At 57.4% G+C, this 57671-nt stretch carries 43 protein-coding genes and 2 pseudogenes (1 of these 45 running past the window's edge); 18 read left to right on the top strand and 27 right to left on the bottom strand.

The features are described from left to right. Positions 1-42 precede the first annotated feature (42 nt). Together fldB and EPYR_RS14715 are read right to left on the bottom strand one after the other, a co-directional pair. On the bottom strand, positions 43-561 hold the full coding sequence (gene fldB / locus EPYR_RS14720) for a flavodoxin FldB (protein WP_012669169.1): 519 nt from the start codon (positions 559-561) through the stop codon (positions 43-45). 45 nt (positions 562-606) lie between these two features. Further along, positions 607-1560 carry a DMT family transporter gene (locus EPYR_RS14715; RefSeq protein WP_012669168.1) on the bottom strand — a complete coding sequence of 318 codons (954 nt, stop codon included), beginning with the start codon at positions 1558-1560 and terminating at the stop codon, positions 607-609. 275 nt (positions 1561-1835) lie between these two features. Between EPYR_RS14715 and xerD the strand changes: the two genes are divergently transcribed. Genes xerD through recJ form a run of 3 tightly spaced genes read left to right on the top strand, consistent with a single transcriptional unit; the run spans position 1836 to position 5203 of the window. Further along, on the top strand, positions 1836-2729 hold the full coding sequence (gene xerD, locus EPYR_RS14710; protein WP_014543356.1) for a site-specific tyrosine recombinase XerD: 894 nt from the start codon (positions 1836-1838) through the stop codon (positions 2727-2729). A gap of 45 nt (positions 2730-2774) precedes the next feature. Further along, positions 2775-3479, top strand: coding sequence for a bifunctional protein-disulfide isomerase/oxidoreductase DsbC (gene dsbC / locus EPYR_RS14705; RefSeq protein WP_012669166.1), 705 nt, complete (start codon positions 2775-2777; stop codon positions 3477-3479). A gap of 5 nt (positions 3480-3484) precedes the next feature. Beyond that, entirely contained in the window at positions 3485-5203 is a 1719-nt protein-coding gene (gene recJ, locus EPYR_RS14700) for a single-stranded-DNA-specific exonuclease RecJ (protein WP_012669165.1), read from the top strand. Between the two features lie 15 nt (positions 5204-5218). Here recJ and EPYR_RS14695 read toward each other — a convergent pair whose 3' ends face one another. After that, positions 5219-5842 (bottom strand): LysE family translocator, encoded by a 624-nt coding sequence (locus tag EPYR_RS14695; protein ID WP_012669164.1) that lies wholly within the window; start codon positions 5840-5842, stop codon positions 5219-5221. Positions 5843-5971: 129 nt separating this feature from the next. Between EPYR_RS14695 and prfB the strand changes: the two genes are divergently transcribed. Together prfB and lysS are read left to right on the top strand one after the other, a co-directional pair. Beyond that, a protein-coding gene (gene prfB, locus EPYR_RS14690) for a peptide chain release factor 2 (protein ID WP_104945017.1) occupies positions 5972-7070 on the top strand; the annotation gives its coding sequence in 2 pieces (ribosomal slippage) (positions 5972-6046 and positions 6048-7070; 1098 coding nt in all). Between the two features lie 9 nt (positions 7071-7079). Further along, the gene (gene lysS / locus EPYR_RS14685) at positions 7080-8600 is read left to right on the top strand and encodes a lysine--tRNA ligase (RefSeq protein ID WP_012669162.1); all 1521 of its coding nucleotides are present in this window, start codon (positions 7080-7082) and stop codon (positions 8598-8600) included. Between the two features lie 415 nt (positions 8601-9015). On the opposite strand, the gene EPYR_RS14680 is transcribed toward lysS, so the two are convergent. Beyond that, a complete protein-coding gene (locus tag EPYR_RS14680; protein WP_012669161.1) occupies positions 9016-9639 on the bottom strand; it encodes a hypothetical protein in 624 nt (207 codons plus the stop codon). A 488-nt stretch (positions 9640-10127) separates the two neighbouring features. Between EPYR_RS14680 and EPYR_RS14675 the strand changes: the two genes are divergently transcribed. After that, positions 10128-11294 carry an MFS transporter gene (locus EPYR_RS14675; protein WP_012669160.1) on the top strand — a complete coding sequence of 389 codons (1167 nt, stop codon included), beginning with the start codon at positions 10128-10130 and terminating at the stop codon, positions 11292-11294. On the opposite strand, the gene EPYR_RS14670 is transcribed toward EPYR_RS14675, so the two are convergent. Continuing rightward, entirely contained in the window at positions 11287-12207 is a 921-nt protein-coding gene (locus EPYR_RS14670) for a LysR family transcriptional regulator (RefSeq protein WP_012669159.1), read from the bottom strand. The genes EPYR_RS14675 and EPYR_RS14670 overlap by 8 nt on opposite strands. A gap of 125 nt (positions 12208-12332) precedes the next feature. On the opposite strand from EPYR_RS14670, the gene lysA reads away from it, so the two are divergent. Next, positions 12333-13586: a diaminopimelate decarboxylase gene (gene lysA / locus EPYR_RS14665; protein WP_012669158.1), complete on the top strand. Its 1254-nt coding sequence runs from the start codon at positions 12333-12335 to the stop codon at positions 13584-13586. Between the two features lie 82 nt (positions 13587-13668). Here the strand turns inward: lysA and galR are convergent, their stop codons facing one another. Next, positions 13669-14673, bottom strand: coding sequence for an HTH-type transcriptional regulator GalR (gene galR, locus EPYR_RS14660; RefSeq protein WP_012669157.1), 1005 nt, complete (start codon positions 14671-14673; stop codon positions 13669-13671). A 179-nt stretch (positions 14674-14852) separates the two neighbouring features. Between galR and EPYR_RS14655 the strand changes: the two genes are divergently transcribed. After that, complete coding sequence (locus EPYR_RS14655) at positions 14853-17129, top strand: molybdopterin guanine dinucleotide-containing S/N-oxide reductase (protein WP_012669156.1); 2277 nt, start codon at positions 14853-14855, stop codon at positions 17127-17129. A gap of 272 nt (positions 17130-17401) precedes the next feature. Here the strand turns inward: EPYR_RS14655 and EPYR_RS14650 are convergent, their stop codons facing one another. Next, a complete protein-coding gene (locus EPYR_RS14650; RefSeq protein ID WP_012669155.1) occupies positions 17402-17959 on the bottom strand; it encodes an Ail/Lom family outer membrane beta-barrel protein in 558 nt (185 codons plus the stop codon). A gap of 543 nt (positions 17960-18502) precedes the next feature. Further along, positions 18503-20223 (bottom strand): annotated as a pseudogene (locus EPYR_RS19520) (hemagglutinin repeat-containing protein); the annotation flags it as partial. On the opposite strand from EPYR_RS19520, the gene EPYR_RS14630 reads away from it, so the two are divergent. Then, positions 20148-20402 (top strand): SymE family type I addiction module toxin, encoded by a 255-nt coding sequence (locus EPYR_RS14630; RefSeq protein ID WP_331387096.1) that lies wholly within the window; start codon positions 20148-20150, stop codon positions 20400-20402. The pseudogene EPYR_RS19520 and the gene EPYR_RS14630 sit on opposite strands and share 76 nt — an antisense overlap. Positions 20403-20475: 73 nt before the next feature. Here EPYR_RS14630 and EPYR_RS14625 read toward each other — a convergent pair whose 3' ends face one another. The 7 genes from EPYR_RS14625 to EPYR_RS14595 all read right to left on the bottom strand — a co-directional run bounded on the left by EPYR_RS14625 (position 20476) and on the right by EPYR_RS14595 (position 27334). Beyond that, a complete protein-coding gene (locus tag EPYR_RS14625; protein ID WP_012669149.1) occupies positions 20476-20748 on the bottom strand; it encodes a hypothetical protein in 273 nt (90 codons plus the stop codon). Continuing rightward, entirely contained in the window at positions 20735-20923 is a 189-nt protein-coding gene (locus EPYR_RS20415) for a hypothetical protein (RefSeq protein WP_148217839.1), read from the bottom strand. Before EPYR_RS20415 ends, EPYR_RS14625 begins: the two co-directional genes overlap by 14 nt. A 17-nt stretch (positions 20924-20940) precedes the next feature. Beyond that, positions 20941-22091 (bottom strand): IS3 family transposase gene (locus EPYR_RS14620; RefSeq protein WP_104944977.1). Its coding sequence is split into 2 segments (ribosomal slippage): positions 20941-21833 and positions 21833-22091, totalling 1152 coding nucleotides; the frame shifts between segments, so codons are not numbered across the junction. Positions 22092-22117: 26 nt separating this feature from the next. After that, a complete protein-coding gene (locus tag EPYR_RS14610) occupies positions 22118-22804 on the bottom strand; it encodes a hypothetical protein (RefSeq protein ID WP_012669146.1) in 687 nt (228 codons plus the stop codon). Between the two features lie 99 nt (positions 22805-22903). Continuing rightward, complete coding sequence (locus EPYR_RS14605; RefSeq protein WP_012669145.1) at positions 22904-23179, bottom strand: type II toxin-antitoxin system ParD family antitoxin; 276 nt, start codon at positions 23177-23179, stop codon at positions 22904-22906. Between the two features lie 26 nt (positions 23180-23205). Further along, on the bottom strand, positions 23206-24240 hold the full coding sequence (xerC, locus tag EPYR_RS14600; RefSeq protein ID WP_014539405.1) for a site-specific tyrosine recombinase XerC: 1035 nt from the start codon (positions 24238-24240) through the stop codon (positions 23206-23208). Between the two features lie 28 nt (positions 24241-24268). Then, positions 24269-27334, bottom strand: coding sequence for a CHC2 zinc finger domain-containing protein (locus EPYR_RS14595; protein WP_014539404.1), 3066 nt, complete (start codon positions 27332-27334; stop codon positions 24269-24271). A gap of 124 nt (positions 27335-27458) precedes the next feature. Here EPYR_RS14595 and EPYR_RS14590 point away from each other — a divergent pair, with 124 nt between their 5' ends. Beyond that, positions 27459-27869 (top strand): helix-turn-helix domain-containing protein, encoded by a 411-nt coding sequence (locus EPYR_RS14590; RefSeq protein ID WP_041474182.1) that lies wholly within the window; start codon positions 27459-27461, stop codon positions 27867-27869. 74 nt (positions 27870-27943) lie between these two features. Beyond that, complete coding sequence (gene symE, locus EPYR_RS14585; RefSeq protein ID WP_041474181.1) at positions 27944-28276, top strand: endoribonuclease SymE; 333 nt, start codon at positions 27944-27946, stop codon at positions 28274-28276. Positions 28277-28330: 54 nt separating this feature from the next. Here the strand turns inward: symE (EPYR_RS14585) and EPYR_RS19510 are convergent, their stop codons facing one another. The 6 genes from EPYR_RS19510 to EPYR_RS14560 form a co-directional block, all read right to left on the bottom strand. Further along, positions 28331-28594, bottom strand: coding sequence for a hypothetical protein (locus EPYR_RS19510; protein ID WP_012669139.1), 264 nt, complete (start codon positions 28592-28594; stop codon positions 28331-28333). Further along, the gene (locus EPYR_RS14580) at positions 28591-29448 is read right to left on the bottom strand and encodes a hypothetical protein (protein ID WP_012669138.1); all 858 of its coding nucleotides are present in this window, start codon (positions 29446-29448) and stop codon (positions 28591-28593) included. The genes EPYR_RS19510 and EPYR_RS14580 overlap by 4 nt, the downstream gene beginning before the upstream one ends. A gap of 660 nt (positions 29449-30108) precedes the next feature. Beyond that, positions 30109-30408 carry a type II toxin-antitoxin system RelE/ParE family toxin gene (locus tag EPYR_RS14575; protein ID WP_012669136.1) on the bottom strand — a complete coding sequence of 100 codons (300 nt, stop codon included), beginning with the start codon at positions 30406-30408 and terminating at the stop codon, positions 30109-30111. Beyond that, a complete protein-coding gene (locus EPYR_RS14570; RefSeq protein WP_012669135.1) occupies positions 30405-30683 on the bottom strand; it encodes a CopG family ribbon-helix-helix protein in 279 nt (92 codons plus the stop codon). The genes EPYR_RS14575 and EPYR_RS14570 overlap by 4 nt, the downstream gene beginning before the upstream one ends. A gap of 50 nt (positions 30684-30733) precedes the next feature. After that, on the bottom strand, positions 30734-31771 hold the full coding sequence (gene xerC, locus EPYR_RS14565) for a site-specific tyrosine recombinase XerC (protein ID WP_014539400.1): 1038 nt from the start codon (positions 31769-31771) through the stop codon (positions 30734-30736). 28 nt (positions 31772-31799) lie between these two features. Then, the gene (locus tag EPYR_RS14560) at positions 31800-34865 is read right to left on the bottom strand and encodes a CHC2 zinc finger domain-containing protein (protein WP_014539399.1); all 3066 of its coding nucleotides are present in this window, start codon (positions 34863-34865) and stop codon (positions 31800-31802) included. Positions 34866-34989: 124 nt separating this feature from the next. Here EPYR_RS14560 and EPYR_RS14555 point away from each other — a divergent pair, with 124 nt between their 5' ends. Then, positions 34990-35400: a helix-turn-helix domain-containing protein gene (locus tag EPYR_RS14555; protein WP_041474180.1), complete on the top strand. Its 411-nt coding sequence runs from the start codon at positions 34990-34992 to the stop codon at positions 35398-35400. Positions 35401-35474: 74 nt separating this feature from the next. Further along, on the top strand, positions 35475-35807 hold the full coding sequence (gene symE, locus EPYR_RS14550) for an endoribonuclease SymE (RefSeq protein WP_041474179.1): 333 nt from the start codon (positions 35475-35477) through the stop codon (positions 35805-35807). 54 nt (positions 35808-35861) lie between these two features. On the opposite strand, the gene EPYR_RS19505 is transcribed toward symE (EPYR_RS14550), so the two are convergent. The 5 genes and pseudogenes from EPYR_RS19505 to EPYR_RS14530 all read right to left on the bottom strand — a co-directional run bounded on the left by EPYR_RS19505 (position 35862) and on the right by EPYR_RS14530 (position 47067). After that, positions 35862-36125 carry a hypothetical protein gene (locus tag EPYR_RS19505; protein ID WP_012669139.1) on the bottom strand — a complete coding sequence of 88 codons (264 nt, stop codon included), beginning with the start codon at positions 36123-36125 and terminating at the stop codon, positions 35862-35864. Continuing rightward, positions 36122-36823: pseudogene (locus EPYR_RS14545) on the bottom strand (VENN motif pre-toxin domain-containing protein); the annotation flags it as partial. The gene EPYR_RS19505 and the pseudogene EPYR_RS14545, both read right to left, overlap by 4 nt. Before the next feature lie 70 nt (positions 36824-36893). Then, positions 36894-37166 carry a hypothetical protein gene (locus EPYR_RS14540; protein ID WP_012669129.1) on the bottom strand — a complete coding sequence of 91 codons (273 nt, stop codon included), beginning with the start codon at positions 37164-37166 and terminating at the stop codon, positions 36894-36896. Then, on the bottom strand, positions 37163-45298 hold the full coding sequence (locus tag EPYR_RS14535; protein WP_041474178.1) for a two-partner secretion domain-containing protein: 8136 nt from the start codon (positions 45296-45298) through the stop codon (positions 37163-37165). The genes EPYR_RS14540 and EPYR_RS14535 overlap by 4 nt, the downstream gene beginning before the upstream one ends. A 17-nt stretch (positions 45299-45315) precedes the next feature. Further along, entirely contained in the window at positions 45316-47067 is a 1752-nt protein-coding gene (locus EPYR_RS14530; RefSeq protein ID WP_012669127.1) for a ShlB/FhaC/HecB family hemolysin secretion/activation protein, read from the bottom strand. A gap of 567 nt (positions 47068-47634) precedes the next feature. Between EPYR_RS14530 and EPYR_RS14525 the strand changes: the two genes are divergently transcribed. From EPYR_RS14525 to EPYR_RS14505, 5 genes are all read left to right on the top strand, one after another. Beyond that, positions 47635-49350 (top strand): penicillin-binding transpeptidase domain-containing protein, encoded by a 1716-nt coding sequence (locus EPYR_RS14525; protein ID WP_012669126.1) that lies wholly within the window; start codon positions 47635-47637, stop codon positions 49348-49350. A 284-nt stretch (positions 49351-49634) separates the two neighbouring features. After that, on the top strand, positions 49635-50867 hold the full coding sequence (locus EPYR_RS14520; RefSeq protein ID WP_012669125.1) for an MdtA/MuxA family multidrug efflux RND transporter periplasmic adaptor subunit: 1233 nt from the start codon (positions 49635-49637) through the stop codon (positions 50865-50867). Next, positions 50864-54019 (top strand): multidrug efflux RND transporter permease subunit, encoded by a 3156-nt coding sequence (locus tag EPYR_RS14515; RefSeq protein WP_012669124.1) that lies wholly within the window; start codon positions 50864-50866, stop codon positions 54017-54019. The genes EPYR_RS14520 and EPYR_RS14515 overlap by 4 nt, the downstream gene beginning before the upstream one ends. Further along, positions 54016-57114, top strand: a complete 3099-nt coding sequence (locus EPYR_RS14510) for an efflux RND transporter permease subunit (protein WP_012669123.1) — start codon at positions 54016-54018, stop codon at positions 57112-57114. Before EPYR_RS14515 ends, EPYR_RS14510 begins: the two co-directional genes overlap by 4 nt. An 86-nt stretch (positions 57115-57200) precedes the next feature. Then, positions 57201-57389, top strand: coding sequence for a hypothetical protein (locus EPYR_RS14505; RefSeq protein ID WP_012669122.1), 189 nt, complete (start codon positions 57201-57203; stop codon positions 57387-57389). A gap of 91 nt (positions 57390-57480) precedes the next feature. On the opposite strand, the gene EPYR_RS14500 is transcribed toward EPYR_RS14505, so the two are convergent. Next, positions 57481-57671: the 3' end of a hypothetical protein gene (locus EPYR_RS14500; RefSeq protein WP_012669121.1), read on the bottom strand. 844 nt of this gene lie beyond the right edge of the window; the window shows 191 of its 1035 coding nt (coding positions 845-1035); its start codon lies beyond the right edge, outside the window — the gene reads right to left on this strand; it ends in the stop codon at positions 57481-57483.

Genomic DNA, 57671 nt, shown 5'->3' with positions numbered 1-57671 from the left:
GATGACCAAAGCGTCTGGAGTGACGCAGCCGGAGCAGCCCGGCTACAGGAGTTGCGCCATCTCGGTCAGGATCTGCTCACACCACTGGGCGATACGCTCATCGGTCTGCTCAAACTGGTTGATATCGTCCAGCGCCAGGCCGACAAACCGCTTGCCGTCGGCGGTAAGGGGTTTGTTACTGGTGAACTCATAACCGGACAGCGGCCAGTAACCGACAAACTGCACGCCGGAAGGCGTCAGCACCTCATGCAGCATGCCCAGCGCATCGAGGAACCACTCGCTGTATTCCCCCTGGTCGCCCATGCCATACAGCGCCACGATTTTGCCCTGCAGGTTGAGTCTGGGCAGATCGGTCCAGATCGCTTCCCAGTCTTCCTGCAACTCGCCAAAATCCCAGGTTGGAATGCCAAGGATCAGCAAATCATACTGTTCCATCAGTTCAGGCGAGTCATCTTTCAGGTTGTGCAGCGTGACCAGATCTTCGCCGATAAAGTCGCGAATTTTCTCTGCTGCCATCTCGGTGTAACAGGTGCTGGAGCCGTAAAACAGACCGATTTTCATATAAGTTCTTTAAAATTTCGTGACCACATGGACGAATTGATGCTGTTAAATCCTGGCTTTCAGCGCCCCCGGTTTGACTCGCATAGCACCGATAACCCCGGCGACCAGACAGGCAATACCGGCTAAGGTAAGTAACGGAGGCCACGCCTGGCGCAGCAAGAAAGTATATGCCAACCCGGCAAGAATTTCGAAGACAATCAAAGGCCCCACTAAAACGGTTGGCAAACGTTGACTGGCTTCGTTCCAACAGAGTGCGCCAATCCACGAACAAAGCACGCCAATGGCGAGCATCAGTGGAATAAACACTTCAGGCCGTGGGCCGAACGGCAAGGCAAATACGGTATCAGTGACGCTCAGTTGTCCACAAACGGCGATATAGCCGAGCAGCGCCAGCGGGAACGTGACCACGCCCTGTGCCGTGGCCCAGGTGGCAGGCCGTGTTCCCGGATTCTTGCGCAGCCAGCGAGCGTTACGCAAAGGAAACCACGTCCAGCATCCCACTGCGATAACGGCCAGCGCCAAACCGCTGCCATAACGCCACGGGTCAACCGGTGCCTCGTTCGCCTTTAACTCGGCAATATTGACCAACACCAGCCCCAGCGAAATGACCAACAGCGCCGGGGTTAATTTTCGCCAGGACAGCTGTCCTTCCTCGTGGCCGTAAAACAGGTTGGCCGCCACGGAGATGACCACCGGTAATGTACCAATAATCATGGTTGAGACCGGCGCGCCCGTACGCTGAATGGCGCTGGCCAGACAGAAGTAATACAGCAGGTTGCCAATAACCGTCAGTTTCAACGCCTCCAGCCAGTCTGCGGGGGTTAAACGCCGCAGCCGGCGGCGGTCGAACCAGGCCAGCGGTAACGCAACAAGCCCAAACGCCAGATAACGAGCAGTCGACTGCAGCGCTGCCGGGTAATCCGGTACAATGACCGGCCCGACGAAGATCAGCCCCCACATCATGCCAGCCGCCAGCGCGAACAGAATGCCAATAAACATACCTACTCCATCAATAAAATAAACTCATCGTTAAGGCCGGTGTATTGAACTATTGACCGATATTGACCTATATTAAATGGTGACCCGAATCACTTACCTCGTCCCTCGGCCCACCTTATTTTCCTTAGAGCCATCCAGCAATGATATCAGAGAGGCACATAAATAAGGCATAATAGGCACCTGTCGGCATGACTGCCTGATATTTGGACAGAAATTGAGTGATAAACGCGCTCAACACCATGTTGTCGCGTTTAAGGTGCGGAAAGGGGAAAGTGGTGCAGGATAACGATCTGATTGAGCAATTTCTTGATGCCCTGTGGATCGAGCGCAATCTGGCGCAAAATACCGTGGATTCTTATCGCCTCGATCTGCGCTCACTCGGTGACTGGCTGGCGCACCAGCAGCTGTCGCTGTTGAACGTTGAGGTGTTCAATCTGCAGGAGTTCCTGGCGCAGCGCCTGGAGGGTGGCTATAAAGCCACCAGTTCTGCGCGCCTGCTTAGCGCGATGCGCCGTCTGTTTCAGTACCTCTATCGGGAAAAGCTGCGTGAAGACGACCCCAGCGCGCTGCTTTCCTCACCCAAGCTGCCGCAGCGGCTGCCGAAGGATCTGTCGGAAGCCCAGGTAGAAAGATTATTACAGGCACCATGCCTGGAACAGCCGATTGAACTGCGCGATAAGGCGATGCTGGAACTGTTGTACGCCACCGGTCTGCGCGTGACGGAACTGGTCGGTCTGACCCTGAGTGATATCAGTCTGCGTCAGGGGGTGGTACGGGTGATCGGTAAAGGAAATAAAGAACGCCTGGTGCCGATGGGCGAAGAGGCGGTGCACTGGATCGAGCAGTATATTGAGTATGGCCGCCCGTGGCTGCTTAATGGACAGACGATTGACGTGTTGTTCCCCAGTAACCGCGCGAAACAAATGACGCGTCAAACCTTCTGGCATCGCATCAAACATTACGCCACACTGGCGGGTATCGACAGCGACAAACTGTCACCCCACGTTCTGCGCCATGCTTTTGCAACCCATTTGTTGAACCACGGGGCAGATTTACGTGTCGTACAGATGTTATTAGGTCACAGCGATTTATCAACGACACAGATTTATACCCATGTAGCGACAGAGCGTCTGCGACAGCTGCATCAGCAGCACCATCCACGCGCCTGAATCAGCATTAAAACAGCCCATATGTAAGGCGATAAGGACATAGTTATGAAAAAGCATTACCTGTTACTTTCGGTGATATTAGCCGCAGCCAGTGGTCTGGCGAACGCTGATGATGCAGCGATTCAGCAGTCGTTGAGCAAGCTGGGCTTACAGCAGACCGAGATCCAGCCTGCGCCGCTGCCGGGTTTTAAAACCGTGCTGAGTGAAAGCGGTGTGCTGTACATCACCGATGACGGCAAGCATTTCATCCAGGGGCCGCTTTATGATGTCAGCGGCGGCCGCCCGGTTAACGTCACCAATAAGCTGCTGGAAAAGAAAGTGGACGCGCTGAGTAAAGAGATGATCGTTTACAAAGCGGCGAAAGAGCAGCATGTGGTGACGGTGTTTACCGATATCACCTGTGGTTACTGCCATAAGCTGCATCAGCAGATGGCGGACTATAACGCGCTGGGGATCACCGTACGCTATCTGGCCTTCCCGCGTGAAGGGATGGAAGGCCCGGTAGCGAAAAAAATGAAATCCATCTGGTGTGCCGCCGATCGTAACAAGGCGCTTGATGCGGCAATGAAAGGTGAAGACGTGAAGGCGACCGACTGCAAGATTGACCTTGCACAGCAATTCAAACTGGGCGCCCAGTACGGTATTCAGGGTACTCCGGCCATGCTGTTGCAGGACGGCACGCTGGTCCCTGGCTACCAGGGAGCGCAGGAACTGAAGAAATTCCTTGATGGCCAGAAAAATGGTGACTGATTTTTGTGAACAGTAAAACTGAACTCCGTCGCCGTGAGGCGGCGGACGTTGCCGCACTTCCCGCCGATCTGAACCCGTTATTACGCCGTCTGTACGCTCATCGTGGCGTTTCCTGTGCCAGTGAACTGGAGCGCGGAGCGAAAAATTTGCATCCTTTCCAATCCCTTAGCGGGATTGAAAAGGCGGTCACCCTCTTGCAACACGCGTTAGCCGACAACCAGTGCATTATGATCGTGGGTGATTTTGACGCAGACGGCGCGACCAGTACCGCGCTGGCCGTTCTGTCGCTGCGCGGTATGGGCGCGCAGAACGTCAAATATCTGGTGCCCAACCGCTTTGATGACGGCTACGGTCTTAGTCCTGAAGTGGTAGAGCAGGCGGCGGCACGCGGTGCGCAGCTGATTGTTACCGTCGATAACGGTATCTCATCGCTTGCCGGTGTGGCGCTGGCTCATCAGAAAGGCATTGCGGTGCTGGTTACCGATCACCATCTGCCGGGCGAGATCCTGCCTGATGCGGACGCTATTGTGAATCCTAACCTCAGTGACTGCGCATTCCCTTCGCGCGCGCTGGCGGGGGTGGGGGTGGCGTTTTACCTGATGCTGGCGCTGCGCGCCCGGCTGCGTGACAGCGGCGTGAACGGGTTGCCGAACCTGGCGGAACTGCTGGATTTAGTGGCGCTCGGCACCGTTGCCGATGTGGTGCCGCTGGATGCCAACAACCGCATCCTGGTGTGGCAGGGGCTGAGCCGCATTCGCGCCGGTAAGTGCCGTCCCGGCATTCGCGCACTGCTGGAGATTGCTAACCGCGATGCCCGACAGCTGGCGGCCAGTGATTTAGGTTTTGCTCTTGGTCCACGGCTGAATGCTGCCGGTCGGCTGGACGATATGTCGGTTGGGGTGGCGCTGCTTCTCAGTGAGGATCTTGGGCAGGCGCGGATGCTGGCCAGCGAACTGGATGCGCTCAACCAAACGCGTAAAGAGATTGAGCAGGGAATGCAGTCGGAAGCGCTGGCGCTGTGCAACCGTCTGGAGAACGCCAGCGAAGCGCTGCCGCTGGGCATTGCCATGTATCACCCTGAATGGCATCAGGGCGTGGTGGGTATTCTTGCCTCCCGGCTGAAAGAGCGTTTTCACCGTCCGGTGATTGCTTTCGCTCCGGCAGGGGACGGCATGCTGAAAGGCTCCGGCCGTTCCATTGCCGGGCTGCATATGCGCGATGTCCTTGAGCGGCTGGATACGCGGCATCCGGGGCTGATTGCCAAATTCGGCGGCCACGCGATGGCGGCGGGGTTGTCACTGGAAGAGGCAAAATTTGACGAATTCCGCCAGCGCTTTGCCGATCTGGTCGGCGACTGGCTGGATGCGGAATCGCTACAGGGCGTGGTGTGGTCCGACGGCGAGCTGATGGCGCAGGAGTTAACCTTGCCCACCGCTGAACTGCTGCGTGAAGCCGGTCCCTGGGGGCAGGCATTCCCGGAACCGACCTTCGACGGCAAGTTCAGGCTGCTACAGCAGCGGCTGGTGGGGGAACGCCACCTGAAGGTGATGATAGAGCCTATTGGCGGCGGGCCGTTGCTGGACGGTATTGCTTTTAACGTCGATACCGCGCTATGGCCGGATCCAAGCGTGAAGCAGGTCGAGCTGGCCTATAGACTCGACGTCAATGAGTTCCGTGGCACGCGAAGCGTGCAGCTGATAATCGACCATCTCTGGGCGCTTTAGCTCAGCTGTTTGGGATTACCCCGGTCGGCGGCTGAGCGCCAGCTTCGCGGCAAACAGCAGGAACACGCCGCCAGTGGTGCGATCCAGCCACTTCACAACCTTCTCACGTTTCAGCGCGCCGGACAGTCGGCGCGTACAGCCGATCAGCAGACCCGACCACAGGGTGCCGAGCATTATATGGATCAGTACCAGTCCAAAGCTCCACAGTATTGGCGAATGTCCGGCTGGAATAAATTGCGGCAGGAAGGAGACGTAGAAGATACCGACCTTCGGATTCAGCAGGTTGCCAAAAAAGCCGCGCAGAAACCAGTTCTGTTCACCCGGTGCCAGTCTGACTGCGCCCATCTGGCTGCGTGGTTTTAACAGCATTTGCATACCCAGCCAGGCGAGATACGCGGCACCGCACCATTTCAGCAGGCTGTAGGCCAGTTCAGAGACGGCAAGCAGTGCGCCCAGTCCGAAGGCGACAGCGGTCGCCCAGGCCAGACAGCCAGCATTAATCCCCAGCTGAGCCTCGATTGCTTTGCGCGTTCCTTCTGCCGTCGAAGTGCGTAAAATCAGCGCCGTATCCAGCCCCGGCGTCAGGGTTAGCAGAGCAGCAGCAAGGGTAAAGGCCAGCAGGGCATCGGTGACAGACATCCCGGTTCTCCATTTCATGGCGGCACGGCCAGGCAAAGCGTGTTCAATACTACAAACCGCGCGCTATTTCAGTTAAACTGCATGGTTACATTTAAGCCCTTTTCGATCACCTAAAAAGATCTCAAAACCATGTTTGAAATTAATCCGGTAAAAAACCGTATTCAGGATCTCACCGAGCGCAGCACCGTGCTCAGGGGGTATCTTTGACTATGATGCCAAGAAAGAACGCCTGCAGGAAGTTAACGCTGAACTAGAACAGCCTGACGTCTGGAATGAACCTGACCGCGCCCAGGCATTGGGTAAAGAACGCTCCGCATTAGAAGCCGTTGTCGAAACCCTCGACCAGATGACGCAAGGGCTGGAAGATGTTTCCGGCCTGCTGGAGCTGGCGGTGGAAGCAGAAGACGAAGAGACCTTCAACGAGGCGGTCAACGAACTTGACGGGCTGGACAAGAAGCTCGGCGAGCTGGAATTCCGCCGTATGTTCTCTGGCGAATATGACAGCGCCGACTGCTATATGGATATTCAGGCCGGTTCCGGCGGCACCGAGGCGCAGGACTGGGCCAGCATGCTGTTGCGTATGTATCTGCGCTGGGCAGAGGCCAAAGGCTTTAAAACCGAAATTATCGAAGAGTCAGATGGTGAAGTGGCCGGAACCAAATCCGCCACCATCAAGATCATCGGTGACTATGCGTTTGGCTGGTTGCGTACTGAAACCGGCGTGCATCGCCTGGTGCGCAAAAGCCCGTTCGATTCCGGTGGCCGTCGCCATACCTCGTTCAGCTCGGTATTTATCTACCCGGAAGTTGATGACAACATTGATATCGAAATCAATCCGGCCGATCTGCGTATCGACGTTTACCGCGCCTCCGGTGCCGGTGGCCAGCACGTTAACAAAACCGAGTCGGCGGTGCGTATTACCCACTTACCGACCAACATTGTGGTGCAGTGTCAGAACGACCGTTCCCAGCATAAAAACAAAGATCAGGCATTCAAGCAGCTGCGCGCCAAGCTGTACGAATACGAGATGCAGAAGAAAAATGCGGATAAGCAGACGGCGGAAGATAACAAGTCTGACATTGGCTGGGGCAGCCAGATCCGTTCTTACGTGCTGGACGACTCCCGCATCAAGGATCTGCGCACCAGCGTAGAGACGCGTAATACTCAGGCGGTTCTGGACGGCGATCTGGATCGTTTTATCGAAGCAAGTTTGAAAGCAGGTTTATAAGGAACTCACATGTCTGAACAACAACCGCAGGCCGCTGACGCCGCACTTGAGCTGAACAACGAACTGAAAGCACGGCGCGAAAAGCTGGTGGCACTGCGCGAAACCGGCGTGGCGTTCCCGAACGATTTCCGCCGTGACCGCACATCTGACCAGCTGCACGCCGAATTTGACGGCAAAGAGAACGATGAGCTGGAAGCGCTGGGCATTGAGGTCAGCGTTGCGGGCCGTATGATGACGCGTCGTATCATGGGCAAAGCCTCTTTCGTCACCCTGCAGGATGTCGGTGGCCGTATTCAGCTGTACGTGTCCCGGGACGATCTGGCGGATGGCATCTACAACGAACAGTTCAAAAAATGGGATCTCGGCGATATCCTCGGCGCGCGCGGCAAGTTGTTCAAGACCAAAACTGGCGAGCTGTCGATCCACTGCAGCGAACTGCGTCTGCTGACCAAAGCTCTTCGCCCGTTACCGGACAAGTTCCACGGCCTGGCCGATCAGGAAACCCGTTATCGTCAGCGTTACCTTGATCTGATCGCCAACGACGATTCACGTAAAACCTTTAAGATCCGCTCACAGATCATGGCCGGTATCCGCAACTTTATGGTCGGCCGTGACTTTATGGAAGTGGAAACCCCGATGATGCAGGCGATCCCTGGCGGCGCTTCTGCCCGGCCGTTTATCACTCACCACAATGCGCTGGATCTTGATATGTATCTGCGTATTGCCCCGGAGCTGTATCTGAAGCGTCTGGTGGTGGGTGGCTTCGACCGCGTGTTTGAAATCAACCGTAACTTCCGTAACGAAGGGATTTCGCCGCGCCATAACCCAGAGTTCACCATGATGGAACTCTATATGGCGTATGCCGACTACAAAGACCTGATTGAACTGACCGAAAGCCTGTTCCGTACGCTGGCGCAGGACGTGCTGGGCAGCACCGTGGTGCCTTACGGCGACCAGCAGTTCGACTTCGGTAAGCCTTTCGCACAACTGACGATGAAAGAAGCGATACTGAAATATCGTCCGCAGACCGATCTGGCCGATCTTGCTGACTTCGAAAAATCAGTCGCCATCGCCCAGTCTCTGGGGATTAACGTTGAGAAGAGCTGGGGGCTGGGCCGTCTGGTGACCGAGATCTTCGAAGAAACGGCGGAAGCGCATCTGATCCAGCCGACCTTTATTACCGAATACCCGGCTGAAGTCTCCCCGCTGGCGCGTCGTAACGATGTCGATCCGGAAATTACCGATCGTTTTGAGTTCTTTATCGGCGGCCGTGAAATCGGCAACGGCTTCTCGGAGCTGAACGATGCACAAGACCAGGCAGAACGTTTCCTGCAGCAGGTGAATGCCAAAGACGCGGGTGACGACGAAGCGATGTTCTACGACGAAGATTACGTTACCGCGCTGGAGCACGGCCTGCCGCCAACCGCCGGTCTGGGCGTTGGCATTGACCGTATGGTCATGCTGTTTACCAACAGCCATACCATTCGCGACGTGATCCTGTTCCCGGCGCTGCGTCCAGGCAGCAAGTAAGCGGACTCTGCACTATCTCAGGCCAGCTAGAACGCTGGCCTTTTTTTTGTCTTTGGCATAAGAATTATCCATAGTGAGCGCCCGGCGACTGCCGCAAAACAGGGCGTCCTAAAACGGGCTTTGTCGTCGGCCGATGGCGGCACCGCATGGTATTGAAACGCGAGCTTCGCTGAGCGTCAGGAGATCATTTGAATAACTCTGCCCGGGACAATTTAGCGGCATAGCGAAAGCCCGTTTTTCAGCAGGTTATTGCCGCGCTGTTGGCGCAGAGCGCAGAAGGGGGGATCTTGTGTTGCGGCGAAATTGAGCTGTTACTGTAGGCGCAGGACTGCCCAATTTCGGTATCTGACTTCACCGCAATCCATGCGGCGGCAGCGGTAGAATTTATGTCTGGTTAACTTCTTCACCGGCGGGATCAGGATTTCACCGCATCATTTAGCCAGTTTTCGAAACGCGCATAGGGAACATACAGCGAAACGTCCTTATACAGGTTTTTAGCGGTTTTCTTATCGTTGACGCTAGCGGTGTAACCCACAATCACCCCGCCGATTGAGTCGTCTGAGGCGTTATACACTGCGCCACCGGACATCCCCTGCACCACGCCTGCATTGGTGGCAACCACCACACAGCTGGCTTTATTCCAGCTATTTACCAGGCCGGTATTGATCAGGTTAGTTCCGCTGGAAGCGACCGGCATTGCCGAAATAAAGCTGTAGCCATACATATTGATCTTGTCGCCGATCATGCCGTTACGGAATTTTGGCTGCGGGTTGGGCGAATTTTTGTGGTAAACCACCGCCAGGTCGCAATCGGGATGGTACGCTTTGACGCGGTAAAGGGAATATTTCGCCACATGGGCTGCGGTCAGGCTGTATTCTGCCGTTAACGGAATGGTGGTTCCCAGAGTACCTATACCCAACACCGTTGGGATCCCGGTCACCGTCATATCGACTCGATCGTGAGCTTCTCTGCTGTATTCATACTTGCCAACAGAACATCCTCCCAGACAAAGGGCTAGCAGGCAAAGGGGGTATCGCATCTTTTTTCCTCGGTGGTTAGTCAATCAGGGGCGGCAGGGGTTTTCATGCTCTCATCAATGCTTAATCGGTTATTCGTCGCATAACTTTAATAAATCTCCACCGCCGAAAAAGATGACAGTAGGCGCACAGGGCATAGTGGTCTTAATATTTATGGCAAAAAATAAGATTAATCTTGCTAATGAATGTTCAGTAATCATAAAGTAATGAACGGTTAAGCCGATGTAGAGCGTGGGAAATTAAGAGAAATTTGGTTTGCTTCACGGATGTTTACTCAATTTTTGGCTTACAGAGCAGGCGCTCTCAGCCAGCAGATCTTTGCCACTTACGAACGATCAATCCTCATTATCTGTGTTTAAATATGTGATGTGATGCCGATCAAACTCTTGTGCTGTATCCGTTGCCGGGCATAGCTTGAGTTTGATTTTTTACCTAATCACTGTCGTTCTCTGCATGCAGAGAGATGGTTTTCCTCCTGGGAGTAAATAGCATGCCTGTCTCATTACTGGCGCTGGCGCTGTGTGCCTTTGCGATTGGCACCACCGAATTTGTCATTATCGGGCTGTTGCCGGAAGTGGTGAATGACCTGCACATCTCTATACCGTCTGCGGGTTGGCTAATTAGTGGTTATGCGCTCGGCGTGGCCATCGGCGCGCCGATCATGGCGCTGCTTACCGCCAGGCTCCCGCGTAAACACGCGCTGATGCTGCTGATGGCGATCTTTATTGTCGGCAATATGCTCAGTTCTCTGGCATTGAGTTATAACCTGCTGATGCTGGCCCGCGTGGTAACGGCACTGTGTCACGGTGCTTTCTTCGGCATTGGCGCGGTGGTTGCGGCCAGCCTGGTGGTTCCGGGCAAGCAGGCATCAGCGGTGGCGCTGATGTTCACCGGCCTGACGTTGGCCAATGTGCTTGGCGTACCGCTGGGAACCTGGGTGGGGCAAACGTTCGGCTGGCGCACCACCTTCCTGTGCGTGGCAGTGGCGGGCGTGCTGGCGTTTGCCGGCCTGATGACCAGCCTGCCGGCTCAGCATGATGAAAAGGCGGTGCATCTCGCCGCGGAATTTAGCGCGCTGAAGAATGGCAAATTGTGGTTGTCGCTACTGATGTCGATGTTCTTTGCCGCCGCGATGTTCTCGCTGTTCAGCTATGTCGCCCCGTTACTGTTACAGGTCACCGGCATCAGCCAGCGTGGCGTCAGCTGGACGCTGTTCCTGATGGGGATTGGCCTGACCGTCGGTAATCTGTTGGGCGGCAAGCTGGCGGACTGGAAGATATCATTTAGCCTGATCCTCAGTTTTTCCCTGATTGCCGTGTTCTCACTGCTGTTTAGCTGGACCAGCCACTCTTTTTGGCCGGCGGAACTCACCCTGTTCCTCTGGGCGATGGCCGTTTTCTCGATGATGCCGGCATTGCAGATAAACGTGGTGCGCCACGGTAAAGACGCACCGCACCTGGTATCGACGCTCAACATCACCGCATTTAACCTCGGTAATGCTCTCGGTGCCTGGGTTGGCGGCGCGGCGATCGGTGGCGGTTACGGCCTGACGGCGGTGCCGCTATCGGCAGCGATACTGGCGGCCATCGGCCTGCTGGTCTGTCTTTATACTTTCCACGGCATACGCACGCGGCCGCAGCCCGTAAGGCTTAATTGAGATGATACTGCAGGCGTTGGCTGAACAGACCAATCTGTTGATGCAGATGCTGGCTGAAAGCATCAACCAGTGCTGATGCCGGTCGGTGGCGTGGCCGGATCAAACTGACGGTGAACGGCACCGCAATGCTGAAACGCCGTATGACGACTCCGCTGTCGGCGTAATCAAGTGCCGTCAGCGGGTTGACAATCGACACGCCGACCCCCGCCCTGACCATACAACAGACGGAAGCTGCGCTGTGCGTTTCCATTACCATGCGCCGCTGCACCCCTTGTTCATTAAACATCGCGTCCAGCAACTGTCGGTAGCTGTCGCTGCGTGACAGACTGATGTAGTTCTGGCTGGCGAAGTGCTGGGGGGTCAGGCAGTCGTGTGCGGCCAGCGGGTGGCCCTGTGGCAGCACGCAGACCTCATCGCCGGTAAACAGAGCGCGGCGCTCGGTGCCTGCCGGGGTATGCGTGGTTTCGGTCAGCCCAAGGTCATAGCGCTGGGCGGACAGCCACTCTTCCAGCAGCGGCGACTCCTGCGGAATAATATTCAGGCTCAGATCGGCGTAGCGCTGCATAAATGGCTGGCACAGCAGGGGCAGCAGCGACTGGGCAAAGGCTGGCAAACAGGCGACCGACAGCTCCCCCTGGCGAAATTGCCGCAGCCCTTCGGCCGTGCTCAGAATGCGATCCAGCCCGTACCAGGATCGCTGCACCTCTTCAAACAGGCTCAGACCCTGTACGGTTGGCTGCAGCCGGCCGCGTACCCGTTCAAACAACTGCAGGCCGATTAGCTTCTCAAAGCGGGCCAGTTCGCGACTGACGGTGGGCTGCGAGGTGTGCAGCAGCGCCGCCGCTTCGGTCAAATTACCGGTGGTAACCACCGCATGAAAAATCTCGATATGGCGCAGTGTAACCCCAGCCATTTCTCACTCCCGTGCAAAAATAGGTTTAATCCATATCATGGATGAATAGAGTATGGCAAAACGGATATTTTTATCCCAACTTATGTTGTGGCGTAATAGCGCCATCAACTTATGGAGACCGTTTTATGCCGCGCTTGCTTACCGATACCACCACCGCCCTGACAGGGGAAAATCTGCTGCCGCTGGCGCGCCGTTATGCCGGACCATTGTGGGCATATGACGCCAGCATCATCAGCGAACGCATCAGCCAGCTACAGCAGTTCGACGTGGTGCGTTTTGCGCAGAAAGCCTGTTCTAACGTTCATATTCTGCGCCTGATGCGGGCGGCGGGCGTGAAGGTCGATTCGGTATCGCTGGGCGAAATCGAGCGTGCGCTGGCCGCCGGGTATCAGGCGGGGGGCGATGAGATTGTATTTACCGCCGATCTGCTCGACGAGGCGACGCTGGCAAGGGTTGCCGAACTGAAAGTGCCGGTGAACGCCGGTTCTGTCGATATGCTGCATCAGCTCGGTCAGGTCTCTGCCGGGCACCCTGTCTGGCTGCGCGTCAACCCGGGTTTTGGCCACGGTCACAGTCAGAAAACCAATACCGGCGGCGAGAACAGCAAGCACGGCATCTGGCATGAGGATATGGCGCTGGCGCTGGAGGCGATGCAGAAATATCAGCTCAAGCTGGTCGGCATTCATATGCATATCGGTTCCGGCGTGGACTACGCGCACCTGGAGCAGGTCTGTGATGCGATGGTGAATCAGGTCGTTAACTTTGGTCAGGATTTGCAGGCGATCTCGGCGGGTGGCGGGCTGTCGGTCCCGTATCATTTTGGTGAAGAGACCATTGATACCCGGCACTATTTTGGCCTGTGGGACGCGGCGCGTCAGCGCGTGGAACGTCATCTTGGCCACCCGGTGAAGCTGGAAATAGAACCGGGCCGTTATCTGGTGGCGGAATCCGGCGTGCTGGTAAGCCAGGTACGGGCGGTCAAAAATATGGGTAGCCGTCACTTTGTTTTAGTCGATGCCGGATTTAACGATCTGATGCGTCCGTCGATGTACGGCAGCTACCATCATATCTCTGCGATAGCGGGCGATGGCCGGGCGCTGGATGAGATGAATAGCGTGGAAAGCGTGGTGGCCGGGCCGCTGTGCGAATCCGGCGACGTATTTACCCAGTTGGAAGGCGGCAAGGTGGAAACCCGCGCGCTACCTGCAGTGCAGGTGGGCGATTATCTGGTATTCCATGATACCGGAGCTTATGGCGCCTCAATGTCATCCAACTACAACAGCCGCCCGCTATTGCCGGAAGTGTTGTTTGAAAACGGCCAGCCGCGCCAGATCCGCCGTGCGCAAACCGTGGCCGAGCTGCTGGCGCTGGAGCTTTAACCGCCTCTGAGTTGACTGCGCGGCCGGGGAAGCTGCGCCATGAGTGGCTGGCGGTTGCCTCAGGGTGAGAGGCCGGGTGCAATTAGCCCGGCGGCGCAGCCACCGAATGGCGGCGTACCAGCGTTGGGCTGAACAGGTTAGTCACTTCCGGCAGCGGCTGGCCGTGAGCCAGCGCCAGCGCTAATATGGCCGCCTGCTGAGCCATATTCACAATAGGGTAGCGGATCGTCGTCAGGCGCGGGCGAACATAGCGCGAAACCAGCACATCATCGAAACCGGTTAGCGACATCTCTTCCGGTACCCGCACGCCGTTATCGCTCAGTACCGCCAGCGCCCCGGCCGCCATTGAATCGTTGTAACAGGCGACGGCGCTAAAGGTTTTGCCCTGGCCGAGCAGCTCGGTCATCGCCTGTTCGCCGCCGATTTCGTCCGGCTCACCAAAGGCGACCAGCCGATCGTGACACGGCAGGTTGTGCTGCTTCAGCGCATCGTGGTAGCCCTGCAGGCGATCGCTGGCATCGGAGATGGCGTGATTCGAGCAGATAAACGCAATATTCTGGTGCCCCTGCTGGATAAGATAACGCGTTGCCAGCCAGCAGCCGTAGCGGTCATCCAACGCGATGCATCGTGTTTCAAACCCCGGCAGCACGCGGTTCAGCAGCACCATGCCGGGGATCTGCCCCATCAGCGACAGCAGATGTTCATCAGGGATCTTTTTGGCATGAACCACCAGTGCAGCGCAGCGGTGGCGGATTAATTGCTCAACCGCCTGGCGCTCTTTTTGCTCATCGTGATAGCCATTACCAATCAGCAAGAAGTTACCGGTCTGCCAGGCGACTTCGTCCACCGATTTTACCATCGCGCCAAAAAAGGGATCGGAGACATCACCTACCGCCAGCCCGATCGTTTCGGTGGTCTGCTGTGCAAGCGCACGGGCGTTGGCGTTGGGGTGATACTGTAAAGACGCCATCGCGCTGGTGACGGCAAGGCGGGAACTTTCACTGGCTTTAGGCGAGTGATTAATCACGCGGGATACGGTGGCTACCGAAACGCCCGCGAGCCTGGCAACATCCTTTATCGTGGCCATCGATGAAAAACCTTCCTGGGTAAGCGTTTACATTTTACTTAGTGTTGCGGAAAGCGTCGGTGACTGCAAGCCTGCCAGTATAGCCCCGACGCCCATTCTGAAGATAAACGGTGCGTGCTACGACTTCGTGAAAAATGCTACTCTGATTCGGCAAAAAAAACTGTCTAACGGAACCTGCCATGACGATCAAAAAAGTGCCACATCTCGCCCATTGGGGGGCTTTCAGCGCCGTTGTCGCAAAGGGAAAACTGCTGCGATGTGAGCCTTTTTTTGCCGACCGGGATCCGTCCCCCCTGCTTAATTCCATCCCCGAACTGGTTTATTCGGATAAGCGCATTCGTCAGCCGATGGTGCGCCGCTCGTGGCTTAAGTCACGCGAAAAAAGTGACAGAACTCTGCGCGGGCGTGAGGATTTTGTCGCGGTAGACTGGGAAACCGCGCTTGACCTGGTGGCGGATGAAAACCGGCGGGTGCGTGAGCGTTATGGTGCCAGCGGCATCTTTAGCGGCTCCTACGGATGGTCATCTGCCGGGCGCGTTAACCACGCACGCACGCTGGTCAGACGCTTTTATAACCTTGGCGGTGGCGGCATTGACCAGCAGGGTAATTACAGCTGGGGAGCGGCACAGTTTTTTCTGCCTTATGTGATAGGGACTTATATGCCGCTGACCGGGCGCGTCACCGACTGGCCCAGCGTGGTGGAACACTGTGAGCTGTTTATCGCCTTTGGCGGGCTGGCGCTGAAAAATGGCCAGATGGCGTCCGGCGGGGCGGGAGAGCACAGCCTGAAGCCCGCGCTGCTGCAGCTGGCGGCAAAAGGCACGTCGGTTATCAATATCAGCCCGATGCGTGACGACTGCCCGGAATTTGTTAACGCAGAGTGGATCCCGATCCGCCCAAATACCGACGTGGCGCTGATGCTGGCGATCGGCTACGAAATCGAACGCCTCGGCGCGGTTGATAACGCTTTCCTGCAATCGCACTGTGTGGGCTATCCGCAGCTGCGTGGTTACCTGCTGGGTGAGAGTGACGGCCAGCCGAAAACCCCGCAGTGGGCCAGTGCAATCACCGCTATCCCGGCAGCGCGTATCGCCCTGCTGGCGCGGCAGCTGTGCGGCAAACGCAGCTTTATTACCTGCTCCTATGCAGTACAGCGCGCCCACCGTGGTGAGCAACCATACTGGATGATGATTGCGCTTTCATCGATGCTTGGCCAGCCGGGTCTGCCGGGGGCGGGCTTCTCCTTCGGCCACGGTTCAATGAACAGCGTGGGCAACCCGCGCACGGAGGGGCCTTCTCCGTTGATGTCTACCGGCGTGAACCCGATTGCCAGTCAGGCAATTCCGGTGGCGCGCATCAGCGATATGCTGCTCAATCCCGGCACGGAATATCGCTTCCTGGGGGAAAGCCATACTTACCCGGATATCCATCTGATCCACTGGGCGGGTGGGAATCCTTTCCACCATCATCAGCAGCTCAACCGTCTGGTTGCCGGCTGGCAACGCCCTGATACGGTGGTGGTGCAGGATATCGTCTGGACGCCTGCTGCGCAGATGGCGGATATCGTGCTGCCGGTGACCACCTCACTGGAGCGCAATGATATTGGCGGATCGTCGAAGGACCGCTTTGTATTTGCAATGCATCAGGCGATTGAGCCACAGCATCAGGCGCGCAACGATTTTGATATTTTTGCCGATCTGGCGGAGCGTCTTGGTTATCGCGACAGCTTTACCGAAAAGCGCGATGAAATGGCGTGGATAGAGCATCTTTACCAACAGTGCGCGCAGGCTCATTCCGGCAAAGGTATTGATTTTCCGGCGTTCGATACCTTCTGGCAGCAGGGCCACGTTGAGATCCCGCCGCCGGATAAGCCGTGGGTATTTATGGCGGATTTTCGCCAAAATCCGCTTGAGCATCCGGTGAGCACTGCCAGCGGCAAAATTGAACTGTTCAGTGAAACCATTGCGGGGTTCCGGCTGGCCGATTTCGCTCCGCACCCGGAGTGGCAGCCGCCGCAGGAGTGGCTGGGGGCGGAAGTTGGCCAGCGCTTCCCGCTGCATATGATTTCGATTCAGCCCCATGACCGTCTGCATAGCCAGATGGATGCCACGCCCGGCGTACAGGCCAACAAAACCGCCGGACGTGAAACCCTGTTAATGCACCCGCAGGATGCAGAAGCGCGCGGCATCAGCGACGGTGATGTTATTAATGTCTTTAACGATCGCGGACGTATGCAGGCCGGTGTGCGTATTAGCGATGGCGTATGCCCGCAGGTGGTGCTTATCGCCACCGGAGCCTGGTTTGATCCCGGTTTTGGCCAGGCGTGGCGGCCTTACGACCGTGCAGGCAATCCGAATGTACTGACGCTGGATATCGGCACCTCGTCACTGACTCAAGGCCCCAATGCCATGAGCTGCCTGGTGGAAATCAGGAAAGCGACGTCTGCAATGGGCTAATTGCATCTGGCGGCATCTTTTTATTGCCGCCATCAGTTAACCCCCTTTTTGGGTAAGCATCGACATTAGATTTTGTGTTGCGGAAAACGCAGGTGCTTGCAAGGTAAGGTATGTTCAGCAGATTGAAAAGCGAATTAATTTTTTCTGATATTTTATGAAAAGTACAGGCGCAACGGAATTGTATGGACAGGATGCTCAGTTTGACATCAGCATCCTGTGGCTTTTTTTATTTTAGTTCCCTCTGTCCACGGTGGGCATGGCAGCGATTGCATTTAGAAATGATAGCCAATGCCCATACTAAAGCCATTGATTTTTTTTGCATTGATTTTACTTTTTTCATAGCTAATATCGATGGCAATATTTTTCAGAGGGTTAATCTGTACACCTGCACCATAAGCAAATGAAGTCGTGTTGCTAGCCGTGTGTTCAGTATAGGTATAATTAGTATGGCGGTAGTTCTGTGTGAGATCTAATTTACTGCTACCTAAACCACTAACGGCATAAAGTGAAACATATTTGTTAATTCGATAAGACGGACCGATAAGTAACGAATAGTATTTTACTTTTATACGGTCGTCGTAATATGTGTCCCCCCAGCTGAGCGAATCAAACTCGTGTCCTCCAGCAGACATATAGCTGAATGACGTGATGACGCCAAGTAAAGAATTCGGCTCATAGCGATACTTGAGGTTAACACCCCGCAGATTTTTAAAATCCTGCACCCGGCTTTGCGCATAGCCGATCGATAGAGCATGACTGTCTGCATGCACCAGCAAGCTGGCTTGCAGAGCGCTTAAGGCCAAAATCACTGCCATAACTTTTACTTTCATTACTATATCCTTATTGCTTATTTTGAAGTTCCCTCTTTACAGAGGCGTTTGTCTCGCTATCTCATAGTTTAATAAGATAACGCAAAAAAACGGTAAGCCTTTTCGCTAATGCCTGCTATGTTGGGGCGATGAGGTTAATTCACGCTGCGCGAAAGAAAATCTATCAAATGTTTTATAAAGAGTAAAGGGGTTGGCTTTGCGCTAATAATTATATTTGGAGTTATTTAAGTAATTTCTTTGTTAAGTTTTTCTCTTTATTAAAGCGCAGGCTTTAATGTTAACGATATCAAATGCGGAAATGCTGTTATTTATTGACGTGAAGTTCTCTTCGCGGGTTATAAGATCATTCCCTTTCTCACGGCCAGAGCCCCTGCACGCATTCTGTCGTTTAGCCGTTATGACTGACCCACAAACGTTAACGGTTTTCATGTCAACGGAGTAACAGCAGGTCATCAGGCTGCTTGCTGGCAGGGATAAATATCAGATACGAAGAGGAAAGGCGATTGCCCAGAGTAAGGTGATACATGTTAATGTCGGGCTAATTCAGCCGCCCGGATGAAACCTCTGAGCGGTGGCATAAGCGTGCCGTAAGTACCAGAGAGGGGGACATCCCGTTTCTTCATATTGATAAAGCAGCTGATCAACGCTGTAAACAGGACTGGCTAAACCATCAGTTTGGAAATGGTTTAGCAGAGGAGCGGAGTGACCGCTCGTCTGTGCCACCACCGCACCCAGTACCGCGTGCGCCATCAGGTTTGCTTCAACGTTGATACCGCCGGGCACCGTCTTGTCCTCGGTCATTTTATGAATGACCTCCGCCAGATACGGTGCCGCTCCGCCCGCCATCGCCTGCGCGATATTGCCGCCCGCCAGGCCCTGCACCGCCGCCGTGGCGGCCTGGATGGCCTGTTGCACTTTCCCCCCCGTGCCGAACTGGCTTTCCGTCAGCGCCTGATTATAGAAGTTCTGGTAGACCTGCTTTTCNATATCCGCGCTGTCGTACTGCTTCGACGGATCCTGCTTTTTCAGATCGGACAGGGCTTCATCGCGGTCGTGCTGCGTGGCCCCGGCAATTTTATCATTTGCCGCATGCGTGGCTTCGATCCGCCGCAATATCCAGCGCCTGCGCCCCTATTTCGCCGATCTTCTNCGCTTCCTGCAGCCGCTGCTGCTCCTTCTCCTTGTTGAATATCGGGGAAAGGGTCTGGCTGGCATGCTCCACGTCGCGGNTCAGGTCAGCGACATCCTGCTGCTGCGCATTCTTATCACGGATAATAATGCTGCCGTCAGATACCGCCGCTTGGGTGGCGGAGCTGTCGTGGTCTTCGCCGTTGGCNCCGACCAGCAGGGTGCTGCCCAGATTACTCAGGAACTGNCCACCCGTGCTGCCGCCGGTGCTGAAGCCGGNGCTCAGGTGTTCGACCTTATAGTCGGCCCTGTTATCNATATCAGCAAAGCCCAGCGTGCCGGTATCAAGGCGGTTTTTATCCGCCGTGGCGGTTTTTATCCGCCGTGGCGGTGCTGCCGATAACCGCGCCGTTGAGCTGTGTATGCCCGCCGGTGGTGATGTCAAAGCCGCCTTTGCCGGCAAAGATGCCGGTCTGCTCCTGCACCGAATCCCATGTGCTGTGCATCTTATCACGGCTGAGGTTAAACGAACCGCCGGGGCCGCCAGCGCCAGCGCTGCCGCCCGCACTGGCATTCTGCTGCTTCGAGTCGTAGTTATCGCTGTCCTGCTCGCTGGTTAATGTCAGGTTGCGGGCCGTGTCCAGCGTCACGCTGTCGCCGCTGACCTGTGCGCCGGTCAGCGTGGTGTCACGCCCGCTGCTGATGGTCAGATGATGACCGGCGTTGAGCGTGGTTTCNGTATGCGTGACGCCGTTGCCGTNCTCCGAACCTGTGCCTTTATTGCCGCTGGCGTTGAGGGTCAGGCCGTTTTTATCCCCGCCGAAATTAATGCCAACGCCGACGGAAGCGCCGTGGCTTTCGTTTTTCCCCTCAAGAAGCGAGGTGTTCTGCGCCGACAGCAGGTTGACGTCACGGGCGGCAGCCAGGCCGAGATCCCTGCCGGCCTGCAGCTGGCTGCCCTGAACGGTGATATCCGCGTCGGTGGCGCGAATATTGAGGTTATTGCCGGCGGTNAGGGTGCTGCCCTGGCTCTGGTTCGAGGTCTGCGTCTGCTGAGATTTTGACGACTGGCTGCCGTAAGACAGGTTNACGCCAAACAGGTTTTTCGCATCCTCTCCCTGGCCATCACCAGGCTGGGATCAAATCAAGGCGTTATACCCTGTGCTATATCCGCGATCATATTAAGCACCTGCCGTCACCGTCCATTACCCTGAAGGGACACCGGATGGCGGCGCTGGGATTTGATACCGGGCAGAAGAACGAGGTGATCACGGAACCGGGGCAGCTGATTATCCGGCTGGCGGAGGAAGGGTAACTGACTGGCTTATAAAGTAAAATCCCGGCATGGTGGCCGGGATTTTGCTCATTGAGCTGGATATTAATCTCTGTTACTCACGATCAGAAGGGGGGCGGGTACGGGCCTTGCGTTCGTCTATTTTGGCGAAGATCCATGAACCTAAACCTCCCGCAGTACCCGCAATAATGCTTACAACTATGATTTCTATGATTACCTCTTGGGTTAAATTCACCTTACCATCAAAAATTAAGTCAATCGCAGCATTAGCTATAAAGAAAAAAATAATGCAACAAACAATAAGATAAATAACGCTTAAAAATAAAATCCTTAAAGTTATATTCGGGTTTTTTTTATTTATCAGCATTATTAGTATCCTGTGCATTTATTTTATCTTTGATTTTATTACCAATAAATTCACCACCAACAGAACCAATAACATCACTCACAAAACCAGAGCTTGGCCCTAAAACAGGTTCTAGTACATGTGGTGAAAGTGCTCCTACCGCTGCACCGAATGCCCATCCAGTGATCCTACCCACGTAATGTGGACACAGCCCTAAGCGAGGTTCTGGTTTTCAAATTGTTCAGGACTAAGGCCGCCACAGGCACTGTGACGACGCCACCGATTGTAATCACACTCGATATAATTAAACACCGTTGTCCGCATTATTTCCCGGCTGGCAAAGCGTTCTCCGTGGATACATTCCACCTTCAGCGAATGAAAGAAGCTTTCCACGCAGGCATTGTCATAACAGCAGCCTTTTGCGCTCATGCTCCCGCGCAGATTATGACATTTCAGCAAGCTCTGATAATCCGATGAACAGTACTGCCCACCACGGTCAGTGTGAACAATCACTTTTTCAGGACGTTTTCGCCGCCACAACGCCATCTGCAGTGCGTCGCAGGCCAGTTGTGCGGTCATACGCGGCGACATCGACCAGCCAATGACGGAACGCGACCACAGGTCAATGACCACCGCCAGATACAGCCAGCCCTCATCTGTACGTAAGTAGGTGATGTCACCTGCCCACTTCTGGTTTGCGCCGCTGGCGTAAAAATCCTGTTTCAGCAGGTTCTCTGACACGGGCAGGCCGTGTTCACGATAACTGACCGGACTGAACTTGCGGGCCGCTTTCGCCCGCAGCCCCTGACGTCGCAGGCTGGCGGCAATGGTTTTGATGTTGTACTCCGGCAGCTCGTCAGCAAGACGAGGTGCGCCATAACGCTGTTTTGCCTCAGTAAATGCCTTACCGACGGCCTTATCGCAGATGAGGCGGAACTGCTGGCGCGGGCTGATTTGATGGCGACGCAGGCACCAGACATACCAGCCGCTTCGGGCAATTCTAAGCACACGACACATGGCCTTGATACTGAACTCAGCCCGATTTTTTTCGATAAAGACATACTTCATTTCAGGCGCTTCGCGAAGTATGTCGCGGCCTTTTGGAGAATGGCCAGCTCCTCAGCCTGCTCCGCCAGTTGCCGCTTAAGGCGGGCAATTTCAACAGACATTTCCTGCTCACGTTCAGAAGAGGAATGTGCATTTTTGAGCTTGCTGCGCCAGGCATAAAGCTGCGATTCATACAGACGGAGTTCACGGGCAGCTGGAGCCACACCGATACGCTCAGCAAGTTTCAGGGCTTCGTTGCGAAATTCAGGCGTATGTTGTTTGCGTGGCTTTTTGCTGGTTGATGCTGGTTTTGTCATGAGTCACCTCTTGCTTGAGAGTTTACTCACTTAGTCGCGTGTCCACTATTGGCGGGTAGGATCACAGCTCCTGATCCAGCTAAAGCGCCTTTATCCGGGCCATCAATAAAGAGTGTCGCACCTGCTGAGATCCCCGCGTTCTGCCAGACCCCGCGGCCCGGAGCCAGCGCTCCCGTAATTCCTGACGAGATACTTCCCTTATAATCCCAGGTTTTACTTTCATTTCCAAGCTGACTCAGATCGAACCACTGATATGTCCCGTTGGCGATTTCCGCTATTACTGCGCCACCCACCACTTTACCTGCCGATGCCGCCGGCCCTAAATAAGCGGCTCCCGCTGCCAGTACACCATCTTTATATGCCTCAACAATCGCCTTCGGAATATTTGCCCCTTCCGGCATATCACCCTGCGCCAGCTTATTCAGCCCGGCCTGTTTCTGCTCCGGCGTCAGTTCGTTTGTCACGGCATACTGATCCCACGATGCCACCGCCTGAACGTAACTCTGCAGGCCGGACGGCAGACTCAGCGCATTATTCTCCACAACAACTTCTTCCGCTGCGAAGTTACCCGGCGTACGGCATATTTCCCTGTGCTTTCCGTGAGTTACAACCGGTTTTTTCTGTTGCACTTCCGGTACCGCAACTTTTTTCCCCGACGCGCCTTTTTCGCCCGTGCACGCTACCGCCCCGGCCAACATCACCAGGCACAGCATCCTCTTGCGCCGTAACAGCATTCGCGGCTTCTGCGATATATCGGTAAAGCGTAAGGAGTTGTTCTTCCGCTTCCGGTGAGAAGATCACCTGATACTCATTCATCCTTTACTGAGTTTCCTGTGCTCTTCTGCCAGTTTTTCACGCAGCTGTATGCCACTGATACCGCGTTCTGGATCGGTTTTTAGTGCTTCATACGCGGGTACAACCTGCTCGCTCAGCCATTTTTCCACAGCATGGTCACGCGCTGCCAGCGCGCGTAGCCCTTCACGGATAACTTCACTTTCTGAGGCATACTCTCCGCTGGCAACCCGCGATTTTATCTGAGCAGCCATTTCATTCGGCAGGGTGATGCTCATTTGTTGTGTGGTGCGCATATTTCTCTCCTTCAGGTGAGTAGGATTTAATCATACTCACCTTTATGCTCGCTGTCAGCTTCACGCTCTGCCGGATGGGTTGAAGCATGCACCGCCTGAAGCGCTTTTATGCTCACCTGCGTATATATCTGTGTGGATTCCACGCTGCGGTGGCCCAGCATCGCCTGTATCCATCTGAGGTCCGCGCCGTTCTCCAGCATCTGCGTCGCCATCGCGTGCCGAAACAGNTGGCAGCTGCCTTTTTCTATCCCAGCCGCCCGCAGATACGGCACCACCGCGTGCGTGATGCCGTTCGCCGTCAGTCCGGCCACGCCGTCCATCGCCACGAACAGCGCCTTACACCCGGCCACCGCCACTATCTCCGGCCTGACCTCATGCAGGTAGTGCCGCAGCCACCACAGCGCCCGTTCACCCACCGGGATAACCCTGTCCTGCTTTCCCTTACCCTGCACGATGGTCAGTATCTTCCGGCTGAAGTCCGCGCTCCAGGTTTCCAGCCGCGCCACCTCGCCGCGCCGGATGCCCGTTGACCACAGCAGTTCCAGCAGCGCCCGGTCACGCATGCCCTGCAACGTGTTCAGGTCGCACAGGTTTACGATGTCCTCCACCTGCTCCACGCTCAGGATGGTGCGCGGCAGGTGCTTTTCCAGCCGGGGCAGCTCAAGGTCGGCGGCGGGATTGGCCAGGATAAGATTCTGCTTCGCCAGCCAGCGGAACCACACCTGCAGCGGCTGTAAGGCGGTACGCTGGGTGCGGGGGCTTAACGGCTCGCCGTTGCCCTTGCGGTACCGGTACAGGTGGCGCTGCCAGCGCTCCAGCACCGGGCGGGTGACGTCTGCGGCATGATGGATGCCGCGCTCCTGCGCCCAGCAGATAAAGCGGTAGCCGTGGTGCGTCTGTACTTTCAGGGTGGTTTCCGACCAGTTGCGTTCCCGTCGCCACTTCACGAAGCGCAGCAGCAGCGCGTACAGGCTTTTCGGGTCATGCGCCGGGCCGACCGGCTGGCGGTAGATATCATCGACGCTGAGCAGGCGGTTTGCGGCGGGTTTGCGGTTGGCCATGTTGACGCTCCGTTGTCAGGACTGGCGGTTAAGAAGAGGGTGCGGATAACGGGGGCGGAGGCGGCAGCGGCGCTTTCTTTTTTTCTCTTATTACTGCGTTTCCGTTTATCCCGACCGGTTTGCTCTCCACGCCCCGTGCTGCCTGACCTGAAGCCGGTTTTGTCCTGTCCGGCCGGCCACCGACCGCATCCCGACCAGAGGCCGACCGGTGACCGCTGATATCCGACCGGACGGCCTGACACCCCGACCGGTCCGCGCCGCCCTCGTCAGTGGTTCCGCTTTCTGCCACCTCCAGCAGCCCGCACAGGTGCGCCCGGTCGCCCTCCTCACCGTCCCACAGCAGCGCGTATTCATGGCTCAGGCCGCGCCGGTACAGCAGCAGGTATTCCATTTCCAGCAGCCGGGCAAGGTGAACCTTTAACTGCGTGTCGCCCCAGTGAAGCCGCTCCCGCACGTCCCGCCGCGTGAAGTGCAGCTCGCCCGGTTTCACCGCCTGTTTCTGTGCGGTTTCACCGACCCAGGCTTTCAGCAGTACCAGCAGTTTCCGCGTCTGCGGCGGCATTTCGTCCAGCGTGCGGCCCAGCACTTCGTGCGCCAGCTTATTGGCTAACGCGATATCCGACGGCTGCACCTCGATATACTCGATAACCTCGCCGCGATGCGCCGTGCGCTTCACCGTCCGCTGGTACTGGTGCAGCAGCGCCACCGCCTGGATTAAGGTGAGGTACTTCATATGGTCGCGCCGGGTGCGGGTTTTGTCTGACAGGAAGGTGAGCCGTTCCGCGTAAGGATTAACCACCTTCAGCGGACGTAACAGCCGCTGGGCGTTCTGGTGCAGCCCGGTTAAGTAACTTTTTTCCGAGGTGGCCAGCAGCCCTTCCAGCGTCTGGCCGTGGCGCTGCATGGCGTGTATTGCCCGCGTCTGCTCCCGCGACTCGTTGACCGTCAGCACCAGGCAGCGGTTCAGCAGCTCCTCGTCCACGTCGATNGCGGTGGTGGTGAGCATCAGCATCACCGGGCCTTTGACGCGGTACTCGCGGGTGACCAGTTCGCCGCTTGCCTCGTCCTTGCCGGTGCTGGCTATTTTCAGCTCGCCGTCACTCTGCAACAGCTTCAGCGCGTANGCCGCCTGGCGTACCCCTTCTTCTTCGGCGATTGCCAGTATCTTGTGTTGCAGGCTGGTTTCNCCGAGGTAATACAGGCTCTGCCCGGTCATGGCGCTGTACTGGATGCGCTCTTCTTCCGGCATCAGGCCGAGAACNGCGTCCATCAGCGACGATTTACCCGCCGCCGAGCTGCTCTGTATCAGCACGGCTAACGGTTTATCGAGTTTGCGACTGGTGGCCGCCAGGTAGCCGGTTAACAGGTTGGCGGCTTCGCCGACCACGCCACAGGCCGCCAGGTCATTCACGATACGCTCCGCCAGCTGCGGGTCTTTCAGTAACCCGAGCGCCGCCGTTTCGTCTTCAGCGGTTACCGTGACGGCCCCGGAGGCCTGCTCCGCCTCCGCCGCTTTCAGCCGTTCGTCCTGCTGCTGCTCCAGCGCCAGCAGCACCTGCCCGGCCTCACGTTTGATAACCGACAGTTCACAGCCCAGCTCGTTTGCCGCCGCGCTGATATACGCCTGGCGCTGCTTCGCGTGGTACATATCCAGCTGGTCAACGTGGAACGCACCGGATGATCCGTCCAGCACCCGCACATTGACCTTCATCACTTCCGACAGGCAGGAAGCCTTAGTGCCGCGGGCGCAGGGATGCGCAGGAGCGGCAGACAGGGTATTTTTCTGCCAGCCGCGCGCCCGCCACACGCGCGGACCCGAGCGTAACAGCAGCTCGCCGGATGGCGTGGTTTCACAGGCGATAAGCGGGATTGCAGCAGGTTGTGAGGAAGGGAGGGCGGTTAAGGAAGAAGGGTTATCNCCGCTGGCCGTCACGGTTTCAGATGCGGCCACCGTGCCGCTGTGCATCCGGGAAGCCGACTCCAGCGCCAGCGCGAAGGCGGATTCNGGATTACCGCTTTTCAGCGCGTAGGCGTTGGCATCCAGCCCCAGCGGGAAGCGCACCCGCCAGGCGTCGATCCCGGCCTGCTGCAACTCCCCGGCCACCGCTTCAGCCCCCCGATCCCCGGCTTCGTCCCTGTCGAAGGCGATCAGCACCCGCTTTACCCCGTGCCAGCGCAGCGCCGCCAGATGATCGGCGGTAAAGCTGTTGGCCCCGAACGCGGCGATCACATTACGGTAACCGGCACACCAGAAGGTCATGGCGTCGATCAGCGCTTCGCACAGGATCACCTCTGACGAGGCTTTCAGCGCCTGCTCGTTCCATACCCCAACCAGCGGCGCGGGCAGATAGAGATGCCGGGCCGANCCCTTTTTGATCTGACTGTCGGTCAGAGTTCTGCGCCCGTACAGCTGGAGCACCCGCCCGCGCTGCGCCGCATTACCGCTTTCCGACCAGCCGACCACCGGCACCACCAGGCAGCCGCGGAAGTGATCCTGGCGGGTGGTTNCGCGCAGCACGCCCAGCAGTGTTAAGCGGTCACGCAGCCGTTTACCCTCTTTGCTGCTCACTGACGGCAGCAGACCCGCCACGCCGTGCGCCCCGGCGAACCCCAGCTTAAAGTGGCTGACCAGTTCAGGATGATTCAGGCCGCGCTTCTCCAGCCAGGCGAGTGCCTCCGGGCTGTTCAGCAGATTGCGGTGATACCCGTTTACCACCTGGCCCAGCAGCGCCTGGCCGTCGTCGTCGAGGTCGGTGAGGGTCTGACGTGGTGGCGAAGCAGGAACGGCAGCGGCTGAAGAAGAAGGGTTATGACCGGCGAACTCACGCAGCCGCAGCACCGCCCTGGGCAGGGAGAAGTTTTCGGTTTTCATCATCCAGTCCACCACCGACCCGGCCGCACCGCAGCCGAAGCAGTGATACAGGTTTTTCTCCGGGCTGATAACCAGCNAGGGGGTTTTCTCCTGATGGAAGGGACACAGCAGCACCCGGTCACGCCCCTGCTGGCGCAGCCTGTGCCCCTGCGATTCGGCCAGCGCGGCTAACGACACGCTGCGCTTTAACTCGTCCAGTTCCTTCTGTGGGATGCGGGGCATGGCTCGGACTCCNGTCAAAAACCTGTCAAGATTTTCTTTGATTCGATATGCGATACATTATATATTCGTAATACGATTNTAAAGCAAGTCGTTTTCAGAGTACCCCGTATACTTGGAGCATCTTATGGCGGATATGACAGATGAGCTTATGCAGACTGAAGAACAACGGCGGGCTTTTGGTAAACGGCTGAAGGAACTACGTAACCAGCAGCGGCGTACGCAGAAGGAAGTGGCCGCCCTGATTGGGTTGCAGCTTTCGCAGTACAACAAGTATGAGTCCGGGATGCACATTCCCCCGGCTGAGAAGCTGATACAGCTGGCGGAGTTGTTTACCACGACCATTGATTATNTGTTGCTCGGCTCGCATCACGAGCAGTTGCCGATTAGCAACACGCGGCTGATGGAGCGGTTCAGGGCGCTGGCACAGTGCCAGCCGGAAGAGCAGGAGACGGTCATTAAGCTGATTGATGCGGTGATTGTAAANCACCGGGTGGAGTCTGCGATACGACCCGTCGACCAGGAGAGAAGCCGCTAAGGATTTTAGCGCGGGGCTGAGGTGTTGACGCACCTTAACCCCGCTAACCACAAGCAANTAACAAGGAGTTGATTATGGCTGAAACACATCATAAGCCAGAGACACGCACACCCACAACATCAAGGAGTTATACCGTGGGCTANGTCCGGGATTCGGGCACCTTTGAGCCGTTCCCCGCCGTGACCCTGAAGGGCGGCTGGCTGAGGGAAGCGGGGTTTGATACCGGCACGGCGGTGAACGTGCGGGTGCTGCCGGACTGTCTGATACTGACGGTTAAACCGCCATCAGCGGAGCCGGAGATAATGCAGGCGCTGCGCCAGGTGTGCGGCAAGCTGTCCGCCCGCAAGCAGCGGCAGATAGAGGAGTTTATTCAGGTGATTGCGGGACCGCAGAAGCGACAGGGGTAAGTGGCTGGTTATAAAGTAAAGCCCCAACCTATGGGGTTGGGGCTTTTGAGAAGATCAATCAGGATCTGATGGGGGAGTTTTTTTGTCTTTCATTCTGGATAAGATCCAAATACCTACGCCGGTAGGGATACCTGCCGCGATGCCTCTTTTAATTGAAAAAAGAACATCCCCCTGCCAGCCAAAGATGAAAGAGCCATTTTTCAAATAAACCAAAATTGCAGCACATAAGCATCCAGACAAAACAGCAAGAGTCATAATGACGACAAAAGTTACTAATAAAATCAGGAGCGATTTTAAACCATAAGTACGAGGTTTCATTTCTTATCCCCCCCATCTTTTAGCTTATTCTCAACTTGACTACCTGTTGCTTCACTAGCTACAGAACCACCAATGGCTCCAGCAATACCCGCCGCTTTATCTGAAACAATCGGAAAATATTTATTCCCAATTTCCAGGGCTTTACCACCACCCGCACCAATCGCAGTACCAACGGCTGCCCCTGCCACAGCAGGAACTGCATCTTTACCCTGCAACGTCGCACCACCGTAAGCTCCGATGACGCTGACTCCCTCCGTAAACCAGAATCCTTTGCCCTGCGTAACAGCCCCTGAACCCGCCGCTATCAGTGCATCGGTCATGCTTATCGGGTCACCGCCCGCAATCTGATTACTGACATTGGCCGCACCACTGATAACCCCACCTGCCAGGATACTCCCTGCCGTTGCCCCGGAAGGCAACAGTACGGGCGCAACCACAGCGGACACTCCCGCGCCCCAGGCCGTTATCAGCCCCGTGGCTGCATTCTGTCCGGCGGGTAAATCACCCTGCGCCAGCTTATTCAGCCCGGCCTGTTTCTGCTCCGGCGTCAGTTCGTTTGTCACGGCATACTGATCCCACGATGCCACCGCCTGAACGTAACTCTGCAGGCCGGACGGCAGACTCAGCGCATTATTCTCCACAACAACTTCTTCCGCTGCGAAGTTACCCGGCGTACGGCATATTTCCCTGTGCTTTCCGTGAGTTACAACCGGTTTTTTCTGTTGCACTTCCGGTACCGCAACTTTTTTCCCCGACGCGCCTTTTTCGCCCGTGCACGCTACCGCCCCGGCCAACATCACCAGGCACAGCATCCATGCCAGCACATCCTTCAGTCCTTTTTTCATATCCTGCATTGTAGCAACTCATCATCGTCTGTCATTACCCCTTTTCAGCGCGGCGCGGAGCCGGGCCACAGCTTGGCTGTGGGCCGGGGATGCGTCTGCCGGGTGCGGGCTGGCGAGGCCCGCAAGGGCCGCATGGCGGCGCTCTGAGGCGCGGAAGGTTAAGGGAACGGACGGTTTTGCATGACCGCCACAGGCCGGGGCGGGTAGCGGAAGCTGGCCGGAACGGGAACGAGCAAGGAGGNACGACTGCGAGCCGTTACGGACAGACGCAGCCGGGCGGGCATAAAGCCCTGCANGCGGAGGCCGTAAGGCCGACAACTGCCAGGGGGTGATTGATGGCAACGCCGTAGCCAGCGCCGCCAGGGAGGGCGGCCACACCCCGGCCCGGAACGCGGGGGCGCAAGACATAATGTATATTATGCGAAGACGGCCCGCTCGCCGGCGGCGGGCCGGGCTTCGCCGCCAGCCGGGACGGCTGCGCATAATACCCGCACATTATGTTGAATGGACGCAAGCCGGGAACCGGCTTACAGAGGATGTTACCGCTAAGGCCCGGTGCGCGGCCATTTACCCCCGCGCACACCGAACCTGATGAAGGGCAGATCGCGCCAGGGAAGGCGCGCTCTGACCAGGCACACAACCCGGCGAACTCACCGGGGTTGAGCTGCTTTACTGATTGTCCGGCGATACAGGAGGCCAGCAACGTGCAGTGTGGATCAGCGTCACTACCCACACCAGGCCCCTTTCATCATCCAGTTCGTAGATAAGCCGGTAATGTTCATGCGGAACCAGTTCCCGTGTACCGGCCAGCTGCCCGCTCACGCCCATCAACGGATGTTCAGCAAGGCGCTCTGCCGCCTCGCTGAACCTCTCATCGAGCTCCACTGCTGCTACAGGGTTTCTTTCTGCGAGGTAATCCCAGATTGCGATACGGTCCTGTAATGCCTCGTCGGTCCAGCGTACCTTCACATTTTACCTGCCAGCTTTGCCCGACGTTCCGCGAACAACGCTTCAACGTCTTCGTTACTTGTTCCTTCACCGGAACGGATGGATTCTCGTCCTTTCTCGACTTTTTGCGCCACCCAGTCATCGTAAGCCCGGCTGTCGTTCTGGCGCTGGATATAATCCCGCATCAGTTCGCGCATGACCTGAGAGGCCGGTCTGTGGCTGGCTTTTGCCGCTGCGATAAAACCTTCCCGCAGGGAGTTTTCCAGTTTCATGGTGAACACCGCTTCTTTCGGCATTATTCTTTCCTTACTTCTGCTCGAGTACTGACAGAGTATATACCTTATCATTACCTTTTCTCCATAACCTTCAGAGATTCATCCTCCGTCTGCTCTGCCGGATGTGTACTCGCATGCACCGCCTGCAACGCCCGGATGCTCACCTGCGTATANATCTGCGTGCTCTCCACGCTGCGGTGGCCCAGCATCGCCTGTATCCATCTGAGGTCCGCGCCGTTCTCCAGCATCTGCGTCGCCATCGCGTGCCGAAACAGNTGGCAGCTGCCTTTTTCTATCCCAGCCGCCCGCAGATACGGCACCACCGCGTGCGTGATGCCGTTCGCCGTCAGTCCGGCCACGCCGTCCATCGCCACGAACAGCGCCTTACACCCGGCCACCGCCACTATCTCCGGCCTGACCTCATGCAGGTAGTGCCGCAGCCACCACAGCGCCCGTTCACCCACCGGGATAACCCTGTCCTGCTTTCCCTTACCCTGCACGATGGTCAGTATCTTCCGGCTGAAGTCCGCGCTCCAGGTTTCCAGCCGCGCCACCTCGCCGCGCCGGATGCCCGTTGACCACAGCAGTTCCAGCAGCGCCCGGTCACGCATGCCCTGCAACGTGTTCAGGTCGCACAGGTTTACGATGTCCTCCACCTGCTCCACGCTCAGGATGGTGCGCGGCAGGTGCTTTTCCAGCCGGGGCAGCTCAAGGTCGGCGGCGGGATTGGCCAGGATAAGATTCTGCTTCGCCAGCCAGCGGAACCACACCTGCAGCGGCTGTAAGGCGGTACGCTGGGTGCGGGGGCTTAACGGCTCGCCGTTGCCCTTGCGGTACCGGTACAGGTGGCGCTGCCAGCGCTCCAGCACCGGGCGGGTGACGTCTGCGGCATGATGGATGCCGCGCTCCTGCGCCCAGCAGATAAAGCGGTAGCCGTGGTGCGTCTGTACTTTCAGGGTGGTTTCCGACCAGTTGCGTTCCCGTCGCCACTTCACGAAGCGCAGCAGCAGCGCGTACAGGCTTTTCGGGTCATGCGCCGGGCCGACCGGCTGGCGGTAGATATCATCGACGCTGAGCAGGCGGTTTGCGGCGGGTTTGCGGTTGGCCATGTTGACGCTCCGTTGTCAGGACTGGCGGTTAAGAAGAGGGTGCGGATAACGGGGGCGGAGGCGGCAGCGGCGCTTTCTTTTTTTCTCTTATTACTGCGTTTCCGTTTATCCCGACCGGTTTGCTCTCCACGCCCCGTGCTGCCTGACCTGAAGCCGGTTTTGTCCTGTCCGGCCGGCCACCGACCGCATCCCGACCAGAGGCCGACCGGTGACCGCTGATATCCGACCGGACGGCCTGACACCCCGACCGGTCCGCGCCGCCCTCGTCAGTGGTTCCGCTTTCTGCCACCTCCAGCAGCCCGCACAGGTGCGCCCGGTCGCCCTCCTCACCGTCCCACAGCAGCGCGTATTCATGGCTCAGGCCGCGCCGGTACAGCAGCAGGTATTCCATTTCCAGCAGCCGGGCAAGGTGAACCTTTAACTGCGTGTCGCCCCAGTGAAGCCGCTCCCGCACGTCCCGCCGCGTGAAGTGCAGCTCGCCCGGTTTCACCGCCTGTTTCTGTGCGGTTTCACCGACCCAGGCTTTCAGCAGTACCAGCAGTTTCCGCGTCTGCGGCGGCATTTCGTCCAGCGTGCGGCCCAGCACTTCGTGCGCCAGCTTATTGGCTAACGCGATATCCGACGGCTGCACCTCGATATACTCGATAACCTCGCCGCGATGCGCCGTGCGCTTCACCGTCCGCTGGTACTGGTGCAGCAGCGCCACCGCCTGGATTAAGGTGAGGTACTTCATATGGTCGCGCCGGGTGCGGGTTTTGTCTGACAGGAAGGTGAGCCGTTCCGCGTAAGGATTAACCACCTTCAGCGGACGTAACAGCCGCTGGGCGTTCTGGTGCAGCCCGGTTAAGTAACTTTTTTCCGAGGTGGCCAGCAGCCCTTCCAGCGTCTGGCCGTGGCGCTGCATGGCGTGTATTGCCCGCGTCTGCTCCCGCGACTCGTTGACCGTCAGCACCAGGCAGCGGTTCAGCAGCTCCTCGTCCACGTCGATNGCGGTGGTGGTGAGCATCAGCATCACCGGGCCTTTGACGCGGTACTCGCGGGTGACCAGTTCGCCGCTTGCCTCGTCCTTGCCGGTGCTGGCTATTTTCAGCTCGCCGTCACTCTGCAACAGCTTCAGCGCGTANGCCGCCTGGCGTACCCCTTCTTCTTCGGCGATTGCCAGTATCTTGTGTTGCAGGCTGGTTTCNCCGAGGTAATACAGGCTCTGCCCGGTCATGGCGCTGTACTGGATGCGCTCTTCTTCCGGCATCAGGCCGAGAACNGCGTCCATCAGCGACGATTTACCCGCCGCACTGGAAGACTGGATTAAAACCGCCAGCGGTTTATCCAGCTTGCGTGACGTGCCCGCCAGGTAACCGGTTAACAGATTGCTGCTTTCACCCACCACGCCACAGGATGCAAGGTCATTCACGATACGCTCCGCCAGGTCGGGGGATTTCAGTAACTCAAGCGCCGCCGCTTCATCCTCACCGGCTACCGTCACCGCCCCGCAAGCCTGCTCCGTTTCTGCCGTGAGGCGCTGTGCGTCCTGCTGCTGCTCCAGCGCCAGCAGCACCCGCCCGGCCTCACGTTTGATGATGGCGATATCACAGCCCAGCTCGTTTGCCGCCGCGCTGATATACGCCTGGCGCTGCTTCGCGTGGTACATATCCAGCTGGTCAACGTGGAACGCACCGGATGATCCGTCCAGCACCCGCACNTTGACCTTCATCACTTCCGACAGGCAGGAAGCCTTAGTGCCGCGGGCGCAGGGATGCGCAGAAGCGGCGGAGAGGGTATTTTTCTGCCAGCCGCGCNCCCGCCACACGCGCGGACCCGAGCGTAACAGCAGCTCGCCGGATGGCGTGGTTTCACAGGCGATAAGCGGGATTGCAGCAGGTTGTGAGGAAGGGAGGGCGGTTAAGGAAGAAGGGTTATCNCCGCTGGCCGTCACGGTTTCAGATGCGGCCACCGTGCCGCTGTGCATCCGGGAAGCCGACTCCAGCGCCAGCGCGAAGGCGGATTCNGGATTACCGCTTTTCAGCGCGTAGGCGTTGGCATCCAGCCCCAGCGGGAAGCGCACCCGCCAGGCGTCGATCCCGGCCTGCTGCAACTCCCCGGCCACCGCTTCAGCCCCCCGATCCCCGGCTTCGTCCCTGTCGAAGGCGATCAGCACCCGCTTTACCCCGTGCCAGCGCAGCGCCGCCAGATGATCGGCGGTAAAGCTGTTGGCCCCGAACGCGGCGATCACATTACGGTAACCGGCACACCAGAAGGTCATGGCGTCGATCAGCGCTTCGCACAGGATCACCTCTGACGAGGCTTTCAGCGCCTGCTCGTTCCATACCCCAACCAGCGGCGCGGGCAGATAGAGATGCCGGGCCGANCCCTTTTTGATCTGACTGTCGGTCAGAGTTCTGCGCCCGTACAGCTGCAACACCCGCCCGCGCTGCGCCACATGGCCGCTTTCCGCCCAGCCGACCACCGGCACCACCAGGCAGCCGCGGAAGTGATCCTGGCGGGTGGTTNCGCGCAGCACGCCCAGCAGTGTTAAGCGGTCACGCAGCCGTTTACCCTCTTTGCTGCTCACTGACGGCAGCAGACCCGCCACGCCGTGCGCCCCGGCGAACCCCAGCTTAAAGTGGCTGACCAGTTCAGGATGATTCAGGCCGCGCTTCTCCAGCCAGGCCAGCGCCTCCGGGCTGTTCAGCAGATTGTGGTGATACCCGTTTACCACCTGGCCCAGCAGCGCCTGGCCGTCGTCGTCGAGGTCGGTGAGGGTCTGGCGCGCTGGCGGCGAAGCAGGAACGGCGGCTGAAGAAGACGGGTTCTGGCCGGAGAACTCAGGCAGCCGCAGCACCGCCCTGGGCAGGGAGAAGTTTTCGGTTTTCATCATCCAGTCCACCACCGACCCGGCCGCACCGCAGCCGAAGCAGTGATACAGGTTTTTCTCCGGGCTGATAACCAGCNAGGGGGTTTTCTCCTGATGGAAGGGACACAGCAGCACCCGGTCACGCCCCTGCTGGCGCAGCCTGTGCCCCTGCGATTCGGCCAGCGCGGCTAACGACACGCTGCGCTTTAACTCGTCCAGTTCCTTCTGTGGGATGCGGGGCATGGCTCGGACTCCNGTCAAAAACCTGTCAAGATTTTCTTTGATTCGATATGCGATACATTATATATTCGTAATACGATTNTAAAGCAAGTCGTTTTCAGAGTACCCCGTATACTTGGAGCATCTTATGGCGGATATGACAGATGAGCTTATGCAGACTGAAGAACAACGGCGGGCTTTTGGTAAACGGCTGAAGGAACTACGTAACCAGCAGCGGCGTACGCAGAAGGAAGTGGCCGCCCTGATTGGGTTGCAGCTTTCGCAGTACAACAAGTATGAGTCCGGGATGCACATTCCCCCGGCTGAGAAGCTGATACAGCTGGCGGAGTTGTTTACCACGACCATTGATTATNTGTTGCTCGGCTCGCATCACGAGCAGTTGCCGATTAGCAACACGCGGCTGATGGAGCGGTTCAGGGCGCTGGCACAGTGCCAGCCGGAAGAGCAGGAGACGGTCATTAAGCTGATTGATGCGGTGATTGTAAANCACCGGGTGGAGTCTGCGATACGACCCGTCGATCGGGACAGAAGCCGCTAAGGATTTTAGCGCGGGGCTGAGGTGTTGACGCACCTTAACCCCGCTAACCACAAGCAATTAACAAGGAGTTGATTATGGCTGANACACATCATAAGCCAGAGACACGCACACCCACAACATCAAGGAGTTATACCGTGGGCTANGTCCGGGATTCGGGCACCTTTGAGCCGTTCCCCGCCGTGACCCTGAAGGGCGGCTGGCTGAGGGAAGCGGGGTTTGATACCGGCACGGCGGTGAACGTGCGGGTGCTGCCGGACTGTCTGATACTGACGGTTAAACCGCCATCAGCGGAGCCGGAGATAATGCAGGCGCTGCGCCAGGTGTGCGGCAAGCTGTCCGCCCGCAAGCAGCGGCAGATAGAGGAGTTTATTCAGGTGATTGCGGGACCGCAGAAGCGACAGGGGTAAGTGGCTGGTTATAAAGTAAAGCCCCAACCTATGGGGTTGGGGCTTTTGAGAAGATCAATCAGGATCTGATGGGGGAGTTTTTTTGTCTTTCATTCTGGATAAGATCCAAATACCTACGCCGGTAGGGATACCTGCCGCGATGCCTCTTTTAATTGAAAAAAGAACATCCCCCTGCCAGCCAAAGATGAAAGAGCCATTTTTCAAATAAACCAAAATTGCAGCACATAAGCATCCAGACAAAACAGCAAGAGTCATAATGACGACAAAAGTTACTAATAAAATCAGGAGCGATTTTAAACCATAAGTACGAGGTTTCATTTCTTATCCCCCCCATCTTTTAGCTTATTCTCAACTTGACTACCTGTTGCTTCACTAGCTACAGAACCACCAATGGCTCCAGCAATACCCGCCGCTTTATCTGAAACAATCGGAAAATATTTATTCCCAATTTCCAGGGCTTTACCACCACCCGCACCAATCGCAGTACCAACGGCTGCCCCTGCCACAGCAGGAACTGCATCTTTACCCTGCAACGTCGCACCACCGTAAGCTCCGATGACGCTGACTCCCTCCGTAAACCAGAATCCTTTGCCCTGCGTAACAGCCCCTGAACCCGCCGCTATCAGTGCATCGGTCATGCTTATCGGGTCACCGCCCGCAATCTGATTACTGACATTGGCCGCACCACTGATAACCCCACCTGCCAGGATACTCCCTGCCGTTGCCCCGGAAGGCAACAGTACGGGCGCAACCACAGCGGACACTCCCGCGCCCCAGGCCGTTATCAGCCCCGTGGCTGCATTCTGTCCGGCGGGTAAATCACCCTGCGCCAGCTTATTCAGCCCGGCCTGTTTCTGCTCCGGCGTCAGTTCGTTTGTCACGGCATACTGATCCCACGANGCCACCGCCTGACCGTAACTTTGCAGGCCGGACGGCAGGCCCAGCGAGTTATTCTCCACCGCATTCTTCCCGGCCTGCGCGCCCGCCACTGTATCGGCGGCGCTGCCGCCCGTCAAGCGTCGCTGTCCCATAAGGGCAACTGGCTGGCAGAGGAGGGCTTTGCAACAGATTGGCCGCGTTTTTACTTTACTCTGGATTTGAAGGCGGTGATTGTTTTTTTTGCTCTTTGATTTTTGACAGGAACCAAATGCCTGTTCCCGTCGGAATGCCTGTTGCAAGCCCAGTTTTAACCGATTTGAATAAAGCTTCAGTTAAATTTAAATTAGACATATCAGAATTCAGATAATGAATTAACTCAATACCGCCACGGACAAGAAAAACGGCACAGAAGATGGTGATAATGCAGTATAGATTAAGCAGGATAAATAGATGTATTCCTACTGTTTTAGGTAATTTCATTTATTTTTATCCTTGCTAAAGGCCTCTTGCACTGCACTACCAGCAGCCTCAGAAGTTGCCGAACCAGTTATATTGCCTAAAATTTCAGCCGTATTACCAGATACTACAGGTTTCAACTTTTCTGAAATAAGTATGCCTGAACCCGCACCAATCGCAGTACCAACGGCTGCCCCTGCCACAGCAGGAACTGCATCTTTACCCTGCAACGTCGCACCACCGTAAGCTCCGATGACGCTGACTCCCTCCGTAAACCAGAATCCTTTGCCNTGCGTAACAGCCCCTGAACCCGCTGCTATCAGTGCATCGGTCATGCTTACCGGGCCACCGCCCGCAATCTGATTGCTGACATTGGCCGCGCCACTGATAACACCGCCTGTCAGGATACTNCCTGCCGTTGCCCCGGAAGGCAACAGTACGGGCGCAACCACAGCGGACACTCCCGCGCCCCAGGCCGTTATCAGCCCCGTGGCTGCATTCTGTCCGGCGGGTAAATCACCCTGCGCCAGCTTATTCAGCCCGGCCTGTTTCTGCTCCGGCGTCAGTTCGTTTGTCACGGCATACTGATCCCACGATGCCACCGCCTGAACGTAACTCTGCAGGCCGGACGGCAGACTCAGCGCATTATTCTCCACCGCATTCTTCCCGGCCTGCGCGCCCGCCACTGTATCGGCGGCGCTGCCTCCCGTCAAGCCACCCGCAAGACCCGCCGCCAGCGTACCCAGCGCGCTAACCGTCTGCTTTTGCTCTTCGTTAAGCTGGTTCCTGTCTATACCCGGGTACAGCTGCTGCGCGATAAATTCGCCGGTCGTCGCGCCTGCGGCTCCGGCCAGAGCGGAGTGACCGCTCGTCTGTGCCACCACCGCACCCAGTACCGCGTGCGCCATCAGATTAGACTGGACGTCCACACTGCCGGTTGCCGGGTCGGAGGTCATTTTATGAATGACCTCCGCCAGATACGGTGCCGCTCCGCCCGCCATCGCCTGCGCGATATTGCCGCCCGCCAGGCCCTGCACCGCCGCCGTGGCGGCCTGGATGGCCTGTTGCACTTTCCCCCCCGTGCCGAACTGGCTTTCCGTCAGCGCCTGATTATAGAAGTTCTGGTAGACCTGCTTTTCNATATCCGCGCTGTCGTACTGCTTCGACGGGTCCTGCTTTTTCAGTTCGGCCAGCGCTTTATCGCGGTCGTGCTGCGTGGCCCCGGCAATTTTATCATTTGCCGCATGCGTGGCTTCGATCTTACCCTGGGTCGCCGCAATATCCAGCGCCTGCGCCCCTATTTCGCCGATCTTCTNCGCTTCCTGCAGCCGCTGCTGCTCCTTCTCCTTGTTGAATATCGGGGAAAGGGTCTGGCTGGCATGCTCCACGTCGCGGNTCAGGTCAGCGACATCCTGCTGCTGCGCATTCTTATCACGGATAATAATGCTGCCGTCAGATACCGCCGCTTGGGTGGCGGAGCTGTCGTGGTCTTCGCCGTTGGCNCCGACCAGCAGGGTGCTGCCCAGATTACTCAGGAACTGNCCACCCGTGCTGCCGCCGGTGCTGAAGCCGGTGCTCAGGTGTTCGACCTTATAGTCGGCCCTGTTATCNATATCAGCAAAGCCCAGCGTGCCGGTATCAAGGCGGTTTTTATCCGCCGTGGCGGTGCTGCCGATAACCGCGCCGTTGAGCTGTGTATGCCCGCCGGTGGTGATGTCAAAGCCGCCTTTGCCGGCAAAGATGCCGGTCTGCTCCTGCACCGAATCCCATGTGCTGTGCATCTTATCACGGCTGAGGTTAAACGAACCGCCGGGGCCGCCAGCGCCAGCGCTGCCGCCCGCACTGGCATTCTGCTGCTTCGAGTCGTAGTTATCGCTGTCCTGCTCGCTGGTTAATGTCAGGTTGCGGGCCGTGTCCAGCGTCACGCTGTCGCCGCTGACCTGTGCGCCGGTCAGCGTGGTGTCACGCCCGCTGCTGATGGTCAGATGATGACCGGCGTTGAGCGTGGTTTCNGTATGCGTGACGCCGTTGCCGTTCTCCGAACCTGTGCCTTTATTGCCGCTGGCGTTGAGGGTCAGGCCGTTTTTATCCCCGCCGAAATTAATGCCAACGCCGACGGAAGCGCCGTGGCTTTCGTTTTTCCCCTCAAGAAGCGAGGTGTTCTGCGCCGACAGCAGGTTGACGTCACGGGCGGCAGCCAGGCCGAGATCCCTGCCGGCCTGCAGCTGGCTGCCCTGAACGGTGATATCCGCGTCGGTGGCGCGAATATTGAGGTTATTGCCGGCGGTNAGGGTGCTGCCCTGGCTCTGGTTCGAGGTCTGCGTCTGCTGAGATTTTGACGACTGGCTGCCGTAAGACAGGTTNACGCCAAACAGGTTTTTCGCATCCTCTCCCTGAGCCGTACCGAGCTGATAGCCCTGATACGCCTGCACGCCACCGAGCGCCGTTTTGATGCCGTCAAGCGCCGCCAGCCGCCCGCTGCTGGCGTTACTGGCCTCACTGGCGCTGGTGACCGCGCCGTTAACCGCACTGCCCACCGCACCTGACAGCGCCAGCGTCAGCCCGCTCTGTTTTTGTTCCACGGTATGGGTTTGCACGCTCTGGTTGTCCGCCGCCAGAATACTGACCTGTTTGCCGCTCAGGTTCAGATCCTGACCGCCCAGCACCTCCGAGCCTTTCACCGTCAGCGCATTGCCAGCAGTGAGGTTGACGTTGCCCCGGCTGCTGCCAACGATGCTCCCCGCGCTGCTTTGCGATTGCCCCTCATCGGTGGTTTTAAGCGCATTTTTACCGTAGCTGAAGCCGATACCGCCGGTGCCGGTCAGTCCGGTTTTCTCCTCCTCGCGCAGGTGAGTTTCCTGGCGTGACTGGCCGGCGGTGTTGATATTGAGGTCATTGCCCGCCAGCAGGCTGACGTCCTGCGTGGACGCCACGCTGCTGGCGCTCACCCGCAGATCGTGTCCTGCCTGCATCGTCACGCTGTTGCCGCTGACGCTACTGCCGAGCGCGCTCTGGCTTTGCACTTCGTCGTGCGTTTCTGCCGATTTGCCGGACAATAATCCCTTAACGGTTTGCTGACTGTGCTCGGTCAGATGATAGGCAGAATCACCGGCGGTCAGGTTGATATCATGACCGGCCTGCATCGCCACGCTGTCTTTTGCCGTAATGGCGGCGGCCTGAGCATTCAGATCGTGGCCCGCGCTCAGAGCCACGCTACCGCCGCCGTTCAGCTGCGTGCCGATATCCCCGGTTTGCGTCAGATGACGGTAGTTATCGCTGCCCCAGTCGCTTTTTTCGCTGTGGGTGGTGGTCAGGGTATTAAGGTTGAGGTCATGGCCGGCGATGATTTCTGTCTGACTGTTATTGCCGCTATTGTCCAACTGCGATGCGGTCAGATTGATATTGTTGACAGCCAGCAGGCCCAGCGCGCCATTGTCATTTTGCACATAGATGCCCGCCGGCCGGTTAAGATAGCGATTGCTGTCGTCGCCCGCCAGCGTGCTGCTGCTGTTGATATCGCGACCGGCTATCGCCACCAGGGCATCACCGCCTTGCAGGGTGCCGCCGATGTTGTTGATATCGGTCAGGGCGTTCAGATTGACGCGGTTAGCGCCAATAATGCCGCTGTTGTTGAGGGTGTCAGCATTGATCTGCGTCACTTCCCGGCCGGCTATTTTGCCCCCGTTGGTCAGGTCGCGGCCGGTGTTGAGCACCAGGTTGTTACCGGACAGCAAGGCTCCGCTACCGTCGAGGTCGCCTTTTTTCACTCGCGCATAAACCTGTGGCACCAGCACGCTTTGCTGCGAACCGTCCGGCAGGGTAACATCCTGCCGGACCAGCCAAACCATATCGCTGGTTAGCAGCGCCATCTGCGCTGGCGTCAAGGCCACGCCCAGCGTCAGGTGGTAATCCTTAGCGAAAGTCACGCCTGCATCCATCAGCGCTTTGTACTGCTCGCCGTCATTATTGTAGCCCGCCAGATAACGTTGCCCGGTCAGATCGACAATTTGTTCGCGGATCAATCGCTGTTCGTAGTAACCATCGCCCAGACGTTTGTCCAGACGGTCCGGATCCTGGCTAAGCGCACTCTGCATATAGTCGCTGCTCAGCCACTGCTTTTGATGGGTGAAGCGGGGATCGGTTTCGATCAGATAGTGGCTGGTGACCTCGCCATGCAGCTGGAACAGGCTGTTGTCGGGCAGGTGAGTGTTCGGGCTGGTGACGCGGATGACGCTGTTTGCTGCCTGGTTCGGCAAGGCAATTTCGACAATATGGTCGGCCGGTGGTGTCACCACAGCGGCATTGTCAGCCTGCTGGTTCAGCTCCGAGGTAGCGCGCCCGCCAATCGTGGTGCCGCTGCCGTTTACCTGGGTATGCCCCTGGTAAACCATCGTGGCCAAAGCAAAGGTTTGCATCATGGGGGCTGGCCGGTAACGGTTGGTATCCTTGCCCTGTGAGGTCTTGGTGCCGCCCAGTAGTCCATTGCTGGACTTTTTGGCGTACCAGTGCGTTTGCCTACCGATATCGACCGTGACTTTAGTGCCTTCGCTGGCCACGTTATTCAGCACCGCGCCAGGATTCACGCCCAGCGTACCGCCCGCCATCATACGGCTGTCGTAGTTATTAATCCGATCGCTGTCGATCGTCAGGTTCCCCCCGGCGATGATCTGCCCGGGATCGCTCTCTGTGATTTGGGTTTCGGTAACGGTGCGCTGGTATTGGTACTCGTAAAATTCATTGTTGACGCTGCCATCAGGCATAATGGCATCGTGTACGTCGTACTTATTCGAGTATGAGGTATCCACTTTATCCCAGTCGTGGCGGGTTGTTGCGCCCTGTAACACCGCTTCATGATGCTGCGAGGGTTCGCTAACCACCTCCTGGGTGACCAGATGGTCATTGAAATTGTTGATCTGCCCGATGTTGAGCGTCATATTGCCGACAGATTCCAGCGTGGCGCTGTGGTTGTTGAATACGGAAGCCTGGCCGGATGCCTGCCAGATGTCGTTGAGTTGCCCACCTGTCGCCGCGTCCCCGGCGCTGAAAATCAGTGCATGATCGCTGTTATTGATGTTTTGTGCGCCGATATCCAGCCGCTCGCGGGCGGCGATGGTCGCTGCCGTGCCGCCTTCGGCCAGATTGTTCAGCGTGCCGCTTTGCAGGGCGATATGGTCACCATAGATGCGCCCGCTGCCCGTGTTGGTTAGCGTACCCGACTGGATATGCGTCAGGCTGCCGTCGATCAGGCCACGGTTGGTCAGTTCGCCATCGGTGAAAATATGGTTTTGCCCGGCGCTGATTTCACCCTCAGCCGCGTTGTTCAGGCTGGCTGAATGAAGGTTCAGCGTAGCGCCGGATTTTAGCAGCGCACGGTTGTCAACGTTACCGCCGACGTTGAAGTTCAGATCGCCGTTAGCAATGACATCGCCCTGGTTAACGAACCCCTGTTGCAGATTGAGCGTCATCGCGCCCTGCGATAACACGCGCCCGTCGCCGGCCAGAGAAGCGGCGCGCAGTTGCAGATCCTTACCGGATATCAGGGTTCCTCCGCTGTTACTTAGCTTCAGCGTATCACCGCCGCTGACAGAAATAGCATCAGCAGAAGAGACTAAGCCCTGCGAATTATTGAGCGACTGCATGGTGGTGATAGCCAGCAAATCGTTAGCGCGCAGCGTACCTTGCGTATTGTCGAGTGAATCACTGTTCAGCTGAACACTCTGGCCTTCCAGCCCGGTATTTTGCGTGTTGCTGTCGCGGTTGACGATTTGAGCGGCGTTAATAGTGGTGGTGGCACCGCTGCGGATCAGGCCGGCCGTGTTATTGACCAAACCCTGAAAGGCATTCAGTAGCGCATTGCCTACGGTTTGTAACTGCCCGCCACGGTTGTCCAGTTCGCTAACGTCCAGCCGTGCGTTTCCGAACGAGCTAATGATGCCGCCCTGGGCGTTGTCCAGCTTATGTCCGTGGCTGTGGAGCTGCAGATCGCCGCCGCTGCGCAACTGACCGGCCTGATTGACCAACTCGCCGCTTAGCAAGGTGAGTGATTTGCCCGCACTCAATAACCCGGAGCGGTTATCAATCTGCTGGCCCTGGGTGTCAATCCCCACGGTTCCGTCTGCCTGTATCACGCCCTGCTGATTATTGAGCGGGTTGAGCAAGTTAACGTTTAACGAGCCGTTATCCTGCGCGCTGATTTGACCTTGCTGGTTGTTCAGGCTGGCGGCTCGCAGATGGATATCGCCGCCCGCCGCCAGAGTACCGTTCTGGTTTTCCACGGCGTTGAGCGCCGTCAGGGACAGGGTGCCGCTACCGGTTTGCAGAATTTTGCCGTCACGATTAGACAGGCTATTCGCCGTTAACGTAATGAGCTGCGCCAAGGTCACGCCGCCGTCAAGCAGGGTATCGCCAGTGGTCATGCTCAGGTGACCGTTAGACAGGATTTGTCCCTGAGCGCCGTTCAGGCGGTCACTGCTCAGGGACAGATTGCCGTCAGCCGCATGGACAATTTTGCCATCCTGATTATTGATAATCGCGGACTGTATCGTCAGATCTTTGCCGTTACTGGCGAGGCTACCGCCAAGGTTATTGAGGTTGCCCCGATGGCTAAGCTGCAGCGAATCGCTGCCCAACTGAGTTATCGCGCCCTGTTGGTTCGACAGATCGTGCGCGTTAATGCTCAGTTTGTCCGCCGACAGGCTACCGCCGTCGTTATTCAGCATTTTTCCGCTGCTGGCGGTCAGCTGGCGCTGCGCTGCAATCTGCGCACCACTGCCGGTGAGCAGGTCGCTCTGCCCGGCGTCCAGCGTGATGTTGTTCGCACTGCTGGAACCGTGGCGCACATCCACGCCTTGTCCACGGGCGGTAAAATCCCCGGCGGCCAGATTTTGCCCCTGAGCGCGTAGCTGGCCAGACGTTGTCAGCGTTAATTTGCCGCTACCGGTCAGCTTACCGTCCTGGTTGACCCCAGCGGCGAGTACGCTTCCTGGTTCGCTGTTGAGGCTGGCGCTTTGCGTTTGCAGATGATTACGCGCCGCAATCGACCCGCCGTTATGCAGGTCGCCCGTGCTGGTCAGGCTGGCACTGTCGCCAGCCTGTAAGGCACCGCTGTTGTTGATGGCCGTATTGGAGGCGACGTTCATTCCGGCGCTGCTGTGAAGGTTGCCGCTGTTTTCGATGCGGCCATCTGCCGTTACCACCAACGAACCTGCCTGCGCGCCGATATTACCGGCGTTAGCCACGCCGACGCCCTGTTCGGTGCCGATTAATCGAATTTTGTTGGCATACATGCCGCCGAGCCGGGCGACATCGACCGCCAGCTGCGGCCGGGCGGACCCGTCGGCCGCGAGCGTATCGATCTGTTGATGAGCCGCATCGACCCGGTTACGACCAGCCGTCACATTTAACGCTTTCGCCACTATGCCTGCATTGATTTTCACCGAACGGGCAATGACATCAGTGTAATCCTGGCGGCTGCTGTCCATGCCTGCACCCTGTACCACAATCTCACCGCGCTCTACTGCATAACCGGTTAGCTGGCCGTTACTCATCTGCGCCTGGCCGGTCGTTAGCGTGGCGCGGTTAGCATTGATAAAACCACAGCCATTACAGGAAATGCCCGATGGGTTAGCGATAACCACCTGTGCCTGACGCCCGGCAACTTCGATGTAGCCATGCAGCCTGCTTGGGTCACGCGAGTTAACCTCATTGAGGATCACTTTTGCTTCTCCGCCCGCCAGCCACTGGTTTCCTGCCACCATGCCGCCCAACTGTGTGGCGACATGGTGGCGCGAGTTATTCAGGATGGCGCCTTTATTATCGACGTCGAACTGGCTGTAAGTGTTGCGCGAAACGCCTGCCTCACTCGGCGTCTGAATATTGATTTGCGGCGTGCCGTTGGCGCTCGATACGATATTCGGCTGCTGGTTATTCGGCGCCTGGCCGTCGGCGACAATGCCTGCCTGAGCCTCACCGGGCGAGGTGACAAAAGCGAAAGCGGCAAGCATGGCGCAGCTTAACGGGCTAAGCCGGCAGCAGCGCATGGGGATTTTATCCCGGCGCGTACGTGACGAACCCGTTCGGCTGCGGGCAATATCTGCCACGACCATCAGCAGGCCGCGCGCGCGGTTGAAAATAATTCGATAGCAAAGTTTGTTCACGGTGGAGTTTCCTTACCCTAATACTGCCAGTTGAGATTAAAGCCCAGTGATACGGGATCGGTTCTGAAACCGTCCGGCTTTGAGAAAGGTACGGAAGCAAACAGGTCATAGCCCATCTGTAATGCTTTGCCTCGTAACCCCATTGCGCCGCCGGCTAAATGATTACCAGCCAGATATTGCGTACCGTTTCCGCCGACTTCACCGTAATCCACCCCGATATAGAGTTCCTGAGACGGTAGCGGCGTTGCCCATGCGATGTCATTACGCACCAGCCATCCACGGTTGGCGTTCAACGTTCTTTCACCATCAAAGCCGCGTACCGTCCAGCGGTTACCGATAGCGAACTGCTCTTGTGGCGTGAGTAAGGTATGACTCAGCTGGCGTTGATACTGCAGGTTATAGTGGAATCGTTGCCGCAGCAGGGTAAACGGAATATCAACCTGGGCGGAAAGTTGCACGATTTTACTTAACGCAGTGGCATCACCCATATTTTCTTCTGGTGCCTGCATTGCGCCAAACCAGCGTGTACCGCGCTGATAACTGGCCCCCACATCCAGCGTGGCCTGCGAAATATAGTGGCGATGCTGCAAACCCATTCGCCACGCTGAAGTGCGGCGGCGCTGAATGCCAATCTCGGTATCATCTATGTAGTTTCTGGATTCACGCGCCAGCACGTCATAAGTCAGCGTGGTTTTCTGGCTGCCGTTACGGTGCAATATGCGGCTGACCTGAAAATCCATATTTTGGCTTTTGCCGCTGTAGCGGTAGTCGCTGTTTAGCCCGGCCACCGTTTGGCGATAGTCATAGCTGTTGGCTGTCAGGCCTACCAGCCAGTAGCCAAACGGCACCGAGTAGTGGCCGGTCAGGTTGTCAGAGCCTCTGCCGTTTTTGCTTTGCAGACTGCCGCTGCCAGAAAGATAAAACATATCGCTGAGCGATAACGGATTATCCAGCGATAGCGTCAGGCCGCCCTGATAGCGGCCGGTGCTGCGCGTGCCGGAGTCATCGAGTGAGGCCGCAACGCGCCACATGCGCTGCTGCTGCCAGCGCAGCGCAATGTCGCTTTCGCCTGGCCCGGCAGCGGGCAGGATCGCCATATCGGCCTGTACGGTCGGCAGGCGCTGCAGGTTCTCCAGCCCTTGCTCAATATCACGCAGATCCAGCAGCTGGCCTTGATGGGCCGGAAATGCGCTATATAAGCTGATGTAATGGCCACTGTCCGGCGTCAGCGTTACCTGTCGGGTTTTACCTGCGACCACCACCAGCCTGAGTTCACCGCTTTTAAGATCCTGTGCGGGGGCCAGTACCCGGCTGGTCACATAGCCGTGGTCAACCAGGCGATTTTGCAGGGTGCTCATCAGCAGGTTAATCCCCTGTCCGCCAAGGCATTTTCCCACCGCCTGATGGCTGATGCGCTGCAAGGGTAGCCAGTGGGGCAGGGCGTCTGTACCGCTTAACGTCACGCGTGAAAGAGTAAAACAAGGGGTTTCTTGCGGAAAACGAAGGTGACCAACGTTACCTGATGGCGTAGAGAGCCGAATATCCGGTACTGGCGGATTCAGGCGATTCTGTAAAGCATTTTGTTGATCTTGCTGATGAATTAATTGCTGATCGCCTTTCCCAATCAATGAGTCAGATAATGGCTTAGCGGGCAACGTTGCGGCAGCGGGAGCGGTTTCAGCCCGTGCTTCGGCAACGGTAAGCCAAAGGGATATCAGTAGTGTTTGCCGCACGGTGGTGATGATCCGGCGGCGCAGTGATATATCCATCTTTTATTATTATCCTGTTTGGCGCGTCGGAAATTGCTTCCAGCAGAAAATCAATATTACAAAAATGATATATAAATCTAAATTGAAAAATCTATTTAAATAAAAAAATCATGTGAATTCTTAATATCGGTACGAAATCTATACAGCGTGACAGGATTAATATAAAGAGTCGGAAAATCAAAGGGAAGCTACGACAGGTTGGCGGGGAAAATAAAATTAAAAACCGACAGTTCTCATAGCTGGTTACATTTTGCGGATATCTGTTGCGATTCCGGGCTGGCGGTTTAACGCGGCGGATTGCTACAGTTCAATTCCCAGAGGTATTGATGGGTGAACATCAAAAGTATTTACGCTTTATTTCACCGGCCTGCGCAGAAGCGCTAGGTTTTTTTTCTATTAATTTGTGTTTAATTATCATAATTAACTTTTTAAACCAGGTCTGTTATATTTTTCTCGTAGGAACGCCTCCTGGCCTCACACGATCTGAAACACAGTTTATCTTTTAACCCGTTGTCATTTTTTGTATAACTACCTTAATGTTATTCTACATCCTGCAACGGAACACTCATGCCGCCGTTAAGAAAATCTCTGGCGAAATCCCAGTCTGGTCCGACCTTTAATCCCTTGCGTTTCCGGCTTGTTTGCCTCGGCGTGTTTTCCTGTCTGGTTTTTTTACTGCTGCGGGTGGCGGATTTACAGCTGATTAATCATCCGATGCTGGAAAAAGAGGCCGACCAGCGTTCGTTGCGCACCGTGACGCTACCGACCAGTCGCGGTACGTTGTTGGATCGCAACGGCGAAGCGCTGGCGCTCAGCGTACCGTCGCGCGATATTATCGCCGATCCGCAGCGCGTGCTGGGGGCGCATCCGGACTTTACCAGCGCGAAATGGCAGTACCTTGCCAATGCGCTGGAGCAGCGCCCTGAACAAATTGCCGCTCAGATCGGCGCTAACCCCAACCGCCGCTTTCTTTATCTCGGCCATAAAATCGAACTGGGGATCGCAAAAGATATCGCCAAACTGCACCTTGCCGGTATCAGCACCCGGTACAACGACAGCCGTTTCTACCCGATGAGCGAAGCCACCGCGCCGCTGATCGGTATTGTTGGTGCGGAGAACAGCGGCCTTAGCGGGCTGGAAAAGGGATTTGATAAGCTGTTGCGCGGTACGCCGGGCGTGGAGAAATACCGCCAGGATGCCAGCGGCAATATTGTGGCGATGATCAGCTATGAGCCACCGCAGCAACCGCCAACGGTGCAGCTCAGTATTGATAAATTTGACCAGTACACCCTGTACAGCAAATTGCGCGACGGGGTGCTTCTTAACAAAGCGGATTCCGGCGCGGCGGTGCTGATAAAGATCGATACCGGGGAGATCCTCGGCATGGCTTCTTATCCGTCATTTAATCCGAACCATTTCGTTGATGTTTCACCGGCGCAGATGCGCAACGCGGCAATTAACGACAGCTATGAGCCGGGTTCAACGGTCAAGCCGCTGGTGGTGATGGAAGGCCTGGCGCGCAAGCTGGTGCGCCCGGATTCCGTACTGGATACCACACCGTACCGGGTTAACGGCCATCTGATCCGCGATGTAGGCCACTGGTCGCGATTGACCATGACCGGCATCCTGCAAAAATCCAGTGATATCGGCGTATCGCATATTGCGCTGGCGATGCCGGCCGAAGTGCTGGTGAACACCTATCAGGCGTTCGGATTAGGCAAGCCGACTGGACTGGGCCTGACCGGAGAGAGCGTCGGCTACTTCCCGCTGCACCGCCAGCGCTGGGCCGATATTGAACGCGCCACCTTCTCTTTTGGCTATGGACTGCGCGTGACCCCTCTACAGATTGCACGCGAATATGCCACCCTCGGCTCGTTTGGCGTTTATCGCCCGTTATCGATCACTAAAGTCACGCCGCCGGTGCTGGGTAAACGCGTGGCCGATGAGCAGACGGTACGGGCGGTGGTGCGTATGATGGAGAGTGATGCGCTGCCGGGCGGTAGCGGCGTACGCGCCGCCGTTCCGGGCTACCGTCTGGCAATTAAAACCGGCACTGCCGAAAAGATGGGCGACAGCGGCAAATATGACGGCGGCTATATCAACTACACCGCCGGGGTAGCACCGGCCAGTCATCCCCAGGTGGCGCTGGTGATTATGATTAACCATCCAACGGCGGGCGATCACTTCGGCGGCTCGGTAGCGGCGCCGGTGTTTGGCAATATTATTGGCCCGGTGCTGAAGCATATGAATATTCCCCCCGACGCGCTCTACAACCACAGTTGAAAAATAGCATCGTCTTTTCCGCCGTCAGCTGCCCATCACCACGCGCAGGCGGGGTTTTTTGCCGCAATTTCAGGGTGATAACATCCATTAAATCACGCATTTCTTACGGAATTCTTACGCTGTAAGCATGGAACGCCGGCAGATAAGCTAAGATAATATCAATCATTACCAACGACCTTTGGATCGGTAAGTGGCCTGAGCCATGCCCTTTACGCCGGGTTTTTGCGCGCCGGGGATTATCCTGCCTGGTATTTATTATCACTGCATTTCATTAGCCGGGTCTCATGAGCGAAATCTCCCCAAAGAAGCCGTGTTTACGGCGTAACATCATTCTCTGCATTATTGTGCTGGTGCTTGTTGCAGGCCTGGTCTGGCGCTTCTGGCCGCATGACCATAGCGCAGCCGGTGGTCCCGGTTCTGTGGGCGACCCGCGCGGGCATGGCGGGCCAGGCCAGATGGCGGGGATGACCACGCCGGTACACGCCGGGGAAGTACGGCTGGCTGATGTGCCTGTGTATCTGACCGCGTTGGGCGCGGTTACCCCCAACGCCACTGTCACCGTCACCAGTCAGGTGAGCGGCACGCTGACCCACGTTTATTTTAAGGAAGGGGAAAAGGTGGTCGCCGGGCAGCTGCTGGCGCAGATCGATCCGCGCAGCTATCAGGCCACGCTGGCACAGTATCAGGGCGAACTGAGCCAGAACCAGGCGCTGCTGAAAAGCGCCCGGTTGACGTTGGCGCGTTATCAAAAACTCTATGCCCAGGACTTGCTGGCGCGACAGGATCTTGAAACCCAGACGGCCACCGTGGGGCAGTACCTCGGTACGGTAGAAGCCGCTCAAGCGCAGATCGCGGCGGCGAAGCTGAATATTGAGTTTGCCCGTATCACCGCGCCGATCTCCGGGCGTGTCGGTCTGCGGCTGGTGGATGCCGGTAATAGGATCCAAAGCTCGGATACCACCGGCATTGTGGTGATAACCCAAACGCAGCCGGCGGCGGTCACCTTTAGCGTGCCGCAGAGCCATATTCCGACGCTGCTCAAGGCGCTGCATAACGGCCAGTCGCTGCCCGCCACGGCGTTCGATCAGGCAGGCAGCAGCCCGCTGGCCCAGGGCGAAGTGCAGTTTATCAGCAATCAGATAGATACCAGCACCGGCAGTATTGAGCTAAAGGCGCTGTTCGACAATCGGGACGAAACCCTGTATGCCAACCAGTTTGTGAATCTGCGGCTGCAAACCGATACCCTGAAACAGGCCAGGGTGATCCCGGCCCAGGCGCTACAGCTCAGCAGTGACGGCAGTTTTGTTTATGTGATCAATAAAGACCACACCGTGACGCGCAAAGCCGTCACGGCCGGCCCGGCATTCGGCAGCAATCAACAGGCCATTCTCTCCGGCGTCAGCGCGGGCGAGCAGGTGGTGACTGAAGGCATCGACCGCCTGAGCGATGGCAACAAAGTGTCGCTGGTCAGTGCAGAAGAGACCCGCGCCGCAGCCGGGGGCAAGAAAGCGCCATGAATCCGTCACGCCTTTTTATCCAGCGCCCGGTGGCTACCATTCTGCTGATGGTGGCGGTGCTTGCCTCCGGCATTTTTGCTTACGGCATGCTTTCCACCTCGGCGCTGCCGCAGGTGGATTACCCGACGATACAGGTCACCACGCTCTATCCCGGTGCCAGCCCGGATGTGATGGCTTCTTCGGTGACCGCACCGCTTGAGCGCCAGCTGGGACAGATGTCTGGCCTCAGCCAGATGACCTCCAGCAGTTCCAGCGGATCTTCGGTGATCACGTTGCAGTTCTCGCTGGAGCTGTCGCTGGACGTGGCCGAACAGGAAGTGCAGGCGGCGATAAACGCGGCTAACAGCCTGCTGCCGACCGATCTGCCCAACCCGCCAACCTACAAGAAAGTGAACCCGGCGGACAGTGCGGCGATCACCCTTGCTGCCAGTTCGGATACGCAGCCTCTGACGAAAGTGCAGGATATGGTCAATACCCGTATCGCGCTCAGGCTGTCACAGATTTCAGGCGTGGGTAGGGTGACGCTGGCGGGTGGATATCAGCCGGCGATCCGCGTACGCATCGATCCTAACGCGCTGGCCGCACACGGTCTGACGCTGGAAGATGTCAATACCCTGGTCAGTAACAGTAACGTCAATGGCTCAAAGGGCGGTTTTGACGGGCAGTACCACTCGGTAACCATTGATGCCAACGACCAGCTGCGCAGCGCCGCACAGTACGGCAACCTGATCCTGACCTATCAGAACGGGGCTGCGCTGCGCCTGCATGATGTGGCAAAAATCGACGAGGCGGCGGAAAACAGTTACCAGTCGGCGTGGGCGAACAGCAGCCCGGCGATTGTTATCAGCGTGCAGCGCCAGCCGGGGGCAAACGTTATCGCGGTGGTTGACGCCATTAAGGCACAGCTGCCAACGCTGCAGGCGGCTTTGCCGGACGGGGTGAAATTAACCGTCCTCTCCGACCGCACCCAGACCATTCGTGCCTCCATCAGCGATGTGCAGTTTGAACTGATGCTGTCGATTGCGCTGGTGGTGATGGTCACCTTCCTGTTTCTGCGCAACGTGGCGGCCACGCTTATTCCCAGCGTAGCCGTGCCGCTGTCGCTGGTCGGCACCTTTGGCGTGATGTATCTGGCGGGATTCAGCCTGAATAACCTGTCGCTGATGGCGCTGACCATCGCCACCGGATTTGTTATCGACGATGCTATCGTGGTGGTGGAGAATATCTCGCGCCGCCTGGAACAGGGCGAAACGCCGATGGAAGCGGCATTGAAAGGGGCGGCGCAGATTGGTTTTACCATTATCTCGCTGACTTTTTCCCTGATTGCGGTGCTGATCCCGCTGCTGTTTATGGGCGATGTGGTCGGACGGCTGTTCCGCGAATTTGCCATTACCCTGGCGGTGTCAATCCTGGTATCGATGGTGATATCCCTGACCCTGACGCCGATGCTGTGTGCATATTTATTGCAGCCTGTTCCGCCGCAACGCCAGTCGCGCTTCTACCGCAAGGGCGGCGAGTTCTTCGACCGGCTGATTGCCGGTTACGACCGCCTGCTAACCCTCGTGCTGAATCATCAGCGTTTGACGCTGCTGGTGGCGCTGGCCACGCTGGCGCTGACCGCGCTGCTTTACTTAATGGTGCCGAAAGGCTTCTTTCCGGCGCAGGATACCGGCCTGATCCAGGGGGTGACCGTCGCCTCACAGGATGTTTCCTTCAGCGAGATGTCGCGGCGGCAACAGCAGCTGGCGGCGATTATTCTGCAAAACCCGGCGGTGGAGAATCTCTCTTCCACCGTGGGCATTGATGGTGCGAACACCAGCCTGAACAGCGGGCGTATGCAGATTAACCTGAAGCCCTTCGCGCAGCGCGATGAGCGGGCCGATATGGTGATGAGCGAACTGCAACAGGCCACCGCCGGGGTGCCGGGCATTGAGCTTTTTCTGCAATTGGCACAGGATCTGACGGTCAACGATCGGGTCAGCCCGAATCGTTACCAGTTCACGCTGGATGACGTTGACAGTGAAAACCTGGTGGCGTGGTCGCCGCAGCTGGTGACGGCGTTACGGGCGCGCCCGGAATTCAGCTCGGTGGTGAGCAATTTGCAGGATCGGGGGCAGGTGGCGTATGTCGAGCTTAACCGCGATGCGGCGGCGCGCTACGGTATCACCGCTGCCGATGTCGATACCGCGCTGTATAACGCCTTTGGCCAGCGGCTGATCTCAACCATTTTCACCCAGTCGAACCAGTATCGCGTGGTGCTGGAAGTGGCACCACGGTTCCAGCAGTCACCCGCCGCATTTGATGATATCTGGCTGGCGGCGTCGTCAGGCAATTCCACCAGCTCTACTACCAGCACCAGCAATTCTACCAGTACCACCACCAGCGGGATGGTGAAACTGACCTCCGTTGCCAGCATCCATTTGCGCACCGGTTCGCTGGTGCATATGCGCCTGAACCAGTTCCCGGCGGTCACCGTCTCATTCAACCTTAATGACGGCTACTCGCTGGAACAGGCGCAGCAGGCGATCGGCGAAGTCAGCCGTGCGCTGGCCCAGCCATCGGGTATCACGCTGCGCTGGCAGGGAGAAACGGCGGCGTTCCGGGATGCTACCGGCAACACCCTGTGGCTGATCCTTGCGGCGTTGCTCACCATGTATGTGGTGCTGGGCATTCTTTATGAAAGCTTTATTCACCCGGTTACCATCCTTTCCACGCTGCCATCGGCGGCGGTCGGCGCCCTCCTAACCCTGCTGCTGTGCAATACCGAATTCAGCCTGATTGCGCTGATTGGGGTGATCCTGCTGATCGGCATTGTCAAAAAGAATGCGATCATGATGATCGATTTTGCCCTGGAGGCGGAAAACAAACAGCAACTTAGCCCGCGAGACGCCATTCACCAGGCCTGCCTGCTGCGCTTTCGCCCGATCCTGATGACCACGATGGCGGCGCTGCTCGGCGCGCTGCCGCTGATGCTGGCCTCCGGATCCGGGGCTGAACTGCGCCAGCCGCTGGGGCTGGTTATCGTTGGCGGGCTGATCTTCAGCCAGGTACTGACGCTGTTCTCCACGCCAGTCATCTATCTGTGGTTCGATCGCCTGGCCACGCGTGGCAAACGATTCAGGCGTAAAGTCGTTCAGCGGCAAGCCGAATGAATATCACCCGGCTATTTATCTTCCGTCCGGTGGCCACGCTTCTGCTGATGCTGGCCCTGCTGCTGCTGGGGGCGCTGGGTTACCGGCTGCTGCCGGTTGCTCCGCTGCCCCAGGTGGACTTTCCCACCATCCTGGTGACCGCCAGCCTGCCCGGTGCCAGCCCGGAAACGATGGCGGCAACGGTAGCCACCCCACTGGAGCGCGCGCTGGGGCAGATTGCCGGTATCAGCGAAATGACCTCGCAGAGTTCGCAAAGCGCCAGCACCATCATCCTGCAATTTTCGCTGGACCGTGATATCAACGGCGCGGCGCGTGACGTCCAGGCGGCGATCAACGCCGCCCGCAGCCTGTTACCCAGCAGCATGCCGTCACTGCCCACCTACCGTAAGGCTAACCCTTCGGATGCCCCCATCGTGATGCTGGCACTTTCCAGCAGCACCCGTACCAGTGCCGAACTGTACGATCTGGCGGAGAGCAAAATCCAGCAGCGCATCTCTCAGGTGAACGGCGTCGGGCAGGTATCGCTGCGCGGCAGCGCGCTGCCTGGGGTGCGCATCGATCTGCAACCGCAGCAGCAGTCCCGGTACGGCGTGTCGCTGGATACGGTGCGTGAGGCGATTGCCAACAGCACCACCAACAGGCCAAAAGGGATGCTGGAAGGGGATCGCCAGTCGTGGATGGTGGACGGCAACGGGCAGCTGGATCGGGCAAAGCAGTACCGTAATCTGGTAGTCAGCTACCAGAATGGTCGGGCGATCCGGCTCAGCGATGTGGCTGCGGTCTATGATGCGGTCGAGGATAAGTACAACGTTGGCTATTACAACGGCGTGCCGTCGGTGATGATTGGCGTTACCCGCTCTGCCGGGGCGAATATGCTGCAAACCATCGACGGCATTAAGGCGCAAATGCCGCTGATTGAAAAAGAGCTGCCCGCCGATATGAAACTGGCTATGGTGGTTGACCGTGCGCCGAACGTGCGGGCGTCGCTGTACGATACCGAAGAGACGTTACTGATCGCCACGCTGCTGGTGATTGGCGTGGTATTTATTTTTCTGCGCGATATCAGGGCGGTGGTGATCCCGGCGCTGGCGCTGCCGCTGTCGTTAATCGGCACCTGTGCGGTAATGTATTTGCTGGATTACAGCCTCGATAATCTGTCGCTGATGGCGCTGATTATCGCCACCGGTTTTGTGGTGGATGATGCCGTCGTGGTGCTGGAAAATATCACCCGTCACATCGAAGCGGGGTTAAGCCCGGTACGTGCCGCGATCACCGGGGCAAAGGAAGTCAGCTTTACCGTGCTGTCGATGACCCTGTCGCTGGTGGCGGTGTTTATTCCGATCCTGCTGATGGGCAGCATCGTTGGCCGCCTGTTCCGTGAGTTTGCCGTGACGCTTACCGTATCGCTGATCATTTCGATGCTGGTGTCACTCAGCCTGACGCCGATGCTCTGTTCACGGCTGTTAAAACGCCGCTCGCCGCTTGAGCGCCGCCCGCCCCCGCTCAGCCGCTGGATTGAACGGGGGCTGAATCACCTGCTGGCACAGTATGCGGCGGCGCTGGGCTGGGTGATGCGCCATCAGCGCCTGACGCTGTTCAGCCTGATCCTTACCGTGCTGCTGAATATCTTCCTCTATTCGGTGGTGCAGAAGGGGTTTTTCCCCAGTCAGGACACCGGGCTGCTGATGGGGATGATGCGCGCCGATCAGAATGTTTCATTCCAGGCGATGGAACCGAAAATGCAGCAGTTTGCCAGCCTGATCGCCGCCGATCCGGCGGTGGACGGCGTATTATCCTCAATGGGCAGCGGGGCGTTTGGATCGCGCAACACCGCGATGTTCTTTGTTCATCTGAAAGACTATAAGCAGCGCACGGCGAATGCCAGTGAGGTGGCGAACCGCCTGAGTGGCAAAACCCAGAATATCCCCGGCGTGCAGCTGTTCCTGATGGCGGCACAGGATATCCACATCGGCGGCCGCAGCGCCAACGCCACCTATCAGTACAGCCTGCAGGCCGACGATCTGGATACGCTGCGCATCTGGACGCCGAAGGTGAAAGCGGCGCTGGAGCAGATCCCGCTGCTGACCAGCGTTGATTCTGATGCGGAAACCGGCGGTCAGGAGGTGATGATCGCTATCGATCGTGACCGGGCGACCCGGCTCGGCGTCAAGGTGAAAATGCTGGATGAGATGCTGAATAACGCTTTCAGCCAGCGGCAAATTGCCACCCTGTATCAAACGCTGAATCAGTACCATGTGGTGATGTCGGTCAATGACCGCTGGACGCGCGATCCCGCCGTACTGTCACAGCTGTTTGTTATCAACGACAGCGGCGACCGCATTCCGATCTCTGCCTTTGCCAGCTTCAGCGGCGCCAATGCCCCGCTGGCGGTAAACCATCAGGGCCAGTCAGCCACCAGTACGGTGGCCTTTAACCTGCAGGATGGCGTTTCGCTGGAGCAGGCGCAGGCGGCGATTAAAACCGCGATGGCGAAAATTGGCCTGCCGAATAGCGTGCAGGGCGGATTCCAGGATACGGCGAAGGCGTTCGCCGAACTGAGCGCCTCGATGCCGTGGCTGATCCTCGCGGCGCTGCTGGCGGTCTATATCGTGCTGGGAATGCTGTACGAAAGCTACATTCACCCGTTGACCATCCTGTCCACGCTGCCTTCAGCCGGGGTTGGGGCGCTGCTGCTGCTGCTGCTGACCGATACCCAGCTCACGGTGATCGCGCTGATCGGCATCCTGCTGCTGATCGGCATCGTTAAAAAGAACGCCATTATGATGATCGATTTTGCCCTGGCGGCCGAACGTACCCAGGGCATGACGGCGCAGCAGGCGATTACCCAGGCCTGCCTGCTGCGTTTTCGCCCGATTATGATGACCACGCTGGCGGCGTTCTTCGGCGCATTGCCGCTGGCGTTGGGCAGCGGCGGTGATGCCGATTTGCGCAGTCCGCTGGGGCTGGCCATTGCCGGTGGCCTGATGCTCAGCCAGCTGTTAACCCTGTTCACCACGCCGGTAGTGTACCTTTATCTTGACCGCGTCAGCCGTGCCACTCAACGTCAGTGGCGGCGTCTGCGCTATGCTGAATGACATGATGAAACTGACAAGGCTTATCCCTGGCCCTGCTGCTTAGCGGCCGCAGGGTAGGCTCCGATTATCAGCGCCCGGGCGCACCGATGGCTTTGCACTATAAAAAGGCCAAAGGCTGGCGTGAAGTGCGGCCGCAGGACGATATCCAAAAGGGCGAATGGTGGGCGGTATACCGGGATGCCACGCTGAGCGGCCTGCTGCGCCAGGTACACATCTCCAGTCAGAATGTGGCGCTGGGCGGCAGTTGGGGTTCTGAGTGGAAGAGGAATAGCTAACGTCAGGCCCCGGTGGCAGAAAACCGGGGGCCATTCGACGCTGAATAAATATCAGGATATAGCGTAGAGTGAAAAGGATGTGGCAGGATTATTAATTCTCGATCATGTCAATAAAAAAATTTAAGTCTTGCCGTAAATAGTACATTAACTCGTTCTTTACCATATCTACGGTTTTTAACGTTATATTTTGAGTATCATCCGTTCTTTTCTGATATAGTTTGGTATTCCACATAGCTAATGGTTTATCCTTACTTTTATAGTAATCAATCAAGTCATTTTTTA

The organism is Erwinia pyrifoliae DSM 12163 (assembly GCF_000026985.1).
Classification (GTDB): Bacteria; Pseudomonadota; Gammaproteobacteria; order Enterobacterales; family Enterobacteriaceae; genus Erwinia; species Erwinia pyrifoliae.
This window is presented reverse-complemented; position numbering and strand designations above follow the sequence as displayed.

Coding starts and splice junctions, on each gene's coding strand:
- fldB (WP_012669169.1), bottom strand. CDS start 561: ATGAAAATCGGTCTGTTTTACGGCTCCAGCACCTGTTACACCGAGATG.
- EPYR_RS14670 (WP_012669159.1), bottom strand. CDS start 12,207: ATGGCTGGGGTTACACTGCGCCATATCGAGATTTTTCATGCGGTGGTT.
- EPYR_RS14610 (WP_012669146.1), bottom strand. CDS start 22,804: ATGCTGTGCCTGGTGATGTTGGCCGGGGCGGTAGCGTGCACGGGCGAA.
- EPYR_RS14625 (WP_012669149.1), bottom strand. CDS start 20,748: ATGCTGATAAATAAAAAAAACCCGAATATAACTTTAAGGATTTTATTT.
- lysS (WP_012669162.1), top strand. CDS start 7,080: ATGTCTGAACAACAACCGCAGGCCGCTGACGCCGCACTTGAGCTGAAC.
- EPYR_RS14525 (WP_012669126.1), top strand. CDS start 47,635: ATGCCGCCGTTAAGAAAATCTCTGGCGAAATCCCAGTCTGGTCCGACC.
- EPYR_RS14655 (WP_012669156.1), top strand. CDS start 14,853: ATGACGATCAAAAAAGTGCCACATCTCGCCCATTGGGGGGCTTTCAGC.
- EPYR_RS14505 (WP_012669122.1), top strand. CDS start 57,201: ATGGCTTTGCACTATAAAAAGGCCAAAGGCTGGCGTGAAGTGCGGCCG.
- EPYR_RS14515 (WP_012669124.1), top strand. CDS start 50,864: ATGAATCCGTCACGCCTTTTTATCCAGCGCCCGGTGGCTACCATTCTG.
- EPYR_RS14510 (WP_012669123.1), top strand. CDS start 54,016: ATGAATATCACCCGGCTATTTATCTTCCGTCCGGTGGCCACGCTTCTG.
- EPYR_RS19510 (WP_012669139.1), bottom strand. CDS start 28,594: ATGAAACCTCGTACTTATGGTTTAAAATCGCTCCTGATTTTATTAGTA.
- EPYR_RS14715 (WP_012669168.1), bottom strand. CDS start 1,560: ATGTTTATTGGCATTCTGTTCGCGCTGGCGGCTGGCATGATGTGGGGG.
- EPYR_RS14695 (WP_012669164.1), bottom strand. CDS start 5,842: ATGTCTGTCACCGATGCCCTGCTGGCCTTTACCCTTGCTGCTGCTCTG.
- EPYR_RS14680 (WP_012669161.1), bottom strand. CDS start 9,639: ATGCGATACCCCCTTTGCCTGCTAGCCCTTTGTCTGGGAGGATGTTCT.
- lysA (WP_012669158.1), top strand. CDS start 12,333: ATGCCGCGCTTGCTTACCGATACCACCACCGCCCTGACAGGGGAAAAT.
- EPYR_RS14540 (WP_012669129.1), bottom strand. CDS start 37,166: ATGAAATTACCTAAAACAGTAGGAATACATCTATTTATCCTGCTTAAT.
- dsbC (WP_012669166.1), top strand. CDS start 2,775: ATGAAAAAGCATTACCTGTTACTTTCGGTGATATTAGCCGCAGCCAGT.
- EPYR_RS19505 (WP_012669139.1), bottom strand. CDS start 36,125: ATGAAACCTCGTACTTATGGTTTAAAATCGCTCCTGATTTTATTAGTA.
- EPYR_RS14605 (WP_012669145.1), bottom strand. CDS start 23,179: ATGCGCACCACACAACAAATGAGCATCACCCTGCCGAATGAAATGGCT.
- EPYR_RS14530 (WP_012669127.1), bottom strand. CDS start 47,067: ATGGATATATCACTGCGCCGCCGGATCATCACCACCGTGCGGCAAACA.
- EPYR_RS14675 (WP_012669160.1), top strand. CDS start 10,128: ATGCCTGTCTCATTACTGGCGCTGGCGCTGTGTGCCTTTGCGATTGGC.
- EPYR_RS14580 (WP_012669138.1), bottom strand. CDS start 29,448: ATGCAGGATATGAAAAAAGGACTGAAGGATGTGCTGGCATGGATGCTG.
- EPYR_RS14520 (WP_012669125.1), top strand. CDS start 49,635: ATGAGCGAAATCTCCCCAAAGAAGCCGTGTTTACGGCGTAACATCATT.
- galR (WP_012669157.1), bottom strand. CDS start 14,673: ATGGCCACGATAAAGGATGTTGCCAGGCTCGCGGGCGTTTCGGTAGCC.
- EPYR_RS14570 (WP_012669135.1), bottom strand. CDS start 30,683: ATGCCGAAAGAAGCGGTGTTCACCATGAAACTGGAAAACTCCCTGCGG.
- EPYR_RS14650 (WP_012669155.1), bottom strand. CDS start 17,959: ATGAAAGTAAAAGTTATGGCAGTGATTTTGGCCTTAAGCGCTCTGCAA.